At 27.5% G+C, this 57,671-nt stretch carries 56 protein-coding genes, 1 riboswitch and 1 other annotated feature (2 of these 58 only partly in view); of the genes, 42 read left to right on the top strand and 14 right to left on the bottom strand.

The genetic code is table 11. From position 1 onward, the window contains the following. A protein-coding gene (locus IC219_RS01395) for a thiamine phosphate synthase (protein ID WP_227433200.1) crosses the window boundary here: on the top strand, positions 1-380 show its 3' portion. The gene continues 319 nt to the left of window position 1, outside the view; only the last 380 of its 699 coding nucleotides appear in the window; its start codon lies off the left edge, out of view; its stop codon occupies positions 378-380. Positions 381-559: 179 nt separating this feature from the next. Next, positions 560-1,954 carry a YfcC family protein gene (locus IC219_RS01400; protein ID WP_227433201.1) on the top strand — a complete coding sequence of 465 codons (1,395 nt, stop codon included), beginning with the start codon at positions 560-562 and terminating at the stop codon, positions 1,952-1,954. Between the two features lie 179 nt (positions 1,955-2,133). Here the strand turns inward: IC219_RS01400 and IC219_RS01405 are convergent, their stop codons facing one another. Beyond that, positions 2,134-2,643 carry an SdpI family protein gene (locus IC219_RS01405; RefSeq protein WP_227433202.1) on the bottom strand — a complete coding sequence of 170 codons (510 nt, stop codon included), beginning with the start codon at positions 2,641-2,643 and terminating at the stop codon, positions 2,134-2,136. Positions 2,644-2,652: 9 nt separating this feature from the next. Next, positions 2,653-2,913: an autorepressor SdpR family transcription factor gene (locus tag IC219_RS01410; RefSeq protein ID WP_227433203.1), complete on the bottom strand. Its 261-nt coding sequence runs from the start codon at positions 2,911-2,913 to the stop codon at positions 2,653-2,655. Positions 2,914-3,190: 277 nt separating this feature from the next. Here IC219_RS01410 and IC219_RS01415 point away from each other — a divergent pair, with 277 nt between their 5' ends. The 12 genes from IC219_RS01415 to IC219_RS01475 all read left to right on the top strand — a co-directional run bounded on the left by IC219_RS01415 (position 3,191) and on the right by IC219_RS01475 (position 14,649). Beyond that, the gene (locus IC219_RS01415; RefSeq protein ID WP_227433204.1) at positions 3,191-4,558 is read left to right on the top strand and encodes a GTP pyrophosphokinase family protein; all 1,368 of its coding nucleotides are present in this window, start codon (positions 3,191-3,193) and stop codon (positions 4,556-4,558) included. A 75-nt stretch (positions 4,559-4,633) separates the two neighbouring features. After that, positions 4,634-5,182, top strand: a complete 549-nt coding sequence (locus tag IC219_RS01420) for a molybdenum cofactor guanylyltransferase (protein ID WP_413927596.1) — start codon at positions 4,634-4,636, stop codon at positions 5,180-5,182. 47 nt (positions 5,183-5,229) lie between these two features. Further along, the gene (locus tag IC219_RS01425; protein WP_227433205.1) at positions 5,230-5,601 is read left to right on the top strand and encodes a CoA-binding protein; all 372 of its coding nucleotides are present in this window, start codon (positions 5,230-5,232) and stop codon (positions 5,599-5,601) included. A 163-nt stretch (positions 5,602-5,764) separates the two neighbouring features. Continuing rightward, the gene (locus IC219_RS01430) at positions 5,765-6,103 is read left to right on the top strand and encodes a heavy metal-binding domain-containing protein (RefSeq protein WP_227433206.1); all 339 of its coding nucleotides are present in this window, start codon (positions 5,765-5,767) and stop codon (positions 6,101-6,103) included. Between the two features lie 188 nt (positions 6,104-6,291). Continuing rightward, entirely contained in the window at positions 6,292-7,107 is an 816-nt protein-coding gene (gene yqeB / locus IC219_RS01435) for a selenium-dependent molybdenum cofactor biosynthesis protein YqeB (RefSeq protein ID WP_227831066.1), read from the top strand. A gap of 62 nt (positions 7,108-7,169) precedes the next feature. Next, entirely contained in the window at positions 7,170-7,673 is a 504-nt protein-coding gene (locus tag IC219_RS01440; protein ID WP_227831065.1) for a MogA/MoaB family molybdenum cofactor biosynthesis protein, read from the top strand. Between the two features lie 46 nt (positions 7,674-7,719). Further along, entirely contained in the window at positions 7,720-8,679 is a 960-nt protein-coding gene (gene moaA / locus IC219_RS01445) for a GTP 3',8-cyclase MoaA (protein ID WP_227433209.1), read from the top strand. A gap of 3 nt (positions 8,680-8,682) precedes the next feature. Beyond that, positions 8,683-9,153: a cyclic pyranopterin monophosphate synthase MoaC gene (gene moaC / locus IC219_RS01450; protein ID WP_227433210.1), complete on the top strand. Its 471-nt coding sequence runs from the start codon at positions 8,683-8,685 to the stop codon at positions 9,151-9,153. A 34-nt stretch (positions 9,154-9,187) separates the two neighbouring features. Further along, positions 9,188-9,622: an MOSC domain-containing protein gene (locus IC219_RS01455; protein WP_227433211.1), complete on the top strand. Its 435-nt coding sequence runs from the start codon at positions 9,188-9,190 to the stop codon at positions 9,620-9,622. A 665-nt stretch (positions 9,623-10,287) separates the two neighbouring features. Beyond that, positions 10,288-10,499: a binding site (T-box leader), on the top strand. Positions 10,500-10,661: 162 nt separating this feature from the next. Beyond that, positions 10,662-11,951, top strand: coding sequence for a cytosine permease (locus tag IC219_RS01465; RefSeq protein WP_227433212.1), 1,290 nt, complete (start codon positions 10,662-10,664; stop codon positions 11,949-11,951). A gap of 53 nt (positions 11,952-12,004) precedes the next feature. After that, complete coding sequence (locus IC219_RS01470; protein ID WP_227433213.1) at positions 12,005-13,084, top strand: DUF917 domain-containing protein; 1,080 nt, start codon at positions 12,005-12,007, stop codon at positions 13,082-13,084. Between the two features lie 20 nt (positions 13,085-13,104). Next, positions 13,105-14,649: a hydantoinase/oxoprolinase family protein gene (locus IC219_RS01475; RefSeq protein WP_227433214.1), complete on the top strand. Its 1,545-nt coding sequence runs from the start codon at positions 13,105-13,107 to the stop codon at positions 14,647-14,649. A gap of 82 nt (positions 14,650-14,731) precedes the next feature. Here the strand turns inward: IC219_RS01475 and IC219_RS01480 are convergent, their stop codons facing one another. Together IC219_RS01480 and IC219_RS01485 are read right to left on the bottom strand one after the other, a co-directional pair. Further along, positions 14,732-15,016 carry a transcriptional regulator gene (locus IC219_RS01480; protein WP_227433215.1) on the bottom strand — a complete coding sequence of 95 codons (285 nt, stop codon included), beginning with the start codon at positions 15,014-15,016 and terminating at the stop codon, positions 14,732-14,734. Positions 15,017-15,087: 71 nt separating this feature from the next. Beyond that, positions 15,088-15,843, bottom strand: a complete 756-nt coding sequence (locus tag IC219_RS01485) for a lysophospholipid acyltransferase family protein (RefSeq protein ID WP_227483235.1) — start codon at positions 15,841-15,843, stop codon at positions 15,088-15,090. A 293-nt stretch (positions 15,844-16,136) separates the two neighbouring features. Further along, a riboswitch (guanidine-I (ykkC/yxkD leader) is annotated at positions 16,137-16,231 on the top strand. A 63-nt stretch (positions 16,232-16,294) separates the two neighbouring features. Between IC219_RS01485 and IC219_RS01490 the strand changes: the two genes are divergently transcribed. Together IC219_RS01490 and IC219_RS01495 are read left to right on the top strand one after the other, a co-directional pair. Further along, the gene (locus tag IC219_RS01490) at positions 16,295-17,002 is read left to right on the top strand and encodes a B3/4 domain-containing protein (protein WP_227831064.1); all 708 of its coding nucleotides are present in this window, start codon (positions 16,295-16,297) and stop codon (positions 17,000-17,002) included. Positions 17,003-17,020: 18 nt separating this feature from the next. Beyond that, on the top strand, positions 17,021-17,710 hold the full coding sequence (locus IC219_RS01495; RefSeq protein WP_227433217.1) for a radical SAM protein: 690 nt from the start codon (positions 17,021-17,023) through the stop codon (positions 17,708-17,710). Positions 17,711-17,956: 246 nt separating this feature from the next. On the opposite strand, the gene IC219_RS01500 is transcribed toward IC219_RS01495, so the two are convergent. The 3 genes from IC219_RS01500 to IC219_RS01510 form a co-directional block, all read right to left on the bottom strand. Continuing rightward, on the bottom strand, positions 17,957-18,157 hold the full coding sequence (locus tag IC219_RS01500; RefSeq protein WP_227433218.1) for a cold-shock protein: 201 nt from the start codon (positions 18,155-18,157) through the stop codon (positions 17,957-17,959). 392 nt (positions 18,158-18,549) lie between these two features. After that, complete coding sequence (locus IC219_RS01505; RefSeq protein ID WP_227831063.1) at positions 18,550-18,816, bottom strand: DUF3795 domain-containing protein; 267 nt, start codon at positions 18,814-18,816, stop codon at positions 18,550-18,552. A gap of 41 nt (positions 18,817-18,857) precedes the next feature. Beyond that, positions 18,858-19,667, bottom strand: a complete 810-nt coding sequence (locus IC219_RS01510; RefSeq protein ID WP_227433220.1) for a helix-turn-helix transcriptional regulator — start codon at positions 19,665-19,667, stop codon at positions 18,858-18,860. A 310-nt stretch (positions 19,668-19,977) separates the two neighbouring features. Between IC219_RS01510 and IC219_RS01515 the strand changes: the two genes are divergently transcribed. Both IC219_RS01515 and IC219_RS01520 read left to right on the top strand, forming a co-directional pair. Next, entirely contained in the window at positions 19,978-20,259 is a 282-nt protein-coding gene (locus tag IC219_RS01515; protein WP_227831062.1) for a hypothetical protein, read from the top strand. A gap of 302 nt (positions 20,260-20,561) precedes the next feature. Further along, on the top strand, positions 20,562-23,468 hold the full coding sequence (locus IC219_RS01520; protein ID WP_227831061.1) for an EAL domain-containing protein: 2,907 nt from the start codon (positions 20,562-20,564) through the stop codon (positions 23,466-23,468). A 149-nt stretch (positions 23,469-23,617) separates the two neighbouring features. Here the strand turns inward: IC219_RS01520 and IC219_RS01525 are convergent, their stop codons facing one another. Further along, positions 23,618-25,237, bottom strand: a complete 1,620-nt coding sequence (locus tag IC219_RS01525; protein WP_227433222.1) for a Na/Pi cotransporter family protein — start codon at positions 25,235-25,237, stop codon at positions 23,618-23,620. Positions 25,238-25,550: 313 nt separating this feature from the next. Then, positions 25,551-26,291, bottom strand: coding sequence for a helix-turn-helix transcriptional regulator (locus tag IC219_RS01530; RefSeq protein ID WP_227433223.1), 741 nt, complete (start codon positions 26,289-26,291; stop codon positions 25,551-25,553). Between the two features lie 148 nt (positions 26,292-26,439). On the opposite strand from IC219_RS01530, the gene IC219_RS01535 reads away from it, so the two are divergent. The 7 genes from IC219_RS01535 to IC219_RS01565 all read left to right on the top strand — a co-directional run bounded on the left by IC219_RS01535 (position 26,440) and on the right by IC219_RS01565 (position 32,889). Next, complete coding sequence (locus IC219_RS01535) at positions 26,440-27,189, top strand: AAA family ATPase (protein WP_227433224.1); 750 nt, start codon at positions 26,440-26,442, stop codon at positions 27,187-27,189. Positions 27,190-27,253: 64 nt separating this feature from the next. Continuing rightward, positions 27,254-28,150 carry an ABC transporter substrate-binding protein gene (locus IC219_RS01540; RefSeq protein ID WP_227433225.1) on the top strand — a complete coding sequence of 299 codons (897 nt, stop codon included), beginning with the start codon at positions 27,254-27,256 and terminating at the stop codon, positions 28,148-28,150. A 16-nt stretch (positions 28,151-28,166) separates the two neighbouring features. After that, the gene (locus tag IC219_RS01545; RefSeq protein WP_227433226.1) at positions 28,167-29,147 is read left to right on the top strand and encodes a FecCD family ABC transporter permease; all 981 of its coding nucleotides are present in this window, start codon (positions 28,167-28,169) and stop codon (positions 29,145-29,147) included. Continuing rightward, positions 29,147-29,941, top strand: coding sequence for an ABC transporter ATP-binding protein (locus IC219_RS01550; protein ID WP_227831060.1), 795 nt, complete (start codon positions 29,147-29,149; stop codon positions 29,939-29,941). Before IC219_RS01545 ends, IC219_RS01550 begins: the two co-directional genes overlap by 1 nt. Positions 29,942-30,047: 106 nt before the next feature. Beyond that, on the top strand, positions 30,048-31,325 hold the full coding sequence (locus IC219_RS01555; RefSeq protein WP_227831059.1) for a nitrogenase component 1: 1,278 nt from the start codon (positions 30,048-30,050) through the stop codon (positions 31,323-31,325). Between the two features lies 1 nt (position 31,326). Then, positions 31,327-32,538 carry a nitrogenase component 1 gene (locus IC219_RS01560; RefSeq protein WP_227433229.1) on the top strand — a complete coding sequence of 404 codons (1,212 nt, stop codon included), beginning with the start codon at positions 31,327-31,329 and terminating at the stop codon, positions 32,536-32,538. Between the two features lie 159 nt (positions 32,539-32,697). Then, on the top strand, positions 32,698-32,889 hold the full coding sequence (locus IC219_RS01565) for a hypothetical protein (RefSeq protein WP_227433230.1): 192 nt from the start codon (positions 32,698-32,700) through the stop codon (positions 32,887-32,889). Positions 32,890-32,985: 96 nt separating this feature from the next. Here the strand turns inward: IC219_RS01565 and IC219_RS01570 are convergent, their stop codons facing one another. After that, positions 32,986-33,798 (bottom strand): Mrp/NBP35 family ATP-binding protein, encoded by an 813-nt coding sequence (locus IC219_RS01570; protein WP_227483229.1) that lies wholly within the window; start codon positions 33,796-33,798, stop codon positions 32,986-32,988. A gap of 440 nt (positions 33,799-34,238) precedes the next feature. On the opposite strand from IC219_RS01570, the gene IC219_RS01575 reads away from it, so the two are divergent. From IC219_RS01575 to IC219_RS01590, 4 genes are all read left to right on the top strand, one after another. Continuing rightward, positions 34,239-35,390, top strand: coding sequence for a GNAT family N-acetyltransferase (locus IC219_RS01575; protein WP_227483228.1), 1,152 nt, complete (start codon positions 34,239-34,241; stop codon positions 35,388-35,390). Positions 35,391-35,584: 194 nt separating this feature from the next. Further along, a complete protein-coding gene (locus IC219_RS01580; protein ID WP_227483227.1) occupies positions 35,585-36,223 on the top strand; it encodes a cobalamin-dependent protein in 639 nt (212 codons plus the stop codon). 1 nt (position 36,224) lies between these two features. Beyond that, on the top strand, positions 36,225-37,250 hold the full coding sequence (locus IC219_RS01585) for a uroporphyrinogen decarboxylase family protein (RefSeq protein WP_227831058.1): 1,026 nt from the start codon (positions 36,225-36,227) through the stop codon (positions 37,248-37,250). Then, on the top strand, positions 37,237-37,857 hold the full coding sequence (locus IC219_RS01590) for a hypothetical protein (RefSeq protein WP_227483225.1): 621 nt from the start codon (positions 37,237-37,239) through the stop codon (positions 37,855-37,857). Before IC219_RS01585 ends, IC219_RS01590 begins: the two co-directional genes overlap by 14 nt. Positions 37,858-37,966: 109 nt before the next feature. Here IC219_RS01590 and IC219_RS01595 read toward each other — a convergent pair whose 3' ends face one another. Both IC219_RS01595 and IC219_RS01600 read right to left on the bottom strand, forming a co-directional pair. Then, a complete protein-coding gene (locus IC219_RS01595) occupies positions 37,967-38,653 on the bottom strand; it encodes a YjjG family noncanonical pyrimidine nucleotidase (RefSeq protein WP_227483224.1) in 687 nt (228 codons plus the stop codon). A gap of 12 nt (positions 38,654-38,665) precedes the next feature. Then, the gene (locus IC219_RS01600; protein ID WP_227433237.1) at positions 38,666-39,211 is read right to left on the bottom strand and encodes a helix-turn-helix domain-containing protein; all 546 of its coding nucleotides are present in this window, start codon (positions 39,209-39,211) and stop codon (positions 38,666-38,668) included. A gap of 237 nt (positions 39,212-39,448) precedes the next feature. Here IC219_RS01600 and IC219_RS01605 point away from each other — a divergent pair, with 237 nt between their 5' ends. The 8 genes from IC219_RS01605 to IC219_RS01640 all read left to right on the top strand — a co-directional run bounded on the left by IC219_RS01605 (position 39,449) and on the right by IC219_RS01640 (position 49,980). Next, positions 39,449-40,696 carry a GntP family permease gene (locus IC219_RS01605; RefSeq protein WP_227831057.1) on the top strand — a complete coding sequence of 416 codons (1,248 nt, stop codon included), beginning with the start codon at positions 39,449-39,451 and terminating at the stop codon, positions 40,694-40,696. 83 nt (positions 40,697-40,779) lie between these two features. Further along, complete coding sequence (locus IC219_RS01610; RefSeq protein ID WP_227831056.1) at positions 40,780-42,774, top strand: ATP-binding protein; 1,995 nt, start codon at positions 40,780-40,782, stop codon at positions 42,772-42,774. Next, on the top strand, positions 42,771-44,096 hold the full coding sequence (locus IC219_RS01615) for a sigma-54-dependent transcriptional regulator (RefSeq protein WP_227433240.1): 1,326 nt from the start codon (positions 42,771-42,773) through the stop codon (positions 44,094-44,096). Before IC219_RS01610 ends, IC219_RS01615 begins: the two co-directional genes overlap by 4 nt. A 279-nt stretch (positions 44,097-44,375) precedes the next feature. Beyond that, positions 44,376-45,662: a sarcosine reductase complex component B subunit alpha gene (gene grdG, locus IC219_RS01620; protein ID WP_227433241.1), complete on the top strand. Its 1,287-nt coding sequence runs from the start codon at positions 44,376-44,378 to the stop codon at positions 45,660-45,662. A gap of 85 nt (positions 45,663-45,747) precedes the next feature. Further along, positions 45,748-47,055: a sarcosine reductase complex component B subunit beta gene (grdF, locus tag IC219_RS01625; RefSeq protein WP_227433242.1), complete on the top strand. Its 1,308-nt coding sequence runs from the start codon at positions 45,748-45,750 to the stop codon at positions 47,053-47,055. Positions 47,056-47,354: 299 nt separating this feature from the next. Continuing rightward, the gene (locus IC219_RS01630; RefSeq protein ID WP_227831055.1) at positions 47,355-48,062 is read left to right on the top strand and encodes a LytR/AlgR family response regulator transcription factor; all 708 of its coding nucleotides are present in this window, start codon (positions 47,355-47,357) and stop codon (positions 48,060-48,062) included. Position 48,063: 1 nt separating this feature from the next. Then, positions 48,064-49,449 carry a sensor histidine kinase gene (locus IC219_RS01635; RefSeq protein WP_227831054.1) on the top strand — a complete coding sequence of 462 codons (1,386 nt, stop codon included), beginning with the start codon at positions 48,064-48,066 and terminating at the stop codon, positions 49,447-49,449. A gap of 87 nt (positions 49,450-49,536) precedes the next feature. After that, positions 49,537-49,980 carry a FlxA-like family protein gene (locus IC219_RS01640; protein WP_227433245.1) on the top strand — a complete coding sequence of 148 codons (444 nt, stop codon included), beginning with the start codon at positions 49,537-49,539 and terminating at the stop codon, positions 49,978-49,980. A 276-nt stretch (positions 49,981-50,256) separates the two neighbouring features. Here the strand turns inward: IC219_RS01640 and IC219_RS01645 are convergent, their stop codons facing one another. Both IC219_RS01645 and IC219_RS01650 read right to left on the bottom strand, forming a co-directional pair. Continuing rightward, positions 50,257-50,481 (bottom strand): FeoA family protein, encoded by a 225-nt coding sequence (locus IC219_RS01645; protein ID WP_003423664.1) that lies wholly within the window; start codon positions 50,479-50,481, stop codon positions 50,257-50,259. Between the two features lie 96 nt (positions 50,482-50,577). Further along, positions 50,578-51,831: a sodium/glutamate symporter gene (locus IC219_RS01650; protein WP_227831053.1), complete on the bottom strand. Its 1,254-nt coding sequence runs from the start codon at positions 51,829-51,831 to the stop codon at positions 50,578-50,580. A gap of 270 nt (positions 51,832-52,101) precedes the next feature. Between IC219_RS01650 and add the strand changes: the two genes are divergently transcribed. The 5 genes from add to IC219_RS01675 form a co-directional block, all read left to right on the top strand. Then, positions 52,102-53,091 (top strand): adenosine deaminase, encoded by a 990-nt coding sequence (gene add / locus IC219_RS01655; RefSeq protein ID WP_227831052.1) that lies wholly within the window; start codon positions 52,102-52,104, stop codon positions 53,089-53,091. Between the two features lie 74 nt (positions 53,092-53,165). After that, positions 53,166-53,903 carry an EcsC family protein gene (locus tag IC219_RS01660; protein WP_227433250.1) on the top strand — a complete coding sequence of 246 codons (738 nt, stop codon included), beginning with the start codon at positions 53,166-53,168 and terminating at the stop codon, positions 53,901-53,903. Positions 53,904-54,101: 198 nt separating this feature from the next. Continuing rightward, positions 54,102-55,253: a double-cubane-cluster-containing anaerobic reductase gene (locus IC219_RS01665; RefSeq protein ID WP_227483213.1), complete on the top strand. Its 1,152-nt coding sequence runs from the start codon at positions 54,102-54,104 to the stop codon at positions 55,251-55,253. Between the two features lie 21 nt (positions 55,254-55,274). After that, positions 55,275-56,030, top strand: coding sequence for an acyl-CoA dehydratase activase (locus IC219_RS01670; protein ID WP_227433252.1), 756 nt, complete (start codon positions 55,275-55,277; stop codon positions 56,028-56,030). 193 nt (positions 56,031-56,223) lie between these two features. Further along, positions 56,224-57,671 carry the 5' portion of a cell wall-binding repeat-containing protein gene (locus IC219_RS01675; protein WP_227433253.1) on the top strand. 940 nt of this gene lie beyond the right edge of the window, so the window shows 1,448 of its 2,388 coding nt (coding positions 1-1,448); the start codon lies at positions 56,224-56,226; its stop codon lies beyond the right edge, outside the window.

The following is a 57,671-nucleotide window of genomic DNA, read 5'->3' on the forward strand; positions in this document are numbered from 1 at the left end:
TGTTTTTGAATTTACTGGGAAATAGATATAATTTCAATAAAAATAAGATACTGGGATTGTCATTACATAAAGTAGAAGAAGTAAAGTGTCTAGAAGAAATAATAAGAAAACTAAATATAAAAATAGATTACATAACATTATCACATATATATGAAACTAAGTGTAAAGAAAATTTATTGCCAAAAGGAATTGAACTTTTGAAGGAAGCTAAGAAAATTACTGATATTAAGACCGTTGCACTTGGAGGAATCCTACCATCTAATGTCAAGGAAACATTAAAATACTGTGATGATTTTGCTGTAATGTCAACTATAATGAAATCTAAAAATATTGAAGAAACAATATCAAATTATAATGAAAAAATTCAATTAGTAAAATAGAAAGTAAAGTATTTAAATTGAATAAAAATAAAAAAAGCTATCTTTTAAAATCTAAAAGAGAGCTTTTTTATTTTGTATCTTTGCTAATAAAAAATTGTAAAAAGGGAAAACTTTAGTCAGAGAGATTAAAAAGTATCCTATATAGATTCAAAATTTAGTAAAGTATGGAGGACATTATAATGATTGACAGTAAGAAGAAACGATTTATTATACCACACACTTTTACAATTATATTCTTGCTAATAGTATTAATGGCAATATTAACTTGGATAGTACCAAGTGGTGAATTTAGTAGAGAAGATGTAGAAGGTAGGATGGTTGTTGTACCAGGGACTTATCAAAGTGTAGAAAGTAATCCTCAAGGATTTACGGATGTTTTTAAAGCACCCATAGAAGGTTTTATTGATTCAGCAGAAGTTGTAGGATTTGTTTTAATAGTTGGAGGTGCTTTTGGTATTGTAAATAGAACTGGAGCTATAGAAGCAGGAATAGCATCAGTTATATCGAAGTTTAAAGGAAAAGAACTACTTATAATTCCAATATCAATGATTTTATTTGGTCTTGGAGGTACTACATTTGGGATGGCAGAAGAAACATTACCATTTTATATGATATTTGTTCCACTTATGACATCCTTAGGATATGATTCTCTAACCGCCATTGCGATTGTATTTATAGGAGCAGCGGCAGGAGCGGCTGCATCGACAATAAATCCATTCTCAGTTGGTATTGCACAAGCACTAGCTCAACTTGCTCCTGGTTCAGGAGTAGCATATAGAGTAGTGATTTTTATAGCATATATATTAATCAGTATAGCATTTGTTATGTATTATGCTAAAAAAGTTAAAGAAAACCCTGAAAGCTCAATAGTGTATGAGATAGATAAAAATAATAAATCAATACTTAATCATACTTCAACTGAAATAAAAGAGTTTACTTTTAAAGAAGTATCTGTTCTTGCTATATTTGGAATAGGAATGGCAATAATGATTTGGGGTGTTTTAAGTCAAGGATGGTATATTCCAGAGATATCAATGTGTTTTGCTGCGATAGGTGTACTTTCTGGATTAGTTGGTAGATTGTCACAAAGTGAAATTTCCGATAGTTTCATAGATGGAGCAAAAGATTTAGCATCAGCTGCCCTTGCAATAGCTTTAGCTCGTGGAATTGTAATAATTGCTCAAAATGGATTTATAATAGATACTATATTAAATTCTGCAGCAAGCTTTTTAGGTGGACTTCCAAAGGTTATATTTGTATATCTATCATTTTTCTTGGAAGCTGCGTTGGCATTTTTGATTCCATCATCTTCAGGACTTGCTTCACTTACAGTGCCTGTCCTTGCTCCTCTTGGTGATTTAGTTAATATATCAGCTCAAGTTATAGTAACTGCTTATCAATTTGGGGTAGGTCTTACAAACTTTATAACTCCAACATCTGGAGTACTAATGGGAGCACTTGCAGTAGCTCATATTCCTTTTTCAAAATGGGTAAAATTTATAATGCCTATATTACTGATTTTAACAGCTGTATCTTTAGTTTTTTTAACAATAGGTATATATATAGGTTTTTAATTGAAGAAAATTTAATTTAATATATTTAGAAATTATATAAAATACTAAAAATATGATTATTAATAAATTGCCACCATAAATGTCTTGGTGGCAATTTATTTTATAAACACTTCATTTCAATATTAAAATAAAGTATAGCTTTTTTTAAGAAGAGGTGGCTTTATTTTATTTACAACTATTTATTTAGGACTAGGAGCTCTAAATTTGTTTCTATAATGAAGTAATAAATATAATAATGGTATTGCAAACCATATGAACTGGCATGCTGTTGTGACTGTATCTGAATCAAAATAAAAACTCAATATAATCATTCCAATAGATATAACAAATGATAAATACGCAAAAATCTTACTTGCCTTTTTCCATATTTTTTCATCTCCAATGGCCCAAGCACATTTAGTATCTATGTTCTTATAAATTTGTAGCTTAGGTAATAAATTACCAAAATACATAATTATAATGGCATTTATTATAACTGATACTTTGTCGTTAATTTCATAAGAAAATATCTCATCTATACCTAGTAAAGGAATGATAAACCTTCCAACTGCGACTATTAAAAATAACATTTGTAACCTTCTTGCAGTTTTAACTTTAGGGTTATCTTTTGAAAAACCTAAAATTTCTGGTGCATTTACATAGTTTATAATTAATAATGCTATAAGTAATATTAAACCTATATTTTCCATAATAGCCTCCTATATCTTTTTAAAAATATCCAAGAAGTTTCCAAGTACTTCTTGAAGGACCGATAAATTAATAGAATAAATCAAAAATTGCCCCATTTTTTCTGAACTAATAAGTTCTGCATCTTTTAAAATATCTAAATGTTTAGATATTGCTGGTTTAGACATATTAAAATGACCTGCTATTTCTCCTGCATTCATATCTCTTTCATTAAGCAATTTTAAAATTTCTCTTCTAGTTTCATCACTTAATGCTTTAAATACTTTTACCATAATATCCTCCCTACTATAGATATAAATATTTAACTAATTAGTTAAATATTTATATCTATAGTATACTCGTATTAGGAAAAAAAATCCACTATTTTTATAACTTTATTATCACAAAATCTTTTAATTTTATCTGATATTTTAATTCTAATTTGAAATATATATGAAGGTTTTTGGAGAATACTTACTTATAATAGGAAAAAATGTTAAAATAAGAATGTAGTTAAATATAAAGAACTGAAATAGCTAACAGTTATTAAACATAGGAGTGTAAAAATTTATGGGATTAAAAGAATTTGATTTTATTGAAGAGTCTATAGAAATGTTGAGGGTAATGTCTCCAACTTTAGAAACTATATCAGATGAAATAGAAGAGTACTTTGAAAATATCTTGGACGAAAAAAATCAAGAGTATATAAATGTAACCTCTAGAATAAAATCAGAATCAAGTTTGAGGGAAAAGATAATTAGAAATAGATATTTAAAAAAATATGGGGAGGCAAGTAATCTTATTCATAATGTATCTGATTTAATAGGACTAAGAATTGAGTGTAGATTTATTGAGGATGAAAATAAGATATATAGGCTTTTAAGAAGATATTTTAATAAAACAGATGATAAAATAAACTATTATAATAAAGAAAATAAAAATATTAAATTAAAATTGTCTGAAAGACAACCTAATAAGCAAAAAAATGGATTTGAAATATATAAGATAGATGGAGTTTTTGCATATTTAGATAGAGAAGTAAAATTTGAACTTCAAATTAAATCTCTTGTAAATGTGTTTTGGAGTGAGATTGAACATAAAATAATTTATAAAAATAACACATATTTACTTGCTGATAAATTTATAAAGGATATGATGGACTCTATAAAGAATAATCTTACTATGATAGATAATCAGCTTTTGAGTATTTATAAAAACTTTCATTCAGGAAAGTCTTTTAACATGAAAGTAAGTAAAAAAGAAATTGAAAAACTCTTTGCAAAATTAGTGTATGATGCTTTTTCAGAAAAGATGAATAAAAGTATAGGTTTTGTTGTGGATTTTAAAAAGCCATGTGAAACTATATTAAGTTATTCTTTTAATAAACAAGATATAAGTGATGAAGTTTTAGGCAATTTTATGCTTGATGAGTTTGCAAGATTAAATGAAATTGTAAATAAAGATATAGATTTTAATGACCAAATAGAGTTTGAAAGAGAACCTACATTTGATGATAAGTTCTGTAATGATTTAGGAAATCATTTTAGAAGTAGACTAAATACAGAGTTTCCATGGAATTTATTTTTTAGGATACTATTTGAAATAGAACCATGTAATAACACTGAAGATTTTGAAAACTTTGTAGAGTTTATAAAGGAAAATGTATTGCTTGAAGAAAATAGAGAACAACTTTTAGGTCAATTTGAAGAAGATAGTAATTTTATAATTGAAGATATATATGATTGTATTTTTAATAGCATAAGTGAGGTTGATAGTGTTGAAATTTTATATAACTATAATCTTGAAAAAATCAATTTTACATCAAGTGAAATTATAAATTGTATATGTAGAGAATATGAGTGTTATAGTGAATATTTAGAAGAAAAAGAAAAACTTATGAATGCATTTAAAGAAAAAATTATTCAGATTTTTGAGTAGTCAATCAATGTTGAAATGGCGCAATAGCGCCATTTTTCAAATATAAATAAAAGTATTTTAAAGGAGGCGATTTGTATAGAAAAAACAGGTGTAATTTTAGCAGGAGGGAAAAGTTCTAGAATGGGTAAAGATAAAGCTTTTCTAGAATTACATGAAAAGCCTTTTATTGAAATTGCAATAGAAGTATTTAAAAATTTTGATGAGGTAATAATAGTATCTAACAATGAAGAATTATACTCAAAATATAACATTAAAGTTTATAATGATATAATAAAAAATGTTGGTCCAATAGGAGGAATATATACTGCTCTTAAACATGCAAAGTATGATATAGTTACAGTTGCATGTGATATGCCATATCTAAATAATGAAGTAGTCGAAAAAATAGCTGATGAAATGGATGATAAAAGTGTAATTTCAGTAACAAATGGAAAGTTACAACCATTGTGTTCTGGATACAAAAAGAGTATAATAAATAAAGTATCTTTATGTATAGGGAAAAATGATTTGAAGCTTAAAACTCTTATAGAAAAAATAGATAAAAGCTATATATACTTTGATAACGAAGATTTATTTTTAAATGTAAATACTATTGATGAGTATAAAAAATTGACTGAAGTTTAATTAGCTACGGTTGTAAAATAGAGTAGGATTTATATGGAGGAGAATTTATGAATTTACTTAAATGTGATTCTTGGGCAGTGATATTAAATAATAGTGACGAAGAAAGCAAAGCATATAAAATATTAGATGAACTTAAAAAGAATATGTACAAAGTTGTTGCTATAGATGAAGAGAAAAAGAATATTGAAGGTATAGATGTATATGAGTGTCTAAAAGATGTACCACACAATATTGATGTTGTAGCTATTATAGATAAGCAGTCTAAGATGGAGGCCATTTTAGAAGAGATAGAACTTTTAGACATACAAAATATCTGGTTTGAAAAAGGAAGCTTTAGTGAAATGATTATTAAAAAAATTAAGGATTTAAAATTGAATGTAGAATACAATTTAAGTTTATATGATGAGTTAACTAAGTAAATTTATATATAGAAAATTGATTAGGAACATAATTGGTTAACGAAATATCTTATTTTATAGTATAGATTTCCTAGATAAAGTATTAAATTACAAGATTTATTAAGAAGATTGCTATTTACATGATATAATATATTAAACAGGAATATAAAGGAGTTGATATATTATGTTAATAGTAACTACAGAAAAAGTAGAAGGAAAAAAAATAGCAGAAGTTTTAGGGCTAGTTAGAGGAAGTACGATAAGAGCAAAACATGTTGGAAAAGATATAGGAGCAAGCTTTAAGAATCTTGTTGGAGGAGAACTTACAGGATATAATGAAATGCTTACAGAAGCAAGACAAATTGCAATTGGTAGAATGGTTGAAGATGCAGAATCTAAAGGTGCAAATGCAATAATAGCATTTAGATTGTCTTCAGCTTCAGTTATGCAAGGAGCGGCAGAAATGCTTGCTTATGGAACAGCAGTTATTTTAGAGGATAACAATGATATATCTGAAAAATAAAATATAAGGAATTAGAAAGAGACATCTTTTATAAATTTTATGGATGTCTCTTTTTGTTTGAAAAATATCAGGTAAAAGTAATTTTTAACCATTATAATAATAAAATAAGATGATATTATATAAATAAGTAAAATTATATTATATAATATAAAGTATAGACTTTAAAATTTTTATTAGTAGGAGAAAATATGAACAATGTTATAATAGTTAGAGGAGCTGGAGATTTAGCAACAGCAGTTATACATAAGTTACATAACTGTGGTTTTAAAATAATTGCTTTAGAAGTTGAGACTCCTCTTGCAATAAGAAGGAAAGTTTCTTTTAGTGAGGCTATCTATGAAAAGAAAGTTTCTGTGGAAGGTGTTTATTGTGTGTATTGCAAAGATAAAGCAGAAATAAAAAAAGCTTTAAATAAAAGAAACGTGGCACTAATAATAGACCCAAAAGGTAAATATATAGATGAAATACGTCCTGTAGCAGTTATAGATTGTATACTTGCAAAAAAAAATATTGGAACAAATAAAGCGATGGCACCACTTACAATAGCCTTAGGTCCAGGATTTTGTGCAGGTAAAGATGTAGACATAGTTATTGAAACTATGAGAGGACATAATTTAGGAAAAGTGATAAGAAAAGGATATGCTTTAAAAAATACAGGAATACCAGGTGCTATATTGGGTATAACCAAAGAACGAGTTTTTTATTCTGAGAACGTTGGAATAATAGAAAATGTATGTAATATAGGGGATGTGGTTAAAAAAGGAGATATAATATGTTATATCACTGAAAAAAATGGAAATAAAATAGAAGTGAAAGCTTCTATAGATGGTGTTTTGAGAGGCTTATTGAGAAATGGTTCACAAATAGAAAAAGGATTAAAGATATTGGATATAGACCCTCGAATAGAAGAAGTAAAAAATTCATTTACGATATCAGATAAAGGACGTTGTATAGCAGGAGCAGTTTTAGAAGCATTATTATCAGAAGGAATATTACCAGAATAGGTTCTATTAAATAGATTTTTTATTTATAAAAGTTTAATTAATATATAAAGGGGTGAAACCATATGTTTAATGTAGCAATTATAACGCTTAGTGATAAGGGCTATGAAGGGAAAAGAGAAGACATAACAGGAAAAAAATTAACTGAATTTGTTGAAAATACAGGGAATTATAAAGTTATTGAATACATGTTGATAAAAGATGATAAGGAAATGTTAAAGGAAAATATTATAAAAATTTGTAACAGTAATAAAGTAGATTTAATTCTTACTAATGGAGGTACTGGATTTTCAAAGAGAGATATAACTCCAGAGGCTACTAAAGATGTTTTAGAAAGAGAGATACCAGGTCTCAGTGAATACATGAGAATGAAATCTACAGAAATTACTAAAAAAGCTATACTAAGTAGGGGTGTAAGTGGAATAAGGAATAATTCTATAATAATAAATTTACCTGGAAGTCCTAAAGGTGCAGTTGAAAATCTAAGTTTCATTATTGATGTCTTAGACCATGGCATAGAAATTTTAAGAGGAGAAGCCACAGAATGTGCCACTAATAACAAAAAATAGTATATAATTCAGATAGATAAAAAATAGACAAAGAGGTAGATAGAGTATGATTGATAAGTATGGAAGAAAAATAGACTACCTTCGTATTTCACTTACAGATAAGTGTAATTTAAGGTGTGTTTATTGTATGCCACCAGATGTTAAATTTGAAAAAAATTATATAAACGATAATCTAAGTTTTGAAGACTATAAATTCATTATAAAGGCTATGTCAGAACAAGGTATAAAAAAGGTTAGATTTACTGGAGGAGAACCTCTTTTATATCCCAATTTAAATGAACTTATAAGGTTTACAAGAGAAGAATGTGGAATAGAAAATATAGGAATGACAACTAATGCTCTTGGACTTTCTGATAGAATCTTTGAGCTTAAAGAATGTGGTCTGAATAAAGTAAATATAAGCTTAGATTCTTTAAAGGAATATAAATATAAATCTGTGACAAGAGGTGGCAATTTAAAAGAAGTATTAAAATCGATTGAGTCATGTTTAAATTTAGGTATAAAAGTAAAGGTAAATTGTGTTGCCATAAATGGATTTAACGATGATGAGCTTAAAGACTTTATGTTTTTAACAGTTAAATCACCAATTGATGTAAGATTTATTGAACTTATGCCATTAGGTGAAGCTAATAGAGTCTACAAAAAAGGATATTTTAATGTAAAAGAAATGGTTGAAAAAATATATGGTTTATATAAAGTTAAAAATGATGAAAAAAGTACAGCAGAATATTATAAGTTTAAAGGAGCAAAAGGAAGAATAGGAATTATAACTCCATTAAGTTGTTCATTTTGCAATACTTGTAATCGTATTAGACTTACCTCTAGTGGTGCAATAAAACTGTGTCTACATTCAAAAGAGGAAATAGATATAAAACCACTTTTACATAAACCATTGTTATTTAGAGAAACTATGAAAGATATAATAAAAGAAAAGCCAGAAAAACATCATTTAATAGAAAATAAATGTAGTGATACAAATAGACGTATGTATGAAATTGGAGGATAGGTAATGTTAACGCACATAAATGAAAAAGGGTATGCTAAAATGGTAGATATAAGTGAAAAAGATGATACAAAGAGAACTGCTATAGCAACAGCTACGATTACTCTTGGTAAAGAAGCTTTAGAAAAGGTAAAAAATGGACAAATAAAAAAGGGAGATGTATTATCTGTAGCTCAAGTTGCAGGGATAATGGGAGCTAAAAATACATCTTCAAATATACCAATGTGCCATCAAATTAAATTGGTTGGATGTGATTTGGAATTTGAGATAGATGATTCTATATCTGCTATTAGAATATATGCAACCTGTAAATCACTTGGTAAAACTGGTGTAGAAATGGAAGCATTAAATGCTTGTTCTTTAGCAGCACTTACAATTTATGATATGTGTAAAGCAGTTGATAAAAAGATGGTTATAAGCAATATACATCTTGTGGAGAAAACTGGTGGAAAATCAGGTGATTTTAAGTTTGAATAATTTAAGAATATATGGGTGAAAATTTGGAGGAAATATGGCTAAAGTAGTGTCAATAAATATAAGTGACAAAAAGGGTGTAATTAAGGTTCCTGTGCAATGTGCAGAACTAAAAATAAATTATGGAATAGTTGGAGATGCACATGCGGGAAACTGGCATCGTCAAATAAGTTTACTTGGAAAAGAAAGTATAGATAAAATGAAGATGAGAGGTTTTGACCAATTAAAATTTGGAGACTTTGCTGAAAATATAACTACAGAAGGAATAGAAGTGTTTTCATTACCTGTTGGTACAAAATTAAAGATAGGCAAATGTGAAGTTGAAGTAACTCAAATAGGTAAAAAGTGTCATAATGGATGTGAAATTAAAAAATTAACAGGGGACTGTGTAATGCCACGTGAAGGAATTTTTGTTAAGGTTTTAAAGGAAGGAATTATAAGTATTGGAGATTCAATAGATATAATTCAATAAAAATTTGATTGAACTTAAAATAAATTTCTGATTATATTTTAAAATTTTATTAAATGTTCGTATAGCCTTGTTTTATAGGCTGTTCGGACATTTTTACTGTCAGTAGATACTTTACAATATTTCAGAATGTGCAGTGTGAAGTATTTTAAATAGATAGATTTAACAATATAAAATACTGTTGTATAATGTGAGATATGATTATTTGCTGTACGTTCATGTTGTCGTCCACAGTTGCCTTGGGGTTAAGCACTAACTAAATTTAAAAAAGACCCTACACCTATTCTACCTATATTGGAACAATTAAAAACCGACTCATCACTATATGTACGAAAGAGTGTTGCTAATAATTTAAATGACATTTCTAAAACACACCCAGATTTAGTTGTAAAGCTTGCGAAGGATTGGTATAGTGTAAATGAATATACTAACTGAATTGTAAAATATGGTTGTAGAACTTTACAAAAAAATGAAAATAATTTGTAAAATTATATTCAATTGTATATAAAAATAATATAAATTTTTATTAAATTTAAAAAATACAAAATATAAATACAGTAATAATATAAAAAATTACATATAAAACTAAAAAATACAAGTAATTTACTTTTTAAGTTGACAAAATATTGCATATATATTATGATATAAATCATAAATAAATAAATAACGTAGATTCGCAGAAGAAGAAAGTAGCATAAAGGAATTTTACAGAGAGTTAGATTTGGCTGAGAACTAATATTGAAATTTGTGTGAAAAGAGCTTTGGAGAATACTATTACAGTTCTATTGTAGTAGTGGTTTAATTCGCCTTAAGAAAATGAGTGAGTAAAATAAATTTTTACTAATAAGAGTGGTAACACGGATTGGTATTCGTCTCTTGGATTTTTTCCAAGAGGCGTTTTTTATTATAAAATTATTTCAGAAAATTTAAAACTATATATTAAATGAAAATTATAAATGTATAGTTGTTAATAAATTTATAAATTAGAAAATTGTAAAACAAACAAATTAAATGGTTTTACAATTTTAATGGAGGGATGAAAATGGAAGAAGAAAAAATTAATTATGCCCTGGAACAGGTTCCAGAGAATCAAAAACGTGGTTGGGTAGCTATGTTTTCAGTGCTAGTAGCAATAGGTGTGGATTTATCATCTGTTATTTTAGGAGCTGAGTTAGCTCAAAGTATGCCAATGAAACAAGCAATATTATCAGTAATTGTAGGTTCATTTTTTTCTGCTATTTTGTATACTATATGCTCTTTAGTTGGTTCATCTACAAGCTTATCTACATCTATGATAACAAAATATGTGTTTGGAGAAGCTGGAGCAAAAATATTTTCTCTAGTTATAGGAGTTTCTTTATTAGGATGGTTTGGAGTTCAAGTAGGCTTTTTTGCTCAAAATGCTCAAATAATAATAAAAGATATATTTAATCTAGATGTGAGCATGCAAATTTTAAGCCTCATAGGTGGTCTTTTGATGATGAGTACAGCTATTTATGGATATAAAGCAATGGAAAAATTAAGTGTGTATTCAGTACCATTCTTATTAATTCTTATGATGTTAACTATATTCTTAGCTTTTAAAGCAAATGGAATTCCAGTTGATGATAATATGAAATCGACTATGACATTTGCAGGTGGAGTTTCTCTATCAATGAGTATAATAATAGTTGGAGCAATAGTATCACCTGACATAAGTCGCTGGGCTAAAAGTAGAAGAGATTGTGCACTTTCAAGTTTTCTAGGGATACAATTTGGAAATGCTTTTATGATAGTAGTATCAATAATATTAGTAAAATGTATGGGTACTTCAGATATTATGAGAATTTTTATTACATTAGGAATTGCTATACCAGGTATAATTGTACTTACATTAGCTCAATGGACTACAAATACAAGCAATGTATATTCTGCATCACTAAGTATAGCTCTTGTACTAAAAAAAGCTCCTGAAAAAGTATTAACTATAGTTCTTGGTGTTGTAGCAACTTTATTAGCTGTATTTGGAATATATGAAGGATTTATAGGATTTTTAAATTTACTTGGAATTGTTATTGCACCTGTTGGTGGTGTGTATACAGCAGAATATTATATAGTAAAACAAGAACTTAAAGGATTTGATAAGGGGATAGCATACAAACCAATAGTTAAACATTCAATAATATCTTGGATAATTGGTATATTAATAACATACCTTTCTACATATGGATTTATAACTCTTACTACTATAGCACCTTTAGATGGATTTATAGCAGGATTTATAATACAATCAATTATTGGAAAAGTGATTTGTTCATCAAAAAACAAACAAGAAGCAGAAAAAGCAGTTTAATGAAATATGCTTGTAAAGTATAAAATAAATTTGGAATATGAGGAGAAAGTAACATGAGATTTTTAACAGAAGAAAGCGTGGATAAAATAGCAGTTGGCGCAGCAGTGCTTGGAACAGGAGGAGGAGGAGACCCATACATAGGTAAATTAGTTGCAAAACAAGCAATTAAAAAGTATGGGCCTGTAAAAGTGATTAGTTTAGATGAGCTAGAGGATGATGCTTTAGTAGTACCAGTATCTGGTATGGGTTCCCCTGTAATTACAATAGAAAAATTACTTTCTGAAGTGGAATTAACTACTCCTTTAGAGATAATGGAAAAATTATTGAATAGAAAAGTTGATGTTATAATTCCTATAGAAATAGGAGGAATAAATTCACTTATGCCAATAGCAGTTGCTGCAAAAAAAGGGCTTCCTATTTTGGATGCAGATTCTATGGGTAGAGCGTTTCCGGAAGCTCAAATGGTAACTTTTTATCTTGAAGGATATGAAGCATCACCTGCTGTAATGGCTGATGAAAAGGGTAATTCAGCCATCCTTTATCCTGTTGATGGAATTTGGTCAGAAAGATTGGCTAGAACTTTAACAGTAGAAATGGGAGGAAGTTCTTCTATTAGTGACTATAATTTAAGTGGAGCTCAAGTTAAAAAAGCTGCGATAGGAAATACCTTGACTATAGCTGAAACTATAGGAGGATTTTTACTTGAGAATAAGTCAGACTCAAAAGGTGCTATTGAAAATATATTGAAAGAATTAAAAGGGTATAAATTATTTGAAGGAAAAGTAGTTGATATTAAAAGAGAGTTAAAAGGTGGTTTTACTAGAGGGCATGCATTCTTCGCTGGAATTAATGGATATGATGGAGAATACTCTGTACTATTTCAAAATGAAAATCTAATTGCAAAAAAAGGTAGTACACCACTTTGTATTACGCCAGATTTAATAGCAATATTAGATTTAGAAACTGGATTCCCAATAACTACAGAAAGAATAAAATATGGTTCTCGTGTGATGGTAGTAGCTTTTCCTTGTAATGAAAAATGGAGAACTAAAAAAGGAATTGAGACAGTTGGACCTGAATACTTTGGATATGATGTAGAGTATAAAACAGTAGAAGAATTACAAGGAAAATAAAAATTTAGGGGGAAATTTTGATGTATCGTGTAGGAATTGACGTTGGAGGAACAAATACAGATGCTTGTATACTGGATAAGGAATTAAAAGTAATCCATTCAGTTAAAGTAGCAACTACAAAAGATGTTGAAACTGGTGTTTATAATGCCTTAAAAAAAGTTATAGATGAAAGTAAAATTGACCATTCATTAATAAAATATGCTATGCTTGGTACAACTCACTGTACAAATGCAATAGTAGAAAGAAAAAGACTTAATAATGTAGCAATGATAAGAATTGGAAAACCAGCAACCACTGCTATTTTACCATTTATAGATTGGCCAGAAGATTTAAGAGAAAAAATAGAATTAGATTCAATATTGATATCTGGTGGTTATGAGTTTGATGGAAGAAAGATAAATGAACTTTGTAAAGATGAAGTTGTAGATTTTTGCAATAAGATAAAAGGCAAGGTAGAAAGTGTTGCAATAAGTGGAGTATTTGCTCCTGTAAATAAACAACAAGAAGAAGAAGTTGCAAAATGGGTTAGAGAGATTCTTGGTGATATTCCAATATCCTTATCAAATGAAATAGGTAATATAGGTATACTGGAAAGAGAAAACGGAGCAATTTTAAACTCTGCATTGTCTAGAGTAGGTAAGGCTGTTTCTTTAGGATTTGAAAAAGCATTGAAAGATTTAGGAATAGATGCAGAAATATATTTTAGTCAAAATGATGGAACATTAATGAATTTGGAGTACACAATGAAGTATCCTATTTTCACAATTGGATGTGGAATAACAAATTCTATAAGGGGAGCGTCTTTCTTATCAAAAGTAAAAAATGCAATAGTACTAGATGTTGGAGGAACTACGAGTGATTTAGGTGTATTATACAATGGATTTCCTAGAGAATCTTCAATTCCTGTTACAATTGGAGGAGTACATACGAACTTTAGAATGCCTGATGTTTTAACTATTGGACTTGCTGGAGGAACTTGTGTAAAAGGCGAAAAAGACAATATAAAAATAGGTCCTGAGAGTGTAGGGTATAGAATAACTGAAGATGCAATAATATTTGGTGGTGATACTTTAACTTTATCAGATGTTGTTACAAAGTTAGGCATGGCATTTGAGGATAGAAAAAATAATGTTGAAAATTTAGATAAAGATTATTGTGATGAGGTATATAAAAAAGTAATTTTAAAACTAGAAGATGCTGTAGACCAAATGAAGACTAGCCAAAATGATGTTGAATTAGTTTTAACTGGTGGAGGAAGTATAATTGTTCCAGAAAAACTAAAAGGTATAAGTGATGTTATAAGACCTCCTCATTATACTGCAGCAAATGCTATTGGTGCAGCTTTAGGGCAAATAAGTGGGGATGTAGAAAAAGTGTACAGCTTAGATAAAATGTCTAGAGAAGATGCTATAGAAGACGCAAAACAAGAAGCCATAAACAAAGCTTTAAAAGCAGGTGCTAAAAAGGATACTATAGAAGTATTAAATATAGAAGATGTTCCACTTGCATATCTTCCAGGTAATGCACTCCTTATAAAAGTGAAAGTTGTTGGAGATTTGATATAATTTAAAGAAAATTTAAGTCTTTTTGAATATGTTTTAGATATAAAAAAATCGGTGCATAGTTTGTACCGATTTTTTATATTTATTAGTAGAGAACTCGTTTTTTTGCTTCTGCTATAGCTCTAGCAGCACTTTTTGCCTCAACTCTTTTTTCTTCCTCTCTTTTAAAAGCATTTATTGTATCATTTAAATTTTTATCGTGTTCATTTTTTTCTTTGTCTTCGTTTTCTCTGTAAACTAATACATAATCTATTATTGATTCATTTATTATTTGAGATATACTTTTATTTTCATTAATTCCTATTCTTTTAACTTCTTTAAGTAATGTTTCATCAATGTGAACTGTTGTTTGTTTTGTATTTTTTGCCATCTTAATCACCTCTTAAAAAAATTTTAACATTAAAATTTTTTCTAGTCAATAAATTTTAATGTTAAAATTCTTTAAAAGTTTTTATTTGTTTTTCTAAAACTTTCTATTTTGTTTATCATATTTTTTTTAATATTTTCTCCTAATACAGAAGATTTTAGTCTAGGATTTTCAATATGGTCATAAATTGGTTCTAGGAATTCAACTTCAACAGGAACAGAGTTAATTTTACCAATAGGTTGATATCCTTCATAAGTATCTTTTGAATTTTTTATGACTAATGGAACAATAGGACACTTTGCTTTATATGCTATTTTTAAGGCTCCACTTCTAAAATCTGATACTAGAGAATTTGGTTCTTTAATCCAGGTTAAATCTCCTTCTGGAAACACTGCCATACTCTGACCTGTAAGTATATTTTGTGAGGCTTCAGCAATACTTTTAATCCCTTCTCTATTATTTTTTCTGTTTACATATACACATCGTAACAACTTCGCCCATTCTTTAAATATAGGTATATTTCTCCAAACTGGCTCATCTGCAATTACACATCCAATTGGTCTTTCTACACTTGCTGCTAGGATAAAACTATCAAGCATACTTGAATGATTTACAACAAATAAGATTGGTTCTTTTGGTAATGTTTCTTTGCCAAGTATATTAAGGTCTATATTTACTATATCTAAAGATTTTTTAGCTTGTTTTTGCATAAATTCAAATTTTTCTTTTAAGTTAAATTTATCTGGATTTTTTTTGATTTTTATAAGTTTAGGTATAGAAGATGTAAAGCCTATGAGCTGATATGTAGCAAATTTTAAGTAATTATTCATAAAATTATCTCCTTAAAATAAAATTGTTTATTACTGTAAAGATTTTAACATAAAATGAAATTTAAGTCTATTTTAATTGGGATTTATAACTTACACTTAAAATAGACTTATTCTGAAATTTTTATACTTATAATTTTATTAATAAAATTATAAGTATAATGTAGTATTCTATTAGATTAGCTAAATAACCTTTAAATATTATTTTGTACAAATATAAGAATCCAATATAGTATTGTTTTAAATCTTATATTATGCTAAAATTTATTTGTATTTTATAAATTACAAAAATATATAGTTTAGTTTTCTAGGGTTCCGCATTTTATAATGGGCAGGTCCAAGAGAAAACGCACAGTTATTGTGTACACGGAAGGATAAAAGCCTGGGAGATATTTAATAATATTTCTGTAGGCTTTTTTATTTTTATATATTTTAAAGTTGAGGAGGTATTCTAATGAAAAAATTTGTTGTTGAGGATGAGTTTTGGAACCTATTTCCTAGTTCAAAGATAGGAGTTGTTATTTGTAAGGACATAGACAACTCTATAAAGGATAAAGAAGAATACAAGGAAATGATTTTGCAGGGAGAAAAAGAGGCATTAAAACACTTGAAGGATTTAGAACTTAGCAATAACCAAGTAATTAAAGTATGGAGAGAAGCATTCAAAAAATTTAAAACGAAAAAAGGAGCAAGGTCATCTATTGAGGCATTGCTAAAAAGAGTTCATAATGGAAATCATATAGCAACTATTAACCCCTTAGTGGATATTTACAATTCTATTTCGCTAAAATATGCATTGCCTTGTGGTGGAGAAGACATAGACAAATTTATGGGAGATATTAGGTTGACTAGAGCAGTTGGAAATGAAGAATTTATACCATTAGGAACAGAAGAAAACTCATCTCCATATGAAGGTGAGATAGTCTATAAAGATAATGAAGGTGCAATTTGTAGATGTTGGAATTGGCGTGAAGCAGTGAGGACAATGCTTACTGAAAATACAAATAATGCATTTTTATGTATTGAATTAGTAGATGAAAGTAGATTTGAAGAATTTGAGAATGCCTTGAATTATTTGGCGAAAACAGTTCAAGAAAATTTAGGTGGAACATGTAAAATTTCAATTTTAGATATTAATAATAAAGAAGTATCAATAAATTAATTTTGAGAGGATAGAGTAATGAGTGGTTTTAGTTATAAAGATATTTATATTGAGGATGGAAAAAGAGTATTAGAAGTAAATATACTTCCTGAAAAGTATTGTAACTTTGATTGTATATTCTGTCCTATTGGAAGGTCATATAATAAAGTGGATACACTTCAATCATTTGACAAGATGGATGACTCACTTAGAGAATTAGAAAGTATAATAGAAAAGCATAAGGCAGAACTAGTTTTCATTAATTCAAAAGGAGAATCACTATTGAATGATAAAATTTGTGATGTAATCGAGTTAGTAAAGCGCAAAAGAGTGCCTGTACGATTACTTTCTAATGGATATTTATTAGGTAAAGACGAATATATAGAAATAGCCAATATGTGTGATGAAGTCATTGGAGAGATAAAAACAATATCGGAAAAAGATTTTCAAAAAATTCAGAGACCAATTATAGGATATACTCTAGAAGAATATATTTCAAATATGATTTTATTTAATAAACAGTATAAAGGAAAATTTATTTTAGAAGTAACAATTATAAAGGAATATAATGATAATGAGGAATCTATTAATAAGATAAAAAGTATTATTTATGAATTATCTCCAGATAAAGTAATTGTTGAAAGAATGAACGATGAAAAATTTAAGCAAAAATTTGATATATCTAGTGAAAAATTTGATAAAATTTCAAAAACGTTATTAAACTTTTGAAAACATTAATGAAAAATATTTATATATGAAATAAAAATCTAATAGAGCTAATCTATTGGATTTTTTATATATAATATACTATATATCTTTACTGAAATAACCCTTATTTATGAAGAGTATTTTATATTTAGGAGAGGGATTTTTTTATTTGTCCAAATAATATTATTTACTTAATTAATAATTATATTGTATATTACCAATAAAAAAAGACTCTTAAAAGAGTCTTTTCCGAAAAAATCTATATAATTATAATATAGTTATGTTTTCTGCTTGCTGACCTCTAGCACCTTTAACTATATCAAAGCTTACTTTTTGACCTTCTTCTAATGATTTAAATCCTGAAGTTTGTATAGCTGAGAAATGAGCAAATACATCATCTCCACCTTCTACTGTTATAAAACCAAATCCTTTTTCGTTGTTAAACCATTTCACTATTCCATTATTCATTAAAAATACTCCTATTAACCTATATCAAGATATACTTGATTTAATTGTGTATTACCACAAATACTATTGTATCATAGATTAATACAAATGTCTACTTAATTGTAATTTTTAGTTAACATTTTTTGATTATGCTTAACCATAAAAAATTGAAAAGCTTTGTGTTACTATATATTGGTGTAAATGCAGATAAAATACTTTACTAACATTTAATTGACATAAATATTAAAATATAAAATTAAGAGATTTAAAAATCAATGTTTATTTGTGAAAAAAATAGATAGGTATTATTTTATATTGAATAATAGCTATCTATCTTAGAGAATATACAATTATGTATTAAGGTATTAATATTTTAATTTATATACAATATAAAATATATAAATATGATACTATTATAAAGCTAGAGAAGCCCATTTTTCACATTGAGAAATTCTTTTTCCATCATCACCTTGTTTTTTATCATATGCAAATTGAGTTAATATTTCACATGGAAATGTGTCACATAGGCCACAATGTGTAAGATTTTTATTCTCACAACATGATTTTACAGGACATTCTTCAGACCAAAAAGGTTTATTAATATTTGTACATCCAGCGCAATTTACATCTTCCTTATACTTACATTCACAACACAAAATTCCACATCTTGATTCTATCATTTTAAATCCTCCTCAAATATAAACTTTAATATAATCATATGTTAAAATTTATATTTCTCATTGTAAAAATCAGACAAATTTTTTATGTAGGTTGTTGGATTAACACCACAAATAGATTTAAAATCATTTATAAAGTGAGATTGGTCATAATAACCTATATTTTGAGCTAAAGTTGTAAATGATATATTATTACTTTGTATTTCTTGTAGTACTGTATTTATACGTAATAATCTAAGGTATGTCTTAACACTCATACCAAGAGAATTATTAAAAATCCTATTTAAATGGCGTTCACTATAACAACTAATTTGAGCAATATTTTTAACAGACATAATAGAGTTTTGTTTCCTAGCATCTATAAGAATTGGTATTGTTAAATCTTTTATATTAGATTTAAATAAGTACGATAAAAATAACCTATCGAATTGTTCAATGAGTTCTTTAAGAGTATTGGACTTTTCAAAGATAGAATTAGTTTCGAAATCAAGTTGAGTGTTAAAGTCTTTAACAGGGATTATTAAATCGGCTGATTCTATCTGAGGAAAACCTGTTAAATAGTATACTCCACATGGAAGAAATTCAACAAATACTCTAAATAGTACATTTTCTATATCATTTTTTACAATAATAGTTTTTGTTGTAGCACCCCAAAATTTGCTAGTTATATCTTTTTTACTAAATTCAAATACGATACATCCACTGGCATCAGGTATCAATGTCAGGTTTTCTATAGAATTTTTATCTGGAAAAGTTATTGTATAGTGAGCTATATATGGTCTTAATAATTTGTGTGGTGAAATATATATATCATGATTGTGATTTTTTAGCATGTTTTTAATTTTTTCTATCATAAGTATATCCCCCTGATACTATTTAGTGATAAATAGATTAGTTTAATTTTAGTATTTTATGTAATAAAACATTCTGATAAAAAGTTTCATTGAGAGTATAAAGTATATAGAATAATTATAAAATAAAGTCTAAAAATGTACAATTATTAAAAAAAATATATGAACTCATGAAACTGGCATATTAGATAGAGTTAGGTATAAACTAAACACAGAAAATAATAGTGTTACTTTTATAATAGATACATATAAAGATATTTTTAAGAATAAAATTTATTATTAAATAAAAAATAAGGGAGAGTGATTTAATAGAATGGCATCAAAACAAATACCAAGAAATAATTTAGAAAAGTTTTTAAGAATAAGAGTTCTATCACATACAGGCGACAAAATACATATAAAATTACCTGTAAATTTTGCAAAGAGAATGATTGAAAGCAATGCTTTAGATTTATTTAATGGAAAAGATGATGTAGTTGATGGTAAAAAAGTTACTGAAATACTAGTTAAGGCATTTGACTATGATTTAACTGGAGAAGTGGTTCATCTAGAAAGAAAAAATGGGGATATTATTAAAGTATCAATTGTGCAATAAAATTAATTTATAGGAATTTCAATTTGATGTAATTATAAAAAGATTATATAAAAAATGAATTATTTTACCATGTTAAAAGCTATATAAATTTGTTATTTTGCAAATTCATATAGCTTTTTAAGTATTCTTATTATGTGTGATAGATATAAAATAATAGTATATTTATATAAGTTAAGTTTTCTGTATTCTCACTTGTAATATATATTTTAGAAGTATTTTGAAAGTTAAACAATTGGCAGTATATTCTATTTTTCTATTGAAAATGATATAATATAGCTACTAAGAGGGAGGAGGACAAAATTTTGAAGTTAAAAACCTATCAATTGATTCTGATTGTTTGTATGATTTTTCTTTCTTTTCCAATAAAAATTAACTCTGCTTCAGATAGGGTTCCAGTTAAAGTCGGGTATTATGATGATGGCGATTATATGAGTCGAAATGAAAATGGAGAGTATATAGGATTTAATTTTGAATACTTACAAGAAATTACTAAGTACACTAACTGGAAATATGAAATAGTAGATTGTAAAAGTTGGGAAAATGCTCTTGAAATGTTAAAATCAGGTGAGATAGATGTTCTTCCTAGTGTCTATTATACAAAAGAACGTACAAAAGAAATGCTTTTTCCAACACTACCAATGTGTAATATCTATACAACTTTAAATGTAAAAGTGGATGATACTCGTTATGATTATGAGGATTTTGATTCATTTCAGGATATGAAAGTAGGTGTTATTAGTAATAGTAAGGATGCTGAAAACTTTAAAGAATATTGTAAAACAAATGATTTTGAAGTTAAAATTATATCTTATAAAGAAACAGATGATTTATTAAGAGATTTAAAAAATGGAAATCTTGATGGTGTTGCTATAACACATCTTGGTCGGACTAGTACATTTAAAAGTGTAGCACAATTTTCTCCAGAGCCACTCTATACTGTGGTTTCAAATAAGAAACTGGATTTATTATCTCAACTGAATTCTGCTTTGAATACATTGACACTTAGGAATTCAAGTTATGAAACAAAATTATATAATAAATATTTTTCTATAAGTACTGCTCAGAAGCCAGTATTTACAAAAGATGAGCAAGAATATATACAACAATCTGGTGAAATTTCAGCTGTTTATGATTCTACAAAGATACCACTAGAATATGGTGATTCAAAAACAGGTGAGTTTTCTGGTGTGGTTGCTGATTTATTTAAGGAAATTACAAATAACACTGGTTTAAAATTTAGATTTGTTTCTGCAAAAAGTTATAGTGAAGCACTTCAAGTATCAAAAGATTCTAGAATATCTATAGTTTGTGGTATGGAAAACGATTATATTAACAACCAAAAAAACAATATAAGAACAACGCAGTATTATTTACGTGCTCCAGTAGTTTTAGTTAGTGGAGAAAAAGAAAATGAAATTAAAAAAGTGGCAGCTGTAAATGGTTCTTTAATTGGACAAAATATTACTGAAGATGGGAAACTAGATAGAACTATAGAGTATTATAATTCTCCAAAAGAATGTTTTGAGGCTGTATTAAAGGATAAAGTGGATGCTGTTTATGTAAATACATATATTGCAGATTATCTATTGTCCAATCCTCGTTATGAAAAATTTTCTGTTTCGACCTTGACAAACTATGCAGAAGAAATAAGTATTGGTATTTCTGATTCTGCAGATTCGAGGTTATTTTCTATACTAGATAAATGTATTCAATATATGTCAACAGAACAAATGGACAGAATAATTTTAAAAAATACGATAATTCAATATGATATAACTTGGCAAGATATTATCCACCAGCATCCAATGGCAATTATTGGAGGCGTTATTATAGTATCAGCTATTATTATTATACTTTTGAGTTTTCTACTTTTATTAAAGTCAAAAAATAATAAACGTATTGAGAGTTTGTTATACCGAGATAGTCTTACAGGAATTTGGAATTTAAATAAATTTTGTAAAGAAGCTATTAAGAGTTTAAGAAGTGCAGAAAGTGGTTCATATGTGATTGTTTATTTAGATATAAAACAATTTCGAATGATTAATGACACTTTAGGTTTTTCAGAAGGAGATGAAATACTTTGTGCACTAGCTAAAGCTTTACAAGATTCTGTATCTTTTGAAGAATCTTGTGCTCGCGTTTCTGCAGACCAATTTGTTATGTTATTAAAATACGATAGTTGGGAGTGCTTAGAAGAACGTCTCTTCAAGATTGATAATCAATTAAATGGTTGGGTAGAAAAAATGAGAAAAACTTACCAACTTATTCTTGTATTTGGTGTATATATGGTAGATGAAGTTGAAAAACATGATATATCTCTCATGCTTGACCTAGCAAATTATGCAAGAAGAAATACAGAAATAACTCACAAAAGTTGTGTTGTACTTTATGATATGACTATGAGAGAGGAAGGGTTACATCAAAGAAACTTAACAGATAGAATGCAAATAGCCTTAGAACATGGAGAGTTTGTTCCATACTTTCAACCAAAAGTAGATATGAATACAAATAAATTGGTAGGAAGTGAAGCATTGGTAAGATGGAATTATCCACATAAAGGTATAATAAGTCCTGCAAAATTCATTCCTTATTTTGAAAAAAATGGATTTGTGGTAGAAATTGACTTTTATATCTATGAAGAAGTCTGCAAAATGTTAAAGAGATGGATGGATTTGGGATTAAATATTAGTCCAGTATCCTGTAATTTTTCCAGAATTCATTTTAATAATGAAAGCTTCTCAGAAAAATTGATAGAAATAGCGGATTCCTATAAAATACCTCACAAATACCTTGAAATAGAAGTCACAGAAAGTATTTTTGTTGAAAATCTCAATCAGATTTTGAGTCATTTTAATCAACTAAGAGAATCAGAATTTCCTATTTCTATAGATGATTTTGGTTCTGGATATTCCTCTCTTGGCTTATTACAACAATTTTCTGTTGATATAATTAAGTTGGACCGTACATTTATACAAAAAGGAATGCATGGTAGTCGTGAACAAGCTGTCGTGCGTGGAGTGGTAAATATGGCAAAAGAATTAAATATGAAAGTTATATGTGAAGGGGTAGAAAGTATAGAACAAGTGAGAATACTAAAAAAAATTGGATGTTATTTGGCACAAGGATATTTTTATGCAAAGCCAATGCCACAAGATGATTTTGAGCAATTATTAAAAAATCCTGTGCTTAAAATTAAATCAAATGTTTAAGGTACTCGTTTATTATATAAGAGAAAAAGAAAAATACCTATTCTAAATTTATATTAACTAAATTGAAAAAGCTATAAATAATAGAATTATTATTTATAGCTTTTTATTATATTAAGTAGTTAATTAAAATTAAATACAAATTGTAGTCATTATATTTTCTGTTTAAGTTTTAAAACTTGTTTTACTATATTTGTTGAATGGTCAGAAATTCTTTCTAAGTTAGTAAGTAAGTCAAGGTAAAGTACACCAGCATCAATTGTACAACTACCATTATTTAATCTAATCATATGAGAATTTCTAAAAGTTTTTTCTAAGTAATTTACTTCATTTTCAACTTCTAAAACTTTGTTTGCTAATTCAAAATCTTTTACATCTAAAACTACTAAAGCATCCTTAAAGTTAGTCATAGTTTTATTGTATATTTCATAGATTTCTTTTATTGCACTATCAGAAAAGTTAACATTCATTTCTTTAACAGTCATAGCCAACTCAGCTATATTTTCAGCATGGTCAGATACTCTTTCGATATCATTTACTGTATTGAAAAGTAAATCTGTTCTAAATCGTTCATCATCTCTGAGTGGTTCTTTAGAAAGTTTTAACAAGTAATTTAATATATCTTTTTGCAATTTATTAACAACTTTTTCAGACTCAAAAGTTTTCTTAATATCCTCACTACTTTTATTTAAAAAACCTGCAATTGAATGTTCTAAAGAGTTTGTAGCTTTATGGCCCATTCTAACAACTTCTTGTACAGTATTACCAAGTGCTATAGATGGAGTACTAAACATTCTTTCATCTAAGTACTTAGTATTGTTTACAATTTCTGACTCAGTTTCCTTAATAGGTATAAGTTTATTTGCTAATTTAACTATGTATTTAGAAAATGGCAATAATATTATAACATTTGTAAGATTAAATAAAGTATGTGCATTTGCTATTTGTCTAGCTGTGTCAGTTGGGTCAAAATGAGTAACTATTGCTGATATAGGTTTATTTAAGACAAGCATAAATATTATTGTACCAATTACATTAAAGCTTAAATGCATTACAGCTGCACGTCTAGCATTTCTATTTGCACCAACACTTGATAAAAGTGAAGTAACACAAGTACCAATATTATCTCCATAAAGTATAGGTAAAGCAGCTGATAGAGGAAGTATTCCTTGAGAAGCTAAAGCTATTAGCATACCCATAGAAGCACTTGAACTTTGTATGATACCAGTGATTGCAAATCCTGCTAATATACCAAGAATAGGATTTTTACTAAAATATAAGAGTGTATCAGTAAATCCCTTATACTCAGCAAGTGGAGCTACTGCATCTTTCATAAATTCCATACCTGTAAATAATATACCAAAACCAATAAGTATTTCAGCTAAGTGTTTTGTTTTTTGATTTGATGTAAATAAATAAAATACTATACCTATACCTAATGCAATTGGGGCTATTCCTTCAAGATTAAATGAAACTAATTGGGCAGTAACAGTAGTACCTATATTTGCACCCATTATTACACCAATGGCTTGACTTAGATTCATTATTCCTGCATTTACAAACCCTACAACCATTACAGTAGTAGCACTTGAACTTTGTATGATACCTGTAACAACTGTACCCACCAATACACCCATAACAACATTACTTGTTAAGAGTTCGATGATTTTCTTTAATTTGTCTCCTGCCGATTTTTGTAAACCTTCTCCCATTAAACTCATTCCATAAAGAAAAAGTCCAAGTCCACCGATAAGACTAACTGCTATATTCACGATATTTCCTCCCTTAAGAAATTAATAAATTTTTTATATGAATTATAAACTTTATTAACTAAAATTTATCGTTTCCATAATATAGAATAACAAATTTTGTCAATTTAAATATTAACGTTTTGTTAAGTATAGGTTAAGAGAATGTTAAATCTTTAAGTTGTTGTTAATTTGAGAAAACTTATATCATATAGTAATTTAAATACTTAAGGTGATATTTAGCATATTTTGGATAAAGTCAACTTAACAAAGAATTAACTGTTTTCGTCAAAATATTTATAATTAAAAAATATCATCCTTTGCAGAATGATATTTTTTAATTATAAATATTTTTATATTCAATTGGTGTAAGGTTGTTGAACTTTTTAAAAACCATACTATAATAATTTTGGCTATTGAACCCAACAAATACAGCAACATCTAAAATAGACATGTCTTCTCGAAGCAAATATTTTTTACTTTTTTCGACTCGAACCTTATTGAGAAAGTTAGTAAATGTATATCCACTTTCTTTTTTAAATAGGGAGCAAAAATAACTTTTATTAAGTTGTAAATCATTACATATATCACTTACTGTTATATCCTCTGAGTAGTTTTTATGAATATAATCGATAGTTTTTTTTACATAAAAACTAAGAGCTGGTTTGTGTTTCATTTTATCATTACATATTTCTGATAAAAGATTTGATATATAATCTACACATGATAGAGGCTTAAATGGTATATCAGAAAACTCAATATCATTATTAATGCATGATTTAAAAGGCCCTATAACAAAATAGCCACTAGAAATATCAAACTTATGTATTGGCATAATTAAAAATTGTATGTCATTGCAAAAACTTAACATTATATAGGATAAGTTTTTATTAGATATAAAATCTGTGCTTTTTATATTATTGAATATGTTTAAACTTGAAAAGTATATTTCTAGTTTATCACTGTAGCCAACACTACAAAGTTCTTTTAAATCCTTATTAATCACTTTTGTTGGGATATTACAACAGTCAAAAAAATCATTAATGATAAGTTCTATATCATCTTTAAAACATTTCAAAAAATCACCTCATCTAAATTTATACAAATATTTTTATAAAAAAACAAATATAGTTAAGAATTTAAAAAACATATCGCGTAAAATAGTTATTGCGAATGATAATTAATTTCGTTAAATAATATTATGATGTAAGAGAGGTAAAAAGTCAATGAAAAAAATAGCTATTTATGGGAAGGGAGGAATTGGAAAATCAACAACAACTTCCAATTTATCTGCATCACTTTCTCATTTAGGATATAAGGTTATGCAAATAGGATGTGACCCTAAATCAGATTCTACTAAAAATTTAATGAAAGGAAAATTTATACCAACAGTTCTCAATGTAATGAAAGAGAAGAAAGATGATTTAAAACTTGAAGACATAGTATTTGAAGGATATGGTGGAGTATTATGTATTGAAGCAGGAGGCCCAACTCCAGGAGTAGGTTGTGCTGGAAGAGGCATAATAGCGGCCTTTGAAAAATTAGAAGAATTAAAGGCGTTTGAAATATATAATCCAGATGTAGTAATTTACGATGTACTTGGAGACGTTGTTTGTGGAGGATTTTCAATGCCAATAAGAAATGGATTTGCAAATGAAGTGTATATAGTAACTTCTGGAGAAATGATGTCAATGTATGCTGCTAGTAATATATCTTTAGCTGTAGAGCAATTTAAAAATAGAGGGTATGCTTCTTTAAAAGGACTCATATTAAACGCTAAAAATGTTGAGAATGAAATAGAATTAGTTGAAAAATTGGCTGATGAAATAAAAAGTAAAGTTTTTCACTATATCCCAAGAAATAAAATCATGCAACAGTCTGAGAATAATGGAAGAACCGTTATAGAAGAAGATAAAGATGATGAAATGTCACAAGTATATATAGAACTTGCAAATAAGATTATGCAAAGTAACTAGATAAATATAAGATTAAAATAGAAAATACAGATTTAAAATAAAGTTTATTATGGAGGAAATTTTTATGAAATTTAAAAAGATATGTTCAGTATTTTTACTTAGTGCATTAATATTAACAGGATGCTCAAAACCATCAAATGATGAGTCTGCAAATAAGGAGTCAAATAACAACGTAAAAGTTGTTTCAGCCACAGTAGCAGCAACACAAGTACTAGATAAATTAGATGCTACTTTAGTAGGTATTCCAACGACTAAATCTGAATTGCCAGAAAAATATAAAAATCTACCAGAAGTAGGACAAGCTATGAATCCTGACTTAGAAATTGTAGCATCTCTTGAGCCAGATGTATTTATAGTTGATAGTATGTTTAAAGAAAATGTTGAGAAGAGTATGAAAGAATATAACCTAGATACATTCTATTTTGAAACTGGAACATACACAAAGTTTCTTAAAAGTATAGAAAATTTAGGTAATAAAATAAATAAACAAGATGAAGCAGAAAAACTTATAAAAGAGCTAAAAGGAGTAGAAGAATTGGTCGTAGAAAAATCAAAAAAACAGGATAAAAAACCAAGAGTAGCTATTTTATTTGGTGGTGGAAATAGTTTTATGCTAGCTACAAAGAGCTCATATCTTGGTGATTTGGTTAAAACAGTAGGTGCTGAAAATATAGCTGATAACTTAACAGATAGTGTGGATTCAGATTATATACAATTTAGCTTAGAACAAATTATAAAAGAAAATCCAGATTACATACTTAGATTTGCACATGGGAATATAGAAGAGACTAAAAAAGCATTTGATGATTCTTTTGATAAAAATCCTGCATGGGCTACATTGAATGCAGTGAAAAATGGAAAAGTTATAGATTTAGACTCAAGTATATTTAATGTATCAGCAAATATACATGTCAAAGATTCAATAAATAAACTGGGAGATATCTTATATGGAGATAAATAGATTTTAGGTGAATAATATGGATAATAAAAAAGTCTTATTGATATTTACAGGGTTGATAACTGTAATTATTTTATTAATTGTTTTTTCTACTGTAGGGAGTGTAAATTTAAGTATTGGGGAAATATTTGATGCATTGATAAATGAAAATAATACAATGGTTACTACAATAGTTTATAAAATGAGGTTGCCTAGAAATATTTTAGCAGCGTTAGTTGGTGCAAATCTAGCAGTTTCAGGATTATTGTTACAAGCTGTTATGAAAAATCCATTAGCAGACCCTGGTATAACAGGTATATCTACAGGAGCAAGTGTAGCTGCTATTATAATATTGCTTTTATTTCCACAATATACAAGTATGTTACCAATAGTTGCTTTTATAGGAGGACTCATATCTTGTGGAGTAGTATATTTGATGGCGTATAAAAATGGGCTTAGACCAGAGCGAATTATACTAGCTGGAGTCGCTGTAAACACTATATTAGGTGGTGTTATATCGTATTTATCAACTATGTATAGTGAAAGAATTCAAAGTGCAATGTTGTGGTTAAACGGAAGTTTAGCCACAAAGACTTGGTTAGATGTAAATATGCTAATATGGTATTCTGTTATAGGATTGATAGGAGCAATTTTACTTATCAGAAGTACAAATGTACTGCAACTAGGAGATGACGCAGCTACAAATCTTGGCTTCAATGTAAATAAAAGTAGGTTTCTAATCTCATTAGTAGCTATATTTTTAGCAGGTGTTTCTACCTCCATAGTTGGTGTCATCAGCTTTGTGGGCCTTATAGTACCACATATAACTCGTATGTTGCTTGGTAGTGACCATAAATATACGATACCATTTAGTATAGTACTAGGGAGTATAGTATTATTAATTGCAGATACATTAGCAAGAACAATAGGAGGCTCTATAGAGATTCCAGTAGGCGTTATTATGTCTATAATAGGGGGTCCATTCTTCTTATATTTATTAAGAAAGAGAGGCGGTTATTAATGTTCAATGTAAAAAATGTCAAAATAGGTTATGAAGATAAGATTATCATAGACAATCTGAGTGTGAGCATTAAGGAAAAAGAAGTAGTTTCTATATTAGGTCCAAATGGTTCAGGAAAATCTACGCTACTTAAATCCTTATCTAGAATTTTGAAAATTAAACAGGGTGACATATATATTGGTAAGAAAAATATGAAAGTCATGAGTAATAAAGAAATTTCGAGGAAAGTGGCATTATTAGCTCAACATAATGCCTCCTTAAAGGATATAAAAGTAAAGGATTTAATATATTATGGAAGAGTACCACATAAAGGTTTTTTTGAAAGTAAAAATAAAAATGATGAAGAGATAGTAAATTGGGCAATGAGAAATACAGGTCTTGAAGCATATAAAGATAAATTGGTAAGCAATTTATCTGGAGGAGAAAGACAAAGAGTATGGTTAGCGATGGCACTTTGTCAAAAGCCAGATATACTTTTATTAGATGAACCTACAACATATTTAGATATATCTCATCAATTAGAACTAATGGAACTTGTAAAAGATATAAATAAAAAATTTGGAATGACTATAATTATGGTTCTACATGATATAAATCAAGCGAGCAAATACAGTGACAGACTTATTATTATGAATAATGGTGCTATAGTAGCGGATGGCCATCCTAATAACGTAATAAGTGAAGAAATAATAAAAGATGTTTATAAGGTAAAATGTGATATAGATATAGATCCAATTAGCAAAAAGCCTAGGATTCATCCAATAATGTTATGTAGAAGAACTAGTAGTATATAAAGTTTTAACATTTGAAATGACCACAGTTTAAAAATATAAAAAGTAATATAAGTGTAACTTTAAATTTATAAAGTTGTATAAGTAATAGGATTGGAAAGGAAAAAATATGTATACTTTAAATGTATTAAATAGATTAAAAGATATAGCATATGATAAAGATATAAAATCTTTATCATATGCTGTGTTTCCAGGGACTCATTGTCCATTGTTTGGAGTTGTATTAACTGCATCATATATAAAAAACATGGCTCTTGTGATAGTAGGAACAAATGAATGTACTTATTATAGTAAAAACTTTGCATATCATAGACAGTCTGGTCAAGATAGTGTTTATTCAGTAGTTCTAAAAGATAAAGATATAGTTTTTGGTGCAGAAAAAAAAGTAATAGAAGCTGTAAAGTATATTTCAGAAGTTGAAAAGTTTGATGCAATAATGATAGTAACTACATGTGTACCAGAGTTAATAGGTGAGGATTATAATGCTTTATCTGAGGAATTGGAAGAACTGATAGGTATCCCTGTTTTAGCAGTTAATACCGAACATTATACTTGTAATTCTCATATAATTGGAATGACTAGAGCTTTAAAGAGTTTATCATCAGTTATGGAGAATCATACAAATAAAAAAGGTGTTAATATTTTAGGGCATAGACAAGAGAATGTAGAAGATACAGAGCTTGTAAAGTTACTTTTTAAAGAAGGCGTAAAAATAAATTGTGTAATACCATCTAAATGTACTATAAGAGATATAAAAAGTGCATCTAGTGCTAAATTAAATATAGTAACAGACATGATAGCATTGGATTTAGCAGAAGATATGAAAAATAAATTTGGAATAGAATACATATATTTTGATAAAAACATGAAAGAGTCAATTATAATGGAAAACTATAATAAACTTTGTAACATTTTAGATATAGATGTACAAGATGAATTATTAGAACAAAGACAAAAATATAATTTGTTATTGAATAAATGTAGACTTCTAATGGAAGGTAAAAAGCTAATTTATGGGAATACACCAATGATGGTGTTTGAAGCAGTGGATTTCTTAACAGAATTAGGGTTAGTGCCAGAATTTATACAAGTGCGTGAACTTTATGAACAAGATGGTTTATTTAAAGACAACATAATAAAAAAAGGACACAATCCATATATAAGCAGAATTGCGAATATAGCTCCACTTAGAAGTTTGTATGATACTATAAATGCAGATATTTATATAGGCCATGAAAATCCAATGTTATTAAAAGAAAAAGGACTTATGCAAATAACGTTAGACGAACATGCACAAAAAATAGGGTTTGAGCTTCCAATAGGCATAATGGAAACTTTAATTAAATTGTTTGATGTGGAGAAAGTTACAAGAAAGGAAGTGATTTAATATGGAAGTATATAAATATTTTCCAAATCCTTCTGATAGAATGGGAATAATATTTACAGTATCATCAATAAGTGAAGCCTGTGTCATAGAATTTGGCCCATCAGGAACAACTCACTATGCGATAGAAGCAATTGGAAGTTTAAATGGAGAAGACAAAGCAAAGATTTATTCAACTCATATGAGTGAAAGTGATGTTACGTTTGGAAATTATGATAGATTAGAAAAGGCTATAATTGAAATAGATAATAATATTAACCCAAAATATATATTTGTAATGGCTTCATCTGTATCTTCTATTATAGGTGTGGATATAGTAGGAATCTGCAATATCATAAGTGATTCTGTAAACTGTAAGTTAATCCCAATTACAACAGGTGGATTAAGAGAAGATTATAATCAAGGAGTTGAAGATTTTCTTTATATATTAGCAAAGGATGTAGTAAAAGAGAGCAATGAAAAAATTGATAGTTTTAATATAATTGGATGTAATATAGACCAATATAACTTTTTATCAGATTGTGAAGAAATTAAAAGGATGATAAAGACTTTTTTCAAAAAAGAAGTAAATGTAACCTTTACATCATACACATCAATAGATGAAATAGAAAATGCATCTAAATCTAGTTTAAATATAGTACTTAGGAAAGAAGGTATTAAAGCAGCCACTTTTATGAAGGATAAGTACAATATACCTTATGTGTATAAAAAGCCTTATGGAATAAAAAATACTGAAGAATTTATTAAAGACATACAAAAAGTAACTATGTGGGATTTGGATAAAAGTGCTTATGAAGCTGAAGTATCTAACATAAAAAGACAAGTATTTAATATAAAAAGGAAGTTTTATTTTTATAAGGAAAGCAAAAAATGTGCTGTATTTGGAGATTATGACACTGCTTTAGGATTTAAAGATTTATTGAATGAATTAGGTCTTGAAGTTGATAGAGTTAATATATTGCATAATACAGATTGTAATGACGAATCTGTATATATTGGAAATAATGAGTTAGAAAGAAATAAATATTTAAAAGAAAATGAGTTATTGGTTTTATTTGGAGATGGTACTAGTATTGATATGAGTCACAATTCAAAGTTAGATATACAGATAAGTAATCCAAACCTAAAAAGTGTAAATATATATCCATATACACCATTTATTGGATTAAGAGGAGTGCTTTACATAATTGAAAGAATACTTAATATATCACTATAAGATAGATTTATTAAAAGGTTAATACATATTTTCTCACAATAATTTATGAATTCTGTTAGGATTTGTAAGATATGGGATATAATATAAATAAGTAAATTTTATAAATAGATAATTTACTTGCTTTATTTTAATTATGTTGGAGAAGTGGGGGAATAGGTTATGGAAAGACTAATGGAGCTTTTAGAAAGAAAATTTTTAAAAGATGTAGAACTCTTAGAATTGGAAGATATAGAAAATGTAGTAGAGTGTAAAATGACACAGCCATACAATGCTCACTATAATGAATACTTAGTAAAAGTGAAAAATGGAGATATAATAGAAGAATATTTTGTGTATTTAAAACATAGATAGATGTAGAAGAGGTGTGTATTTTATTTGTAATATTACAAAATAAATACACACCTCTTTTAGTATTAGAGTGTAAAACTATAAAATTTTAATTTATATCTATTTGATATTTTCAACAATATCAGTTAATATTGAGTCTAAATCATTACTAATGTCTGTAACACCATTATGAGTAATATCTATGATTTCTTTAGTCATAGGAAGTTCACCTAGAAGTTTTAAATCTAAATCATTTAAAAACTTTTCAGTAGAGTCACCATCAAATAGTTTGATTTTTTTAGAACAATCAGGACATTGAATATAACTCATATTTTCAATAACTCCAAGAACATTTATGTTCATTTTTTTAGCCATATTAACAGCTTTTGATACAATCATAGATACCAAATCTTGAGGAACTGAAACCATAACTATTCCACTTATAGGTATAGATTGCATAACTGTTAATGCAACATCTCCAGTGCCTGGGGGCATGTCTATAAGTAAATAGTCTAGTTCTTCCCAAAGTACATCAGTATAAAATTGTTTTACAACTCCTCCAACTAGAGGTCCTCTCCAAACAACAGGTTCATTTTCATCATCTATCATAAGATTTATAGACATTACTTTTATGTTATTTGAATTTTCTACAGGATAAATATAAGAACCATCAGAATAAGCTTTTACATTTTTTAGACCCATAAGTCTAGGAATACTTGGTCCTGTTATATCAGAGTCTAATATACCAACTTTATATCCCATTTTATTTAGTTTATTAGCAAGTAAAGCAGTTACAGTCGATTTACCAACTCCACCTTTCCCACTCATAACACCAATTATTTTTCCAAATTTATTGTTAGGGTTATTTTCAATAGAACAATTTGATTGACTATTACAATTTCCCTTTGATGGACATGAATTACAATCTGCCATATCTATTACCTCCAATGTTTAGTATTTATTAGATTATTTGTAACCTACATATACTATTTTAGTACAATTAAACAATAAAGTCATTATTTAAAAGGAACTTAGAATATTTTCTATTAATCAAATAGTAATTTATTATAAAAAAAAGAAGGTAATAAAAAAATATAACCTTCTCAATAAAATGGTTGTTTCAATTGACCTATAGAGTTTAATCATATAAACATATAGGAAATATTTCAATATATTATACATAAATGGTCATTTTATAAGTATAACTGGGAATTATATATATTTTTTATAGAAGTTTGTTGAAAAACAATTAAAAATCATGAAGAAAAAAGATATAATTAGAAATGTAGTGATAAATTTAAAAATGTGGTAATAAATATTTTACTAAAAATGATAGCATTGAAATATTTTAAATAACATCAGGAGGTATATAGATGGAAATAAAACCAAGAAGTGCAAAAGTAGAAGAGTTTGATAAAGTAACAGGATTAATAAACTATGTGTTTAGAATATCAAGAAACTATAAGCCAACTATGGTGGAAGAGTTTCCCCTTTTATTGAATAAAGATAACATAGAAAATATGATTATAATATCAGAAAATGAAAAAGTAGTTTCAGATGTAAACTATTTGGTACAAGATGTATCTATTCAAGGAAATAAACTAAAGGTTGCAGCTATAGGTGGAGTATGCACACATCCAGATTATGAGAAGAAGGGATATTCATCTAAAATACTAGATAAAGCAGAAGAAAAAATGTTTTCTGATGGTGTAGATGTTTTAATTATTTCAGGGACAAGAAGTTTATATAGTAGAAGAAACTGTAGTGTAGTGAAGAGTTTCTATAAATATACAATAAAGCCAGAAAATATTGAAATACCATATGAAATAGTTGAATTTGATGAAACTAATTTTGAAAAAGATGCTGATTTAGATAAAATGATTGAATTATATAATCAAAATAGTACTAGATTTATAAGAACGAGAGATGAATTTAAAAAATTATTACATGCAGCTACTATTGCTTGGGGGCCAATTGATTATAAGAAAGTATTTATAAAAGAAAATAGTAACATAATAGGATATTTAATAATAAGAACAATAAAAAAAGAAGGTTCTATTATAGGAGAAGTAGTTGAAATAGGAGTGAATAATATAAATGTTGAAAATGTATTAAAATATGTTACGAATAAATTTGGTTTAGAGTATTTAGACTATAAGGTACATGTAAGAAATCTAAAGGACCAATTAGAATGTAATGAACTAAAGTCTTTGGATTATCAACAAGGAACAATTAAAATAATAAATTACAGTAAATTATGTGATAATTTAAAAGGTTATTTTAATCAATATGTAGATTCTGAACTATTAGAGCATATTGAATTTAAACAAGTTGAAAATAAATATATCATCAAATATAAGGAAGAGGAGCTTATGATAGAAAGTTTAGATAAACTTAATAAGCTATTTTTCGAAAGAAATGAAGAACAATACAATGAATTTAAACATTTAAAAAAAATATATGAATTTACTACAAAAGTATTTCCTATAGATTTTCCATGGACTGCAAATTTAAACTACCAATAATTATTATACTTTTTACCTAAGATTTAAAAGAAATGTTCTTAAAGATGGTTTAAAGAAGTTGATTCAATTAGCCAATCAAAGAAGAGATTACCTACATCAAGTAACTTGAGTATAAAGTTATTTGGTATGGAAGATTAGTTCAATGAGTGTTGGAAAAGTACTTTTATGAAGGAATTTGAAAGGATGAGTATTATATGGACATACTTGAAAAAATAGCAGAATGTATATTAAATATGGGTGTAAATAATATAGAAGAGTTAGTAAAAGACGCTATAGAGGAAAATATTAATGTAGAGGATATATATGAATATGGGTTAAACAAGGGTATGATAGGTGCTTTAGATAAATTTGAGAGTAAAGAATACTATCTTTCAGAAGTGATAGTATGTACAGATGCATTAAACAAAGGTATTAGCATCTTAAAGGGCACTGGAAAGATAAAGAAAAAATCAAAGGGAGTAATTTTAATGTCTGTAGTAGAAGGTGACACCCACGAGATTGGAAAAAATATTGTAAAAGTAATGGTTGAAGCTACTGGATATAAAGTAATTGATTTAGGTGTAAATAGAAAAAGCGAAGATATAATAGAAGAAGCTATAAAAAACAATGTAGATATAATAGGTTTATCTTCAATGATGACAACGACAATGGAAAACATGAAATCAGTAATAAATAAGCTTAATAGACTTAATTTAAGTAAAAGGCCAAAGGTAATAATTGGTGGAGGTCCTGTAAGTATGGATTTTGCAGAAGAGATAGGTGCAGATGGATATAGTCCAAATGCTCCAAAAGCAGTTAAATTAATAGACAAACTTATAGGAGGAGAAATTTAGAATGTTTTCAGATATGACTTTATTGCAATATATAAATAGTGAAGATAGAGGATTTTTCCTGCCTGATATGGGTACAAATGGTTTATTTTTAATAAATAAAAAAGCATATGAAGTATATGATAGTGTAGATTTACAATTGGAATTAGCAAGAACTATGGACAAATATTTTGAATCAGATTTTATATATTCATTTTGTGATGGAATTACATTTTGTGAGACTCTGGGCTTAGAGACACTAAGACCAGATTACGATTTTCCAAGTGTATTGACACATACAATAACAGATAGTGAAAAGTTAAGAAAATTAGATGTACCAGACCCTTATACAAGTGGACGTATGCCACTCAATCTAGAAAGCTTGTCACTAATATCAAAAACTATAAAAAAACCATTATATGAATCAATACAAGGTCCATTTACTCTTGCAGGTCAATTAGCTGGGGCTACACAACTTTTAAGGTATATAATAACTGATAAAAAATTTGTGGAGGAGTTATTAGAATTCACTACTGAGTTAGTAAGGCGATATGCTGTGGCTGCAAATAAAGCAGGTGCAAAATATATTTCAATAGCAGAGCCAACATCAGTAACTTTAAACAAAGCTAGATTTGATGAATATATAGTAAAAAATTTAAATGAGATATATGATGAACTTGATTGTTGGAAAGGTATGCATATATGTGGAGACACAAGAGAGTTGTTAGATAATATGTTGAGTTGCAATGTAGATGCAGTAAGTTTAGACCAAATTCTAGACTATGAAGAGATTGCACCAAGAATTCCAAAAGATATAGTTTTAATTGGAAATTTAGACCCAATAAAACTTCTTGGACGTTCTACACCTGATAAAATCACAAAGGAAACACTAAAGTTGTTAAAAAAGATGAGAAAGTATGATAATTTCCTATGCGATTTTGGTTGTAACTGTTTAAATACAACACCAGTAGAAAATTTACAAGCAGCCATAAAAGCAGGCAGAATTAGTTATAAAGAATTAGATAGGATTGATATGAATGAGTTGGAATAACAGTAAAAATATGCCTTATTTAGAATTTATAGATTTAGAAAATATTTATATAAATAAAGATACAGTGCTAAAGTTTTTGGGATATTCTAATAGAAAAGTTCCAGAAATGATTAATGAAATAGTTGAAGAAGAAATAAAAAGTATAAAAAGCATATTGAATATTAAAGTTTATATAAGTGAAATTGATACTGATAAAATGCCTAAAGAGTGTAAAAAGGCATTTGCTATTTTATATACTATAGGAGATAAAATTGATATTAAGATGAACGACTACATGAAAAATTGTAATATGATGGCAGGTCTAGCACTAGACAAAATAGGTGTAGTATGTTTAGATTACATTAATGAAAAAATAAAAATGTATTTAAAGGAAACCTATAGTAATCTCAATATATCATACGAGATATATCCAGGAGATAAAGATTTTAAAGTTGAAAATCAAAAAGACATTTATGAATATATAAAAAATAAATACAATAATTTGGAAATAAAAATCAATGATTATCATCAATTGGCTCCTATAAAAAGTGTCGCGATGCTCATATTAATGGGTGATAAGGAAAATACTGAATCAAGATGCAGTAAATGTATTAGAAAGTGTTTTTAGAAATTTTTACAAGATTAAAGTTGATATTGGCAAGTTGCAATAATTTTTTTAGCTTAAATATACGCTAGCTAAAAAAATTATTGCAAAATAATAAGATTCTACTTATAAATTATAATAAATTTTTTAATTCAATGAGAGTGTTTATTTCATAAGTTGGTATAGAACTAGTATAATTTATACTGTTATTGGAGTTTAGCCAACAAGTATCTATTCCTGAATTTATTCCTCCTAATATATCTGAAGTTAAACTATCACCAATCATCAAAGCAGAAGTTTTATCATAACAGTTAAACTTTTTAAATGCATATTTAAATATTTCTGGATTTGGTTTTGATACTTTTACTTCTTCTGATACAATCATTCCATCAATATATTTTTTTATTTCTGAGTTTTTAAGCCTATTATTTTGGACTTTAGAAATTCCGTTTGTTATTATGATAATTTTATATTTACTTTTAAGGTATGACAATACATCAAGTGTACCTGGCATTAAAAAAGTACATTCTGACAAAAGATTTAGGTACATTTTACTAAGAATTATAGGGTCAACATTTAATTTCATTTCCTTTGCAAAAAGTTCAAATCTAAGTAGCTTAAGCTCATCTAAAGTTATAGTGTTTTTTTCAAGGTCAAGCCAAAGCTTATCACTTATATTTCTATATATTTTTATACATTTTTCAAAGTTAAAATCCAATCCAAATTTAGATAAAAGTTTCTTGAAAGCATAAGATTCACTCTTTTTAAAATCAAATAAAGTATCATCTGCATCAAAAAATATAAATTTATATCTCTTCATAAGGTCTACCCTTTATAGTATAACTGCAAAAACTACTTTGCTTTCACTATTAGAATCATTTTGCCATTTGTGCTTTGTTCCTAGAGGAATCTTAACACTATCACCTTTGAATAGAGTAAATTCATCATCATCCATAAATAGTTTGACTTCTCCTTCTAAAATGTATGCAATTTCATCTCCATTATGAGTAATTCTATCAACACAAGAAGATGTATTTGGAGCCAAATCCATAATAGCAAATTCTAAGTTACCACTAGAATCTGGAATTAAAACTTCATATACAACATCATTACTTCCAGGTAAAATAACTTTCTTTCTACTATCGCGTCTCACTATTAAACTTTTTTTATCTACTTCAGATACAAAAAATGTAAATAGAGGAACATTTAGAGAAGAGGCTATAGATTTTAATGAGTTTACAGATGGATTAGCAAGACCTCGTTCTATTTGACTCAATAATGATGGTGTAACATCTGCTAGTTTTGCTAAATCTCGAATACTTAGATTTTGTTTTTTTCGAACTTCAGCTATTTTTTCTCCTAAATTTAAATCATTCATATAAATATCCTCTCTTTTTCGTTTTAAAAATATTACTTTAAAATAACCTAAATAAAAAGATTATATAGTATGAAATCATTATAACATATAAGATATAATTTTGAATAAATAATGTTAAATCTAATTGAATAAATTAAAATATAATTGACAAGTGGATACAGAATACTTAAAATATATTTAAATAAAATTAAATTAAGTAAAAAATAATTAACTTACTTTAAGATAGGAGGGAATAGTGTGCAAATAACAACTTTTGGAGCTATATTTGGCTTATTAGTAGCAATTATTTTAATTATAAAGAAATTTCAAGCTGTATATAGTTTAATGTTAGGGGCATTTGTTGGGGGAATAATTGGAGGAGCGAGTATAACAGAAACTGTAGATTTTATGGCAACTGGAGCTATGAATATCTCACCATCAATTCTTAGAGCTTTAGCATCAGGTGTATTGGCTGGAAGTCTAATAAAAACAGGAGCAGTTGATAAAATATCAGAACAAATCGTAAAGATATTAGGAGAAAAGAGAGCCTTACTTTCTATAGCTGCTTCAACAATGGTACTTGCAGGAGTAGGTGTAAATTTGGATGTATCTGTAATAACTGTAGCACCAATAGGCTTATACATAGGAAGAAAATTAAACTACTCTAAATTAGCAATACTTTTAGCTATGTTAGGTGGAGGTAAAGCAGGTAATATAATATCACCAAATCCAAATACCATTGCGGTAGCAGAAAATTTTTCTGTAAATCTATCTAGTGTTATGATAGCAAACGTAATTCCAGCAATTGTTGGTATTGTGATTACAGTTGTTTTGGCAAGTTTATTAATAAATAAAGGAAACAAGGTAGAATCATATGAACTCTTGGAGCAAAGAGAGGGCTTACCAAGTTTGTTTAAGTCATTATGTGGTCCAATTGTAGCTATATTTTTATTGTTTTTAGGAAATATATCACCTATAGTAATAGACCCTATGGTTGCACTTCCTATAGGAGGAGTAGCGACCTTAATAGCTACAGGAAATTTGAAGAATACAAGAGAGTATTTATCTTTTGGATTATCTAAGATGCAAGGTGTATGCATATTATTACTCGGAACAGGGACTATTGCAGGTATTATACAAATGTCTGAATTACAACAGAGTACAATAGGTATACTACAATATTTAAATATGCCACAATTTTTATTAGCACCAATTTCAGGTATACTTATGTCACTAGCAACAGCATCATCAACAGCTGGAGCTACTATAGCATCGTCAACTTTTTCTGATGCTATAGTAAGTGGTGGATTATCACCAATTTCAGGGGCATCAATTGTTAATGCAGGTTCTAGTGTATTTGAACAATTACCAAATGGTTCATTATTTCATACTAGTGCAGGTAGTATAAATATGGATATAGGTGAAAGATTTAAATTGATTCCGTATGAAGCACTAATAGGAATAGTAATGACTATAGTTTCAACATCTATACAATTAATCTTATAATAAATATAAATATTTAATGAAAAAAGTAGGATTTTGTTATTAAATATTGAATTTATATAAAAAAGAAAGATTGGAGTTTTAAGGTGAATAAAAAAAAGATAGTAATTATAGGGATTATTTATTCATTTTTAGTTGTAGTTTCACTCGCAAATATGTATGTAGGTATGGAGTATAATTTGAATATATTTGAATATGTTAAGAAATCACTTCCATTTACAGAAGAGGAAAAACAATGGCTAAAAAAACATGAAAATTTAGTTTATAGTTCTGACCAGAGCTCTCCTCCTCTTAGATATAAAGGTCAAGAAGATGGTCAATACAAAGGAATTGTTGTTGATTTAATTAATTCCCTATCAATCCAAATAGGTAGAGATTTCTATTTTAAACCAAATACATGGTGGAAAGAATCCTTTGTAAATCCAGTAGATGATAGTATAAGATTTTTTGACTTAATTCCATCAAAAGAAAGAGCAAATAAGTTTGTATTTACTGACCCAATTTATACGTTAAGCGCAAATATATTGAAAGATAAAAAATCACAGAATATAAATAGTTATAGAGATTTAAAAGGAAAAACAATAGCAATACCAGAGGGTGACTATTCTATAAACTTTTTGAAACAAAGAGTTGATAATATAGATATTGTGTTGACTCCAGATATAAAGACTGGAGTCAATTATTTAATGTCAGGTAAAGTAGATGTAGTTGTTGGTGATGAACCAGTACTACAATACTATGTAATAAACTATGAACTTTCAGATAAATATAGTATTTTAAATACTCCTATTTATACCAAAAAGGCAGTTCTCGCTGTTCCTAAACAATATGAAGAATTAGTTGGTATTTTAAATAAGGGAATTTTTAAACTTCAGAAAAATGGTGTATATAAAGATTTAAATAAAAAATGGTATTCTATATATAATGAAGTTGATGATGTATTATATGATAGAGGAGTCATACCAATCATTTATATTTTTATAGGCATAATTTTGATATCTATTTATATTTTTTATAGTTATACATCTTTATTAAAAATAGAAATAAGAAGGAAAACAGAAGAAGTAATAGAAAATAAGAAGGCTTTAGAGGCTACATTTAATAGTATCACAGACATAATAATGCTTATAGATGACAATTACAATATAGTTGAATCAAATAAAGTATTCTATGATTTTATCAATGAGACACAATATAAAAAAGAAGAATTAATTGATATAATAAAAAATATTATTGAGAATACATTTTCTGAAAATACACATGAAACAAGTGAAATAGAATTGAGTAATAAAATTTTGAAAATAAGTACTTTCCCTGTAGAATATAAAAAAAATAATGTTGAATATATAGTAGCTTTAATTAAAGACATAACTAATGATAAAATAATAGAAGCAAAGTTGTTGAGAGATAATAAAATGATATCTATAGGGCAACTAGCTTCTGGAGTAGCACATGAGATAAGAAACCCTCTAGGAATAATAAGAAATAATTGTTATCTTTTAAAAGATAATGTCACTATAGAAGAGGTAAATGATTGTGTAAAATCAATAGAAAGTAATGTAGATAGAGCAAGTAATATAATAACGAACTTATTAAATTTTGCAAGAATATCAGATGATAGTTTAGAAAATATAAATATAAGAAATTTTATTGAAAATATAGTCAAGCTTCAGTATAAAGTTTTACAGTTAAAAGATGTTGAAATAAATATAAACTGCAATAAGGATTTAGTGTGTTACATAAATGGAGAGTCTTTAAAACATGTATTTATAAATTTAATATCTAATTCAGTAGATGCAGTACATAAAGGCGGTAAAATTATTATAAATTGCTATGTGAAAGAGCGCTGTTTATTTATAGATTTTAAAGACAATGGTGATGGTATAAAAGAAAACGTTTTAAAGGATATATTTAATCCTTTTTATACTACAAAGCCGATTGGTGAAGGAACTGGATTAGGATTGTATATTACATATAATGAGATTAAAAAGAATAACGGAGATATAAGTGTCAAAAGTCAATTGGGAGTTGGTACTTGTTTTTATATAAAAATTCCACTAAATAAAGAGGTGACTATATGATGAAGATACTAGTAGTTGATGATGAATTAGAGTATGGGACAATAATGAAAAAAATTTTGCAAAAGAATGGATATGTGGTAGATATAGCACTAAGTGGAGAAGAAGCTGTGAGTATTATCAAAAAAAATAAAAATTATGATTTGATTTTGTCTGATGTTATGATGAAAAACATGGATGGAGTACAACTTTTAGATAAAATTAAATCTATTAATAAAAATATAGAAGTTATATTAGTTACTGGATATGGAAGTATTGAAAATGCAGTTGAAGCCATGAAAAGAGGAGCTTTATCTTATTTTATAAAAAGCAATCCTATTGAAACTTTATTAGAAGAAATTGAGAAAGTAAAAACAGAAAAAGAAGTAGTTTGTACACAAAAAAATAATTTGGACTTTACTTTAGAATCTAAAAATAAGGATTTTAATAATATAATAAAAATCGCAGAAAAGGCTGCTTGTAAAGATGTAAATATACTAATTCTTGGAGAATCTGGTGTAGGAAAAGATGTTTTAGCTAGATATATACATAGTCTAAGTCCAAGAAGAGATGAAATATTTGTACCTGTAAACTGTTGTTCTTTTTCTGAAAACTTATTAGAATCTGAGTTATTTGGACATGAAAAAGGTTCTTTTACTGGAGCAGTAGATAATAGAAAAGGCAGATTTGAACTTTCAAATAAGGGCACTTTATTTTTAGATGAAATAGGAGATATACCTCTAAATGTACAAGTAAAATTGTTAAGGACACTTGAAGATAAATCTATAGAGAGAATAGGAAGCAACAAGTCTATTAAAGTTGATTTTAGATTAATTTGTGCAATGAATAAAGAACCTAAAATAGAAATACTAAATGGTAATATAAGAGAAGATTTTTTTTATAGAATAAGTACAATAACAATAACTATACCACCTTTAAGAAATAGAAGAGAGGATTTAAATACACTTATAGACTTTTTCTTAAATAAATACCAGATTGAACATGATAAAAAAATATCCTCAATTGATAAAGAAGTAGTTGATTTTTTAATAAATTATGATTATCCAGGTAATATAAGAGAATTAAAAAATATAATCAATAGATTAGTAGTTTTAAGTGAAGGAAGTAAGTTATCAAAAGATAATTTAAACTTAATATCAAACAATACAAACATAGATGATAAAATAAGTATTAGACCTCTAAGAGAAATAAGAAAAGAATTTGAGTGTGAATATATTGAAAAGGTTCTATCTCTATGTGGAAATAATATTTCAAATACAGCAAAAAAATTGGAGATTAGCAGAAGACAATTAACTAATAAAATATCAGAGTACAATATTAAGTGAGAAAAAAACTTCTCATATACTGAGCAAAAAATTTCTCACAATTATTAAAAGATAAGTAGAAAAATTCTACTTATTTTTTTTATTATAATTTTAAAATTTAAGACTTACAATAATTATAGGTAAATTCAATGTTTATATAAGTAAAAAATGAAAATATCTATGGCATTAACATAAAAAAGCTATATTTTAAATAATTGGCATATAAAATGCTTTATATATAAATAAACGTAATAATAGATATTTTTAATTGCGATTAAATGTATTAAGGGGGATTTTCATATGAAGCTAGAGCTAGGGAATATATTTATAAAAAATGTTGAATTTGGCGAGAAAACAGAAGTAAAAGATGGCATATTATATGTGAATGGTAAAGAAATAGAACAGATAGCTTTAGAAGATGAAAGAATTGTAAGTGTAAATGTTGAACTTGCGAGACCTGGTGAATCAATAAGAATAGCACCAGTTAAAGATGTTATAGAACCTAGGGTTAAAATTGGAGATGAAAGCAAAATATTTCCTGGAATTATTAACAAAGTAAAGACTGTAGGAAGTGGAAGAACTCATGTCCTTTCAGGAGCTTGTGTTATAACTTGTGGAAATATAGTCGGGTTTCAGGAAGGTGTAATTGATATGAGTGGTCCTACTGCTAAATATACACCTTTTTCAAAAACAAATAATGTATGTATTGTTATAAAAGCAAAAGAGGGAATAGAAACTCATGATTATGAAGAAGCAGCTAGAATAGTTGGATTAAAGATAGGTGCCTATATAGGAGAAGCAGGCAAGGAAATTGAACCAGATGAAATAATAGTATATGAAACAAAACCACTATTAAAACAAGTGAAAGAATATCCAGACCTACCAACAGTAGCATATGTTCATATGTTGCAATCACAGGGACTTTTACATGATACTTATTATTATGGAGTTGATGCTAAACAAATAGTTCCAACATTTATGTATCCAAGTGAAATAATGGATGGAGCCATAATATCTGGTAATTGTGTTGCACCATGTGATAAAGTGACTACTTTTCACCATTTAAATAATCCAGTTATACATGACTTATATAAAAGACATGGAAAAGACTTGAATTTTATAGGTGTAATTTTAACTAATGAAAACGTATTTTTAGTTGACAAAGAAAGAAGTTCTGATATGGTTGCAAAGTTAGTGGAATTTTTAGGGGTTGATGGAGTATTAGTGACAGAAGAAGGATACGGAAATCCAGACACTGACCTTATGATGAATTGTAGAAAATGTAGTGAAGTTGGAGCAAGTGTAGTTTTAATAACTGATGAGTTTCCTGGAAAAGATGGAAAGAGTCAATCTATAGCAGATGCTACTAAAGAGGCAGATGCACTTGTTTCTTGTGGTCAGGGAAACTTAGTAGTCCATTTTCCTGCTATGAAAAAAGTTATAGGAACTTTGGATTATGTTGAAATGATGATTGGTGGATATAAAGGATGCTTAAATGAGGATGGAAGTATGGATGCAGAATTACAGATTATAATAGCATCAACTATAGCAAATGGTTACAATCATTTGACAGCAAGATATTATTAAATAAATATTTGAGTATAGGTTATTGTTAATACTATTATTAATTTAATTGATGTAATAACTATAAAGTAATTTGGAGGATTAAGATATGAGTAAAATCAGAGTTGTTCACTATATAAATAATTTCTTTGCTGGTATAGGAGGAGAAGAAAAAGCAGATATTCAACCAGAAAAAAGAAAGGGAGTAGTAGGACCTGGAATGGCATTTCAAAGTCAATTCAAAGATGAAGCAGAGATAGTTTCAACTGTAATTTGTGGAGACACATATTTTGGAGAAAATATTGAAAATGCTACTAGAGAACTTTTAAAAATGATAAAAGAAGAAAAACCTGATTTATTTATTGCAGGGCCAGCATTTAATGCAGGGAGATATGGAGTAGCCTGTGGAACTATTTGTAAAGCTGTTGAAGAAGAATTAAATATTCCTGTAGTTACAGGAATGTATAAAGAAAATCCAGGTGTAGATATGTTTAAACTAGATTTACACATAATAGCCACAGGAAATTCAGCAGCTAGTCTTAGAAAGGTAGTTCCAATAATGTCAAGACTAGGGATTAAATTAGTTAAGGGCGAAGAAGTAGGACCTCCCGAAGTAGAAGGATATATAATGAGGGGAATAAGAAAAAATTTCTTCCATGAATTTAGAGGTTCTGAAAGAGCAATTGAAATGCTGGTTAAGAAAATGAATGGAGAACAATTTGAAACTGAATATCCAATGCCAGAATTCGATAGAGTTACACCTGTAGAGGCTATCAAAGACTTATCTAAAATAAAACTTGCATTAGTAACTTCTGGGGGGATAGTTCCAACTGATAATCCAGATAAAATCGAATCTTCAAGTGCTACTAAGTATGGTATTTATGATTTAACAGGTATGAATTCTATGTCAAATAAAGATTTTACAACTATACATGGAGGTTATGATAGAGCATATGTACTTGAAAATCCAAACTTAGTTGTGCCATTAGATGTGGTTAGAGAATTTGAAAAAGATGGTGTGATTGGAGAGTTGGCAAATTACTTTATAACCACTACAGGTACTGGAACAAGTGTGGGTAATTCTAAGAGATTTGGAGAAGAATTTTCTAAAAAATTGGTAGAAGATAAAGTAGAGGCTGTAATTTTAACATCTACATGAGGCACTTGTACTCGTTGTGGAGCAACGATGGTAAAAGAGATTGAAAGAGCAGGTATAGCAGTTGTCCATGTTTGTACTGTAGTACCAATATCACTTACAATAGGAGCAAATAGAATTGTTCCAGCAGTAGGTATACCATACCCACTTGGGAATCCAAAGCTAGGAGAAGAAGAAAGTAAAAAAATTAGAAAGAACATAGTTTTAAAAGCCTTAAATTCATTAAAAGAAGATGTAGAAGGCCAAACAGTATTTGAATAATAAAAATATAGCACAACACTTAAATTAAAATAGATGTCATGAAATAGTTTTTAAAAATTATTTTATGATATCTTTTTTTATTAAGTAATTTAAAAATATTAAATATATTTGTGTGTTTTTAAATTTACTAGAATGGAAAATTAAATTTAGAGTATTGATACATAAATTTAAATTAGATATACTATGAAACGTAAAGTTATTCACTTTGGAACATATATTAAGCATACTAGAACAGATTAATTGAAAGAAAGAAGTTAACTTTATATAATAAAATAATATGAGAAAGAAGGTGTTACATATTGATTTCAATTGCTATTTGTGATGATGAATCATATATGCTAAATGATTTAAAAGAAAATATAGAGCTATATATGAATAGAAATAATTTATTATATAATATAGAGCTTTTTGATAAAGCTGAGACTCTATTATATAATCATAAATTATTTGATATTATCTTTTTAGATATACAGATGGAAGGTATTAATGGAATGCAAGCAGCTAAAAAACTAAGGTCATATGATAATGATTGTTTTATAATTTTTGTGACAGTTTTAAAGGAATTTGTATATGATGCTTTTGAAGTAGATGCTATAAATTATTTGCTCAAACCATTATCTAATGAAAAACTATCTAAGACAATGGATAGAATAATTATAAAGCTGGATAGTAATGAAAAAAATTATATAACAATACAAAAAGGGCACTCATATTGGAGGTTAAAAATAGCAGATATTTTATATTGTGAAGTTATAAAAAGAAAGATTTATATCCATTTAAAAAAAGAAATTATTGATTATTATGAAACTATTGATAGTCTAGAAAGAAGTTTACCAATAAATTTTTTTAGATGTCATCGTAGTTATATAATTAATTTACAAGCTGTATATAGCTATGAAAATGGTAATGTAGTTATGGAAAATGGAGATATGATACCTGTTTCTAGGTTACGTCAACAAGAATTTTCTGAAGCAATGCTTGAAAATATGAAAAATAGGAGGAGATAGCATGGCTAATTTATCTTCTTCTAATGTATTATTAGAATATAGTATTTTGTTCGTTTTTGCAGTAGATAGAAGTCTAATGGCAGCATTGCAATATTACTTTCTAATTAGTTTTACAAATACTAAGTCGAAATTTGGGGACTGTATTTTATACTTGTTAGTATCAGTTTTGTCAATTAGTATAAATACATATTTTAATTTATATAATTTATTTTATTCACGGCTTATATTTTTTCTACTGACTTTTTTGTTTGTAAAGTATGTAATAAAAAAATCTACAGTTTTATCTATAGTATTATCTCTATTAGTATATATAATTGAGCAGTTAGCATATGGATTTATAGCTCCATTTAATTACTTACTATTTATAAATAATACAGATATAAATATTTATAAATTTGTTATAAATACAGAGATTTCATTTTTTATTACGATTATAATAGTTGGATTTATATATTGGTATAGTGCTAAAAAATTTAATATTAAAACTGGAAAATTTGATAGATATTCAATAATTTTGATAATGCCATTGTTACTCATAATATTATTTTGGCAATCATTTGAGCATACTGGTTATTCAAGTTCAACGATAAATATCGATACAAAACTTCAAACTGTAAAATTATTAATGAATACATCTCTTACTAAAGAAATTCAAGCTTTCCTTTTTTCTTCAATTGGAATTATATGTGTTTTTTTCTCTTTATTTGAGTTTAAGAAATTGATGCAATATTTAAAAGAAGAGAAAAATAAGGCGATTTTAAACCAACAAATTCATTCTCAAAAAAATTACATTGAAGAAGCAAAATCTCGATTGTCACAAACGATGTCTTTTAGGCATGATTTTAATAATCATTTAGCTATTGTAAATGGATTGCTAAAAAAAGGCGAAATTTTAAAAGCACAAGAGTACCTAAATAAACTCGAAAAAATAACCAGTGACCTATCATTTTCTTGTAATACAGGAAATGTTGTAATTGATGCCCTTTTCAACAATAAATTAAGCATAGCAAAACAATTAGGAATACAGGTGGATTGTGACGTAATTATACCAAGTAATACTAGTATAAATGATGTTGACCTCTGTATAGTATTTGCCAATGCTATTGACAATGCAATTAAAGCTTGTAAATTTTTAGATAAACGAAATAGATATTTAAAACTATCAACTAAACTAGATGGTGGATTTTTTATGATAGAAATAAGGAATAGTTATAATGCAGCAAATAATTACACAAGTGGTTCAGGTATCGGAATTTCAAATATAAGAGAGGTTGCTAAGAAATACCAGGGAGCTATAAGTATAGAGAATACATCAGATTATTTTCAAATAAATATATTACTAATTATTTCATTACACTATACTGACATTTCAGAACGATTAACTTGAAAATAGAATTTGTAACCAATATTATATATGTAAATAAAAGTATATATAAATGAAAAATTTAACATATAGAAATAGGAGGTTACTAAAATGAAAATTGAAAGTATAAGTGGTCAGACACCAAGGATGTCTAATATAGACAGTTCAGGTAATAACCAAAGTGAAATACAAAGTTTAGAACAGCAAAAAAAAGTATTGCAAGAAGAATTGGAGAAAGTTAAAAACGATAAAAGTATTGATAATGAAATGGCTAAGTCAAAAATAGAAAATTTAAAAAAAGAAATAAAAGAAATCGAAAGTAAAATTCAAGAATTAAAAGAAAAGAAAGCACAAGAGTCAGAGGGAGGACAAAATACTGTTTCTGAAGTGAAGAATAGTACATTAGATAGAAAAGAAGAAAATTCTAATAATAAAAATGCAAAAACACCATATGATATTTTTGAAAAAAGCAATGAAGAAGAACAATGGGACAATACTTATAGTCTTGTTCAAGACGATAAAAATTTAAAAGTAAAATTTAATAGACCTATATAGTGTATCTAGAAAATCAACTTGTTGAAATATTAATTAGTATTTTATATTCTTAAGTAATAATTATATAAATATATTAAATGTAAATAAATATACTATATTTATACAAATTTAAATATAGCTTTATAACTACTATTTATGAATTTCTATTTTAAATTTTATAACAAATATAAATGTCAGTGGCTATCTTCTTAAGATTACTTATGGTTCTAATACAAATGTTTTTAATGCAAATAAAAAAAGAGATTTTAAAATCTCTTTTCTTATTTTTATTTTATATTAATTATTTTTTAAATTTATATTTTTTGCATCAGATTTTCTAATAGCTAAATCAAATCCTCTAAATCTAATCACTATAGGATCATTAAGAGGGGCTATTTTTTTTACTTCAACTTCAGTGCCATCTATTAATCCTAAAGCAAGAAGTCTCTTCATAAGTTTTTCATTCCCAGCTATATTATCTATAATTCCCTTTTGTCCAAGTTTTAAGTTGTAAACAGTCATTATTAACACCTCCTAATGAAAATCATTATCAAGTTCTATACTTATAATATATAATAAAAAAGCTAAATTGTCAATATATAACAAAAAATAAACATACTAGCTTAGTATGTTTATAAAAAATAGTATACAAGGGATACTAATGGCATCTAGTAAAAAACCACTTACTAAGGGAACAACCAAAAACGCTTTTGGAGAATCTCCGTATTTTTGTGTTAAAGAGCTCATATTGGCTAAAGCATTTGGAGTAGCACCTATTCCATGTCCAATTAAGCCACTTATTATGATGGCAGAATCAAAATCTTTTCCAAGTATCTTAAAACAAATAAAGATTGAAAATAAAATTATAAAGATTACTTGAAAAGTTACTATTAGAAGAATTGGAGGCAATAATGTTGATAATTCAAATAAATCTATATTCATAAGTGATAATGTTAGAAAAATTCCTAATGAAAGTTCTTTTAGAAACTCTATAAGTTTAAAATTTAACTCCAGTATATTTATTTTGTCATTTAAATTTCTAAAAATAACTGCTGAAAACATACAAGTCACAACAGAAGGTAAAAGAATGTTACATGTCATATAAAATATTCTGCTTATAATTTCTCCTGTATTTATACAAATAAATATAAGAAGAACTTGCTCCAAAAATATAGTAGGAGTTATCTTTTGGGACGAGTTATTTTGGATTATTTTATTCCTGTTTCTAAAAAAATTATTCATTACTCTCATTGAATCTTTTTTATATTTAAGGCTTGATAAATCTGCTTTTGTTGAAGGTTGCAATTTATACTTTTCTATTAGAAATCTAGCAACAGGGCATCCCAATATCCCGCCTATAATAAGACCTATTGTTGCAGCCGATAAGCCAACTCCAACTGCACCATTTATACCAAGACTTTCTATTGTAAGCCCAAATGCAGCCGAGTAACCATGACCACCTTCCATAGATACATTACCGCACATAAGTCCTAAAAGTGGTTCAAGTTTTATAATTTTTGATATTGATATGGCTATGATATTTTGACAAAATGCTAATATTCCACATAAAATCCAATATCTAAATAATACACTACCACCTTTTTTTATAAGGTTTATGCTTATTTCAAGTCCAATAGTTGTAAAAAAGAAAGTTATGAAATTTGGCATTAAGTTTCCACTCACAGAGATATCTGCTATATGAAAGTATTTAAGAAATAAATTTAAAAAACAAAATAATAGACCTCCTATTACTGGTGCAGGTATACAGAAGTTATTTAAAAATTTAATCTTATTCTTTAACAGATTACCAATTAAAAAGAATAGCATAGATAAGGTTAAAGTTTGTATAGTATTAAAAGTTAAAGTAATCAAAATAAGTCCTCCTTTGTAATTTAAAAATTTAAAATTGCCTTTATATAATTTAAATTATTATGTAATGGAATTTTTACTATCAAATGTATATTAATAAATGTATATTAAAAAAAATCAATGGATATAATTAGATAATTATAAATTAAATGAGAATATTTTACTAATACACAGCTTTTAACATGAAAAATTTTAGTATATTGTTATAATAGAAATAAGACTTAAAAACTTATCAATAGAATATATTATTTATAAGTATAAAAGGAGGATAAAATGTTTGAAAATTTACCTAAGATAGAATTACATTGCCATTTAGATGGAAGTGTTAGAGTAGAAACTATATTTGATATAGCACTTAAAGAGAAAATAGACTTACCATCAGATAATATTGATGAAATAAAAAAATTATCAAAAGTTCCACATGATTGTACTTCACTTGATGAATATTTAAAAAAATTTGATTTACCTCTAAAAGTTATGCAATCTAAAGAAAGTTTAAAAAGAATTACTTTTGAACTTTTGGAGGATGTAAGTAAAGAAAATATTAAATATATAGAAATTAGATTTGCTCCATTACTTCATACTCAAAATGGGTTGAGTGCTAAAAGTATAATTGAAAGTGTGGTTGAAGGAATTAGAGATGCTGAAAGTATTTATGATGTAAAAGGGAATTTAATATTAGGTTGTATGAGAACAATGACCTCAGAAGAGGCATTGTTGGTGATTGAAGCAGGTAAATCTTTTATAAATAGAGGTGTTGTAGCAGTAGATTTATGTGGTCCAGAGAAGGACGGATTTTGCAGTGAATATGAAGAAGCTTTTAAATTGGCAAGAGATTATGGATATAAAGTTACAGTACATGCAGGAGAAGCTGCAAGTGGAAAAAATGTATTAGATGCTATAAATATTTTAAAGGCAGATAGAATTGGCCATGGTATAAAAATTAATGGAGAAAAAGATGCATATGATTTAGTTAAAAATAAAAAAGTATTACTGGAAATATGTCCAACCAGTAATGTACAAACTAAGACAGTAGATTCTTATAAAAGTCATCCATTTTACGATTTTTATAAAGATAATTTGAATGTAAGCATAAATACTGATAATAGAACTGTGTCAGATATAAGTTTAAATTCAGAACTAAATCTAATATTTGATATATTTAATCTAAATTTAGAAGACTATAAAATAATTTATAAAAACACAGTAGAAGCAAGTTTTGCAGATAAGGAGACTAAAAAATATTTATACAGTCTAATTTAGTAGGTTAAATGAACTATAACTTTAAATCAATTAAGTAAGTTAATTAAATTTGTATTTTAGAGTAGGAGATAAATTTGAAAAATTATAAAGAGATTTCTTATAATGAATTAGCAAAAAAAGAATTAGAACAATGGAAGAAAGATATATTAAAAAAACCGTCTATATTTGATAAGGCGTCAAAAGGTATACAAAATAAATTCAATGGAGTCTTGCCAGATAAATACCATGAAATAATGACTTCTTCAATAAAAGGAATGACAAAAACTGTATTGTTTGGATATAAATATGCGACAAAGACACCAATTAGAAATATATCTTTAGAGGAAAGGGAAAAGCTAGTTGATGAAAAGGCTAAAAATTATAAAACTACAGCAATGATTGAAGGAGCAGGTACAGGAGCTGGAGGGATTTTTTTAGGGCTTTCTGATTTTCCTCTACTTTTAGGTATTAAGATAAAATTTTTATACGATGTTGCTTCAATATATGGATATGATGTCAAAGACTATAGAGAAAGAATTTATATACTAAATATATTGCAGTTGGCCTTTTCTAGCCAATCTCATATAAATACAACATTTAAATTGATGGATAATTGGGATGAGTATATAAAAAATTTACCAAATGATATCAATGATTTTGATTGGAGAACATTTCAGCAAGAATACAGGGACTATTTAGATTTAGCCAAATTTTTGCAACTAATGCCTGGAATAGGAGCATTTGTAGGATTTTATGTGAATGGAAAATTAATTGATAAATTACATGAAACAGCAGTATTTGCTTATAGATTGAGGATTAGAGAGTTTAATTAATAAGTGTTAAAATTTTAAAAATGACTATAAAATATATCTATATATATATTGATTTGCATTGATAAAAACAATGATGAGTGAAAGGTAAAGCATGATAAAATCTAATGTAGAGGTTTGTATTTTAATGGAAATATTTAAGTTTTACTGTTTAAAATACAAAATGAATTATAAAGAGAAGTAATTGGGAGGAATGTTTTCATGGCAAATTTACCAAAACAATTTGATAGTTTTAATGAAGCTAGACAAAAAGGATTTATAAATGCAAAGGAACTTAAAGAAAGTGGGAAAAAAATGGTTGGAGTGTTCTGTACATTTACTCCAGTTGAAATTCCAATGGCAGCAGGAGCAACAGTAGTAGGTGTTTGTGGAGTTAGTGAAGAACCAATTCCAGATGCAGAAAAAGTGTTACCAAGAAATCTTTGTCCTTTAATAAAATCAAGTTATGGACATGCAATAACAGATACATGTCCATATTTCTATTTTTCTGATTTATTAATAGGAGAAACTACCTGTGATGGCAAGAAAAAAATGTATGAAGAACTTGCAAAGGTTAAACCAACATATGTAATGCATTTACCAAATACTGCAAAAGGTGAGTTTGCTTATAAGCTTTGGAAAGATGAAATGATAAAATTAAAAGATGAAGTTGAAAAGTCTTTAGGAGTGACTATAACAGAAGATGATATAAGAGCTGCTATAAAAGATAAGAATGAAGAAAGAGAACTTCTAAAAGAGTTTTATGCACTTGGTAAATTACAGCCATCTGCACTTACAGGTCTTGAACTTCATAATGTTCTATATCAAGCAGGTTTTAAATTTGACCGTGCTGAACTTAAACAATCTTTAAGAAAAGTTATAGATGATATGAAAGAAAGATATGAAAAAGGAGAATGTCCAATTACAAAAGATAAACCAAGAATTCTTATAACAGGTTCTCCAATTGGTGGAATAAGTGAAAAAATAGTTAAAACTTTAGAAGATGCTGGAGCATCAGTTGTTGCATATGAACTTTGTGGAGCTATAAGATCAAATGATTTATTAGTTGATGAAGAAAATGAAGATGTGTATGATGCTTTAACACAAAAATACATAAATATAGGTTGCTCTTGTATGATGAACAATGACCATAGAATTGAACTATTAGATAGAATAATAGATGAATATAATGTAGATGGTGTAATAGATGTAGTTTTACAAGCCTGTCATACATTTAATATAGAAAGTTACAGAGTAAGAGAATTTGTTACAAAAGAAAAAAATAAGCCATTTATGTCTCTTGAAACTGATTATTCAAAATCAGACACTGAACAATTAAGAACTAGATTTGAAGCGTTTGTGGAGATGTTATAGGAGTAAATAATAGGAGGGTTTATGTTTAGTATAGGAGTGGACTCAGGGTCAGTAGCAACAAAAGGTGTGTTATTTGATGGTCAAAAAATTGTCAAAAAAATAATTATACCAACTGGATGGAGCCCTAAAAGTACATCTAAACAAGTTTATGAGTTGTTAAGCGATGGAATTGATAAAAAAGATATAAAAAAAGTAGTAGGCACAGGTTATGGCAGAGGAGTAATGGACTTTGCTGATAAGAAAGTAACAGAAATAACGTGTCACACTAGAGGCGTTTACTTTTTAAATGAGAATGTAAGGACTATTTTAGATGTAGGTGGCCAAGATAGTAAAGTTATAAATTTAGATAGAGATGGAAATGTATTTAATTTTATAATGAATGATAAGTGTGCTGCTGGTACTGGTAGGTTTTTAGAAATTACTTCTAATCTTTTGGGGAGTGATATAGAAAGTATTGATACACTAGCTCAAGGAAATGAACCAGTTAATATATCTAGTATGTGTACAGTTTTTGCAGAGTCAGAAATAGTAAGTCTCTTAGCTCAAAATATTTCTACTGGAGATGTAGCAGCAGGAATACTTAAATCTATTGCAAATAAGTCAACATCAATGCTAGCAAGAGGAGAAATAGTAGATGAAATTGCATTTACTGGAGGCCTTGCAAAGAGTAAAGTGTTAGTAAAAATGATAGAAGAAATATTAGATAAAAAAATATTTATTGCAGAAGATACTCAGATAATGGGAGCTCTAGGAGCTGCAGTAATTGGATTTAAATAAAAATATCTTAAATAATAAAATAAAAAGTTGAAGTTATCCAAGATAATTTCAGCTTTTTATTTTATTCTATTTATTTTTAAAGGAAAACTTTGGTATAATTGATTTAAATGATTATATATTTAGAAATAATCAATATTTAGTCATATATAGTATTAAATCTTTAAAAATTAGCTCGAAGTTAGGGGGAGAAAGTATGAAAAAGTTTGCTTCAAGAAAAGCATCAAGGTTTATTGCATTATTTTTAATTTCTATTTTAGTAATGTCAACGATTCCTGTGTCAGCTGAAAATGGAAATACATTGAATCAGATAAAAAAAGCTGAATACAGTGAGACCTATAAACAATATCTAGAAGATGCTAAAAATGGACGTACAGAAAAATATAATGGTATTATACCAAATCCATATCAATTGGAAGGTACTAAAGTTCAAAGCAAAGGAAGAACAGCTCCAGCATCTTATGACCCAAGAAAGTTAGGATTAATGACATCAATAAAAAATCAAGAAAATCTTGGAATATGCTGGGACTTTGCAGCTATGGCAACTTTAGAAAGTTTCCTGAAATTGAAGAATTATGGAGACTATGATTTATCAGAAGAACATTTAAGATGGTGGGCTTCAGAAGGTGAATATGGATGGACTGTAAATGATATGGATGGTGCTTTAAATTATGAAGCTATGGGATACTTAACATCTTGGTCAGGTCCTAAATTGGAAAAAGATATTCCATATAATGGTAAAATATCTAAAGCACAAGGAGCAACAAAACCAGCTAATATGAATACAGCACCAACTGTCTTTAATGTAACAGATGCTGTATGTGTAAGTAATGATATGAACTCTACAAAAAATGCTATATTACAGTATGGAGCAGTAACATCAGGTTATTATGAAGATATTAGGTATCAAAGTGAAGACCAAAATTCATATTATTGTCCAACAAAAAGTTTTAACACTAACCATGCTATTTCAGTTGTAGGTTGGGATGACAATTATTCTAAGGATAACTTTAATTCAAGCAATAGACCATCAAAAAATGGTGCATGGCTAATAAAAAATAGTTGGGGAGATTATAATTCTGAACGTGGATACTTCTGGATATCTTATGAAGATAAGACTCTTATGTCTGATATAGATAATTTCTCAATCAGAGGAGGTCAAAAACCAAATGATGATGAAAAAATGTATCAACATGACTATGCAAGTATTGTTCCTTTAATTTCAAACAAGATAACAGCTGCAAATGTATTTGACTTTAATAGGGGAGATGAGACTCTAAAGTCTGTAATGTTTTTAACTGAGAGTATAGGAGCTAAGTATGAAATATATTATGCTCCAGTAGTAAATAGCATACCTCAAGAAAATAACATGAAAAAATTAAAAGAGGGCACTACACAATATTCGGGATACATAACAGTTCCAATCGATTCTTTTGATATACCAGAAGGAAAAGGTGCTATAGTAGTTAGCATAGAAGATAAAAGTGGAGAATCAACTATAGGTTCAGAATCAAATGTTCCAGGTTACGATACGTTTAAAGCAAAAGCAAACTTAGGAGAAAGTTACATTATAGATAGTACTGGAAAATTCTATGATATAAATAGAGATAGCAAGTTTTATCCATGTAACTTTACTATAAAAGC

Origin of the sequence: Clostridioides sp. ES-W-0018-02 (assembly GCF_020658175.1) — a bacterium.
Lineage (GTDB): Bacteria > Bacillota > Clostridia > Peptostreptococcales > Peptostreptococcaceae > Clostridioides.

Excerpts from the sequence above, each read along its gene's own strand:
- IC219_RS01400 (WP_227433201.1), top strand. The coding sequence starts at position 560 with ATGATTGACAGTAAGAAGAAACGATTTATTATACCACACACTTTTACA.
- IC219_RS01405 (WP_227433202.1), bottom strand. The coding sequence starts at position 2,643 with ATGGAAAATATAGGTTTAATATTACTTATAGCATTATTAATTATAAAC.
- IC219_RS01410 (WP_227433203.1), bottom strand. The coding sequence starts at position 2,913 with ATGGTAAAAGTATTTAAAGCATTAAGTGATGAAACTAGAAGAGAAATT.
- IC219_RS01415 (WP_227433204.1), top strand. The coding sequence starts at position 3,191 with ATGGGATTAAAAGAATTTGATTTTATTGAAGAGTCTATAGAAATGTTG.
- IC219_RS01425 (WP_227433205.1), top strand. The coding sequence starts at position 5,230 with ATGAATTTACTTAAATGTGATTCTTGGGCAGTGATATTAAATAATAGT.
- IC219_RS01430 (WP_227433206.1), top strand. The coding sequence starts at position 5,765 with ATGTTAATAGTAACTACAGAAAAAGTAGAAGGAAAAAAAATAGCAGAA.
- yqeB (WP_227831066.1), top strand. The coding sequence starts at position 6,292 with ATGAACAATGTTATAATAGTTAGAGGAGCTGGAGATTTAGCAACAGCA.
- IC219_RS01440 (WP_227831065.1), top strand. The coding sequence starts at position 7,170 with ATGTTTAATGTAGCAATTATAACGCTTAGTGATAAGGGCTATGAAGGG.
- moaA (WP_227433209.1), top strand. The coding sequence starts at position 7,720 with ATGATTGATAAGTATGGAAGAAAAATAGACTACCTTCGTATTTCACTT.
- moaC (WP_227433210.1), top strand. The coding sequence starts at position 8,683 with ATGTTAACGCACATAAATGAAAAAGGGTATGCTAAAATGGTAGATATA.
- IC219_RS01455 (WP_227433211.1), top strand. The coding sequence starts at position 9,188 with ATGGCTAAAGTAGTGTCAATAAATATAAGTGACAAAAAGGGTGTAATT.
- IC219_RS01465 (WP_227433212.1), top strand. The coding sequence starts at position 10,662 with ATGGAAGAAGAAAAAATTAATTATGCCCTGGAACAGGTTCCAGAGAAT.
- IC219_RS01470 (WP_227433213.1), top strand. The coding sequence starts at position 12,005 with ATGAGATTTTTAACAGAAGAAAGCGTGGATAAAATAGCAGTTGGCGCA.
- IC219_RS01475 (WP_227433214.1), top strand. The coding sequence starts at position 13,105 with ATGTATCGTGTAGGAATTGACGTTGGAGGAACAAATACAGATGCTTGT.
- IC219_RS01480 (WP_227433215.1), bottom strand. The coding sequence starts at position 15,016 with ATGGCAAAAAATACAAAACAAACAACAGTTCACATTGATGAAACATTA.
- IC219_RS01485 (WP_227483235.1), bottom strand. The coding sequence starts at position 15,843 with ATGAATAATTACTTAAAATTTGCTACATATCAGCTCATAGGCTTTACA.
- IC219_RS01490 (WP_227831064.1), top strand. The coding sequence starts at position 16,295 with ATGAAAAAATTTGTTGTTGAGGATGAGTTTTGGAACCTATTTCCTAGT.
- IC219_RS01495 (WP_227433217.1), top strand. The coding sequence starts at position 17,021 with ATGAGTGGTTTTAGTTATAAAGATATTTATATTGAGGATGGAAAAAGA.
- IC219_RS01500 (WP_227433218.1), bottom strand. The coding sequence starts at position 18,157 with ATGAATAATGGAATAGTGAAATGGTTTAACAACGAAAAAGGATTTGGT.
- IC219_RS01505 (WP_227831063.1), bottom strand. The coding sequence starts at position 18,816 with ATGATAGAATCAAGATGTGGAATTTTGTGTTGTGAATGTAAGTATAAG.
- IC219_RS01510 (WP_227433220.1), bottom strand. The coding sequence starts at position 19,667 with ATGATAGAAAAAATTAAAAACATGCTAAAAAATCACAATCATGATATA.
- IC219_RS01515 (WP_227831062.1), top strand. The coding sequence starts at position 19,978 with ATGGCATCAAAACAAATACCAAGAAATAATTTAGAAAAGTTTTTAAGA.
- IC219_RS01535 (WP_227433224.1), top strand. The coding sequence starts at position 26,440 with ATGAAAAAAATAGCTATTTATGGGAAGGGAGGAATTGGAAAATCAACA.
- IC219_RS01540 (WP_227433225.1), top strand. The coding sequence starts at position 27,254 with ATGAAATTTAAAAAGATATGTTCAGTATTTTTACTTAGTGCATTAATA.
- IC219_RS01545 (WP_227433226.1), top strand. The coding sequence starts at position 28,167 with ATGGATAATAAAAAAGTCTTATTGATATTTACAGGGTTGATAACTGTA.
- IC219_RS01550 (WP_227831060.1), top strand. The coding sequence starts at position 29,147 with ATGTTCAATGTAAAAAATGTCAAAATAGGTTATGAAGATAAGATTATC.
- IC219_RS01555 (WP_227831059.1), top strand. The coding sequence starts at position 30,048 with ATGTATACTTTAAATGTATTAAATAGATTAAAAGATATAGCATATGAT.
- IC219_RS01560 (WP_227433229.1), top strand. The coding sequence starts at position 31,327 with ATGGAAGTATATAAATATTTTCCAAATCCTTCTGATAGAATGGGAATA.
- IC219_RS01565 (WP_227433230.1), top strand. The coding sequence starts at position 32,698 with ATGGAAAGACTAATGGAGCTTTTAGAAAGAAAATTTTTAAAAGATGTA.
- IC219_RS01570 (WP_227483229.1), bottom strand. The coding sequence starts at position 33,798 with ATGGCAGATTGTAATTCATGTCCATCAAAGGGAAATTGTAATAGTCAA.
- IC219_RS01575 (WP_227483228.1), top strand. The coding sequence starts at position 34,239 with ATGGAAATAAAACCAAGAAGTGCAAAAGTAGAAGAGTTTGATAAAGTA.
- IC219_RS01580 (WP_227483227.1), top strand. The coding sequence starts at position 35,585 with ATGGACATACTTGAAAAAATAGCAGAATGTATATTAAATATGGGTGTA.
- IC219_RS01585 (WP_227831058.1), top strand. The coding sequence starts at position 36,225 with ATGTTTTCAGATATGACTTTATTGCAATATATAAATAGTGAAGATAGA.
- IC219_RS01590 (WP_227483225.1), top strand. The coding sequence starts at position 37,237 with ATGAGTTGGAATAACAGTAAAAATATGCCTTATTTAGAATTTATAGAT.
- IC219_RS01595 (WP_227483224.1), bottom strand. The coding sequence starts at position 38,653 with ATGAAGAGATATAAATTTATATTTTTTGATGCAGATGATACTTTATTT.
- IC219_RS01600 (WP_227433237.1), bottom strand. The coding sequence starts at position 39,211 with ATGAATGATTTAAATTTAGGAGAAAAAATAGCTGAAGTTCGAAAAAAA.
- IC219_RS01615 (WP_227433240.1), top strand. The coding sequence starts at position 42,771 with ATGATGAAGATACTAGTAGTTGATGATGAATTAGAGTATGGGACAATA.
- grdG (WP_227433241.1), top strand. The coding sequence starts at position 44,376 with ATGAAGCTAGAGCTAGGGAATATATTTATAAAAAATGTTGAATTTGGC.
- IC219_RS01635 (WP_227831054.1), top strand. The coding sequence starts at position 48,064 with ATGGCTAATTTATCTTCTTCTAATGTATTATTAGAATATAGTATTTTG.
- IC219_RS01640 (WP_227433245.1), top strand. The coding sequence starts at position 49,537 with ATGAAAATTGAAAGTATAAGTGGTCAGACACCAAGGATGTCTAATATA.
- IC219_RS01645 (WP_003423664.1), bottom strand. The coding sequence starts at position 50,481 with ATGACTGTTTACAACTTAAAACTTGGACAAAAGGGAATTATAGATAAT.
- add (WP_227831052.1), top strand. The coding sequence starts at position 52,102 with ATGTTTGAAAATTTACCTAAGATAGAATTACATTGCCATTTAGATGGA.
- IC219_RS01665 (WP_227483213.1), top strand. The coding sequence starts at position 54,102 with ATGGCAAATTTACCAAAACAATTTGATAGTTTTAATGAAGCTAGACAA.
- IC219_RS01670 (WP_227433252.1), top strand. The coding sequence starts at position 55,275 with ATGTTTAGTATAGGAGTGGACTCAGGGTCAGTAGCAACAAAAGGTGTG.